At 55.5% G+C, this 57,671-nt stretch carries 55 protein-coding genes (1 of these 55 running past the window's edge); 40 read left to right on the plus strand and 15 right to left on the minus strand.

Features of this window, described 5'->3' with window-relative positions; genetic code table 11:
- Positions 1-90 precede the first annotated feature (90 nt).
- Entirely contained in the window at positions 91-498 is a 408-nt protein-coding gene (locus FKP33_RS18095; RefSeq protein WP_141335966.1) for a YflT domain-containing protein, read from the minus strand.
- A 280-nt stretch (positions 499-778) separates the two neighbouring features.
- Between FKP33_RS18095 and FKP33_RS18100 the strand changes: the two genes are divergently transcribed.
- From FKP33_RS18100 to FKP33_RS18125, 6 genes are all read left to right on the plus strand, one after another.
- Positions 779-1,933, plus strand: coding sequence for a PP2C family protein-serine/threonine phosphatase (locus tag FKP33_RS18100; protein ID WP_141335967.1), 1,155 nt, complete (start codon positions 779-781; stop codon positions 1,931-1,933).
- Positions 1,934-1,985: 52 nt separating this feature from the next.
- Entirely contained in the window at positions 1,986-5,717 is a 3,732-nt protein-coding gene (locus tag FKP33_RS18105) for a response regulator (RefSeq protein ID WP_141335968.1), read from the plus strand.
- Positions 5,718-5,749: 32 nt separating this feature from the next.
- The gene (locus FKP33_RS18110) at positions 5,750-6,634 is read left to right on the plus strand and encodes a CheR family methyltransferase (RefSeq protein ID WP_141335969.1); all 885 of its coding nucleotides are present in this window, start codon (positions 5,750-5,752) and stop codon (positions 6,632-6,634) included.
- Positions 6,635-6,644: 10 nt separating this feature from the next.
- The gene (locus FKP33_RS18115; protein ID WP_141335970.1) at positions 6,645-7,838 is read left to right on the plus strand and encodes an ATP-binding protein; all 1,194 of its coding nucleotides are present in this window, start codon (positions 6,645-6,647) and stop codon (positions 7,836-7,838) included.
- Between the two features lie 243 nt (positions 7,839-8,081).
- The gene (locus FKP33_RS18120) at positions 8,082-9,290 is read left to right on the plus strand and encodes a sugar phosphate nucleotidyltransferase (RefSeq protein WP_230876300.1); all 1,209 of its coding nucleotides are present in this window, start codon (positions 8,082-8,084) and stop codon (positions 9,288-9,290) included.
- 82 nt (positions 9,291-9,372) lie between these two features.
- Positions 9,373-10,011: a hypothetical protein gene (locus tag FKP33_RS18125; RefSeq protein WP_141335971.1), complete on the plus strand. Its 639-nt coding sequence runs from the start codon at positions 9,373-9,375 to the stop codon at positions 10,009-10,011.
- 147 nt (positions 10,012-10,158) lie between these two features.
- On the opposite strand, the gene FKP33_RS27250 is transcribed toward FKP33_RS18125, so the two are convergent.
- The gene (locus tag FKP33_RS27250; RefSeq protein WP_164751864.1) at positions 10,159-10,317 is read right to left on the minus strand and encodes a hypothetical protein; all 159 of its coding nucleotides are present in this window, start codon (positions 10,315-10,317) and stop codon (positions 10,159-10,161) included.
- A gap of 198 nt (positions 10,318-10,515) precedes the next feature.
- Here FKP33_RS27250 and FKP33_RS18130 point away from each other — a divergent pair, with 198 nt between their 5' ends.
- Together FKP33_RS18130 and FKP33_RS18135 are read left to right on the plus strand one after the other, a co-directional pair.
- Entirely contained in the window at positions 10,516-10,911 is a 396-nt protein-coding gene (locus FKP33_RS18130) for an STAS domain-containing protein (protein ID WP_127608588.1), read from the plus strand.
- Positions 10,912-10,927: 16 nt separating this feature from the next.
- A complete protein-coding gene (locus FKP33_RS18135) occupies positions 10,928-11,386 on the plus strand; it encodes an ATP-binding protein (RefSeq protein WP_141335972.1) in 459 nt (152 codons plus the stop codon).
- Positions 11,387-11,700: 314 nt separating this feature from the next.
- Here FKP33_RS18135 and FKP33_RS18140 read toward each other — a convergent pair whose 3' ends face one another.
- The 5 genes from FKP33_RS18140 to FKP33_RS18160 form a co-directional block, all read right to left on the minus strand.
- A complete protein-coding gene (locus FKP33_RS18140; protein ID WP_141335973.1) occupies positions 11,701-12,663 on the minus strand; it encodes an ABC transporter permease in 963 nt (320 codons plus the stop codon).
- A 4-nt stretch (positions 12,664-12,667) separates the two neighbouring features.
- Positions 12,668-13,747: an ABC transporter permease gene (locus FKP33_RS18145; RefSeq protein ID WP_141335974.1), complete on the minus strand. Its 1,080-nt coding sequence runs from the start codon at positions 13,745-13,747 to the stop codon at positions 12,668-12,670.
- A complete protein-coding gene (locus FKP33_RS18150) occupies positions 13,740-15,305 on the minus strand; it encodes an ABC transporter ATP-binding protein (RefSeq protein WP_054795880.1) in 1,566 nt (521 codons plus the stop codon). Before FKP33_RS18150 ends, FKP33_RS18145 begins: the two co-directional genes overlap by 8 nt.
- Complete coding sequence (locus FKP33_RS18155) at positions 15,302-16,357, minus strand: BMP family lipoprotein (RefSeq protein WP_127608557.1); 1,056 nt, start codon at positions 16,355-16,357, stop codon at positions 15,302-15,304. The genes FKP33_RS18150 and FKP33_RS18155 overlap by 4 nt, the downstream gene beginning before the upstream one ends.
- 424 nt (positions 16,358-16,781) lie before the next feature.
- On the minus strand, positions 16,782-17,267 hold the full coding sequence (locus FKP33_RS18160) for a Dps family protein (protein WP_127608556.1): 486 nt from the start codon (positions 17,265-17,267) through the stop codon (positions 16,782-16,784).
- A gap of 231 nt (positions 17,268-17,498) precedes the next feature.
- Between FKP33_RS18160 and FKP33_RS18165 the strand changes: the two genes are divergently transcribed.
- From FKP33_RS18165 to FKP33_RS18185, 5 genes are all read left to right on the plus strand, one after another.
- Entirely contained in the window at positions 17,499-17,993 is a 495-nt protein-coding gene (locus FKP33_RS18165) for a DUF948 domain-containing protein (protein WP_141335975.1), read from the plus strand.
- A 115-nt stretch (positions 17,994-18,108) separates the two neighbouring features.
- Positions 18,109-18,468: an STAS domain-containing protein gene (locus FKP33_RS18170; RefSeq protein WP_127608554.1), complete on the plus strand. Its 360-nt coding sequence runs from the start codon at positions 18,109-18,111 to the stop codon at positions 18,466-18,468.
- Between the two features lie 20 nt (positions 18,469-18,488).
- Positions 18,489-18,938 (plus strand): anti-sigma B factor RsbW, encoded by a 450-nt coding sequence (gene rsbW, locus FKP33_RS18175; protein WP_054795882.1) that lies wholly within the window; start codon positions 18,489-18,491, stop codon positions 18,936-18,938.
- The gene (locus FKP33_RS18180; RefSeq protein WP_054798853.1) at positions 18,935-19,744 is read left to right on the plus strand and encodes a sigma-70 family RNA polymerase sigma factor; all 810 of its coding nucleotides are present in this window, start codon (positions 18,935-18,937) and stop codon (positions 19,742-19,744) included. Before rsbW ends, FKP33_RS18180 begins: the two co-directional genes overlap by 4 nt.
- Before the next feature lie 117 nt (positions 19,745-19,861).
- Entirely contained in the window at positions 19,862-20,182 is a 321-nt protein-coding gene (locus FKP33_RS18185) for a hypothetical protein (RefSeq protein ID WP_127608552.1), read from the plus strand.
- A gap of 529 nt (positions 20,183-20,711) precedes the next feature.
- On the opposite strand, the gene FKP33_RS18190 is transcribed toward FKP33_RS18185, so the two are convergent.
- The gene (locus FKP33_RS18190) at positions 20,712-21,188 is read right to left on the minus strand and encodes a YtxH domain-containing protein (protein ID WP_141335976.1); all 477 of its coding nucleotides are present in this window, start codon (positions 21,186-21,188) and stop codon (positions 20,712-20,714) included.
- A gap of 88 nt (positions 21,189-21,276) precedes the next feature.
- Positions 21,277-21,537 carry a GlsB/YeaQ/YmgE family stress response membrane protein gene (locus tag FKP33_RS18195; RefSeq protein WP_141335996.1) on the minus strand — a complete coding sequence of 87 codons (261 nt, stop codon included), beginning with the start codon at positions 21,535-21,537 and terminating at the stop codon, positions 21,277-21,279.
- Positions 21,538-21,750: 213 nt separating this feature from the next.
- On the opposite strand from FKP33_RS18195, the gene FKP33_RS18200 reads away from it, so the two are divergent.
- Together FKP33_RS18200 and FKP33_RS18205 are read left to right on the plus strand one after the other, a co-directional pair.
- Positions 21,751-22,299 (plus strand): RNA polymerase sigma factor, encoded by a 549-nt coding sequence (locus FKP33_RS18200; protein WP_127608549.1) that lies wholly within the window; start codon positions 21,751-21,753, stop codon positions 22,297-22,299.
- Positions 22,296-23,867 carry an extracellular solute-binding protein gene (locus FKP33_RS18205; protein ID WP_141335977.1) on the plus strand — a complete coding sequence of 524 codons (1,572 nt, stop codon included), beginning with the start codon at positions 22,296-22,298 and terminating at the stop codon, positions 23,865-23,867. Before FKP33_RS18200 ends, FKP33_RS18205 begins: the two co-directional genes overlap by 4 nt.
- Positions 23,868-23,923: 56 nt before the next feature.
- On the opposite strand, the gene FKP33_RS18210 is transcribed toward FKP33_RS18205, so the two are convergent.
- On the minus strand, positions 23,924-24,862 hold the full coding sequence (locus FKP33_RS18210; RefSeq protein ID WP_054795941.1) for a helix-turn-helix domain-containing protein: 939 nt from the start codon (positions 24,860-24,862) through the stop codon (positions 23,924-23,926).
- Between the two features lie 216 nt (positions 24,863-25,078).
- On the opposite strand from FKP33_RS18210, the gene FKP33_RS18215 reads away from it, so the two are divergent.
- The 4 genes from FKP33_RS18215 to FKP33_RS18230 all read left to right on the plus strand — a co-directional run bounded on the left by FKP33_RS18215 (position 25,079) and on the right by FKP33_RS18230 (position 28,787).
- Complete coding sequence (locus tag FKP33_RS18215) at positions 25,079-25,810, plus strand: ThuA domain-containing protein (protein WP_054795887.1); 732 nt, start codon at positions 25,079-25,081, stop codon at positions 25,808-25,810.
- Positions 25,811-26,002: 192 nt separating this feature from the next.
- Positions 26,003-27,253, plus strand: a complete 1,251-nt coding sequence (locus FKP33_RS18220) for a sensor histidine kinase (protein WP_141335978.1) — start codon at positions 26,003-26,005, stop codon at positions 27,251-27,253.
- 239 nt (positions 27,254-27,492) lie between these two features.
- Complete coding sequence (gene gap, locus FKP33_RS18225) at positions 27,493-28,548, plus strand: type I glyceraldehyde-3-phosphate dehydrogenase (protein ID WP_127608546.1); 1,056 nt, start codon at positions 27,493-27,495, stop codon at positions 28,546-28,548.
- Positions 28,527-28,787: a GapA-binding peptide SR1P gene (locus FKP33_RS18230; protein WP_141335979.1), complete on the plus strand. Its 261-nt coding sequence runs from the start codon at positions 28,527-28,529 to the stop codon at positions 28,785-28,787. Before gap ends, FKP33_RS18230 begins: the two co-directional genes overlap by 22 nt.
- 245 nt (positions 28,788-29,032) lie before the next feature.
- Here FKP33_RS18230 and namA read toward each other — a convergent pair whose 3' ends face one another.
- The 4 genes from namA to FKP33_RS18250 all read right to left on the minus strand — a co-directional run bounded on the left by namA (position 29,033) and on the right by FKP33_RS18250 (position 33,315).
- Positions 29,033-30,040 (minus strand): NADPH dehydrogenase NamA, encoded by a 1,008-nt coding sequence (namA, locus tag FKP33_RS18235; protein WP_127608545.1) that lies wholly within the window; start codon positions 30,038-30,040, stop codon positions 29,033-29,035.
- A gap of 260 nt (positions 30,041-30,300) precedes the next feature.
- The gene (locus FKP33_RS18240) at positions 30,301-31,851 is read right to left on the minus strand and encodes an MDR family MFS transporter (RefSeq protein WP_127608544.1); all 1,551 of its coding nucleotides are present in this window, start codon (positions 31,849-31,851) and stop codon (positions 30,301-30,303) included.
- 6 nt (positions 31,852-31,857) lie between these two features.
- On the minus strand, positions 31,858-32,487 hold the full coding sequence (locus tag FKP33_RS18245; protein WP_141335980.1) for a TetR/AcrR family transcriptional regulator: 630 nt from the start codon (positions 32,485-32,487) through the stop codon (positions 31,858-31,860).
- A 282-nt stretch (positions 32,488-32,769) separates the two neighbouring features.
- Positions 32,770-33,315, minus strand: a complete 546-nt coding sequence (locus tag FKP33_RS18250) for a hypothetical protein (RefSeq protein WP_141335997.1) — start codon at positions 33,313-33,315, stop codon at positions 32,770-32,772.
- 300 nt (positions 33,316-33,615) lie between these two features.
- Here FKP33_RS18250 and FKP33_RS18255 point away from each other — a divergent pair, with 300 nt between their 5' ends.
- From FKP33_RS18255 to FKP33_RS18360, 21 genes are all read left to right on the plus strand, one after another.
- Positions 33,616-33,906 carry a YerC/YecD family TrpR-related protein gene (locus tag FKP33_RS18255; protein WP_010494821.1) on the plus strand — a complete coding sequence of 97 codons (291 nt, stop codon included), beginning with the start codon at positions 33,616-33,618 and terminating at the stop codon, positions 33,904-33,906.
- A gap of 162 nt (positions 33,907-34,068) precedes the next feature.
- Positions 34,069-34,851 carry a sirohydrochlorin chelatase gene (locus FKP33_RS18260; RefSeq protein WP_054795896.1) on the plus strand — a complete coding sequence of 261 codons (783 nt, stop codon included), beginning with the start codon at positions 34,069-34,071 and terminating at the stop codon, positions 34,849-34,851.
- A gap of 18 nt (positions 34,852-34,869) precedes the next feature.
- Entirely contained in the window at positions 34,870-35,865 is a 996-nt protein-coding gene (locus tag FKP33_RS18265) for a diacylglycerol kinase (protein WP_054795897.1), read from the plus strand.
- Positions 35,846-37,381, plus strand: a complete 1,536-nt coding sequence (gene rlmD, locus FKP33_RS18270; protein WP_258313481.1) for a 23S rRNA (uracil(1939)-C(5))-methyltransferase RlmD — start codon at positions 35,846-35,848, stop codon at positions 37,379-37,381. Before FKP33_RS18265 ends, rlmD begins: the two co-directional genes overlap by 20 nt.
- A 554-nt stretch (positions 37,382-37,935) precedes the next feature.
- Entirely contained in the window at positions 37,936-39,396 is a 1,461-nt protein-coding gene (locus FKP33_RS18275; protein WP_141335981.1) for a hypothetical protein, read from the plus strand.
- A 283-nt stretch (positions 39,397-39,679) separates the two neighbouring features.
- Complete coding sequence (locus FKP33_RS18280; protein ID WP_141335982.1) at positions 39,680-40,507, plus strand: ParA family protein; 828 nt, start codon at positions 39,680-39,682, stop codon at positions 40,505-40,507.
- The gene (locus FKP33_RS18285; RefSeq protein WP_483874541.1) at positions 40,455-41,402 is read left to right on the plus strand and encodes a ParB/RepB/Spo0J family partition protein; all 948 of its coding nucleotides are present in this window, start codon (positions 40,455-40,457) and stop codon (positions 41,400-41,402) included. The genes FKP33_RS18280 and FKP33_RS18285 overlap by 53 nt, the downstream gene beginning before the upstream one ends.
- Before the next feature lie 274 nt (positions 41,403-41,676).
- Entirely contained in the window at positions 41,677-42,285 is a 609-nt protein-coding gene (locus FKP33_RS18295; RefSeq protein WP_141335984.1) for a hypothetical protein, read from the plus strand.
- Between the two features lie 42 nt (positions 42,286-42,327).
- Positions 42,328-43,449, plus strand: a complete 1,122-nt coding sequence (locus FKP33_RS18300) for an SAF domain-containing protein (RefSeq protein WP_141335985.1) — start codon at positions 42,328-42,330, stop codon at positions 43,447-43,449.
- An 11-nt stretch (positions 43,450-43,460) separates the two neighbouring features.
- On the plus strand, positions 43,461-44,168 hold the full coding sequence (locus tag FKP33_RS18305; RefSeq protein ID WP_141335986.1) for a hypothetical protein: 708 nt from the start codon (positions 43,461-43,463) through the stop codon (positions 44,166-44,168).
- 33 nt (positions 44,169-44,201) lie between these two features.
- The gene (locus FKP33_RS18310) at positions 44,202-45,044 is read left to right on the plus strand and encodes a CpaE/TadZ family protein (RefSeq protein WP_141335987.1); all 843 of its coding nucleotides are present in this window, start codon (positions 44,202-44,204) and stop codon (positions 45,042-45,044) included.
- Entirely contained in the window at positions 45,041-46,912 is a 1,872-nt protein-coding gene (locus FKP33_RS18315) for an ATPase, T2SS/T4P/T4SS family (protein ID WP_141335988.1), read from the plus strand. The genes FKP33_RS18310 and FKP33_RS18315 overlap by 4 nt, the downstream gene beginning before the upstream one ends.
- Positions 46,902-48,971 carry a hypothetical protein gene (locus FKP33_RS18320; protein ID WP_141335989.1) on the plus strand — a complete coding sequence of 690 codons (2,070 nt, stop codon included), beginning with the start codon at positions 46,902-46,904 and terminating at the stop codon, positions 48,969-48,971. Before FKP33_RS18315 ends, FKP33_RS18320 begins: the two co-directional genes overlap by 11 nt.
- A gap of 75 nt (positions 48,972-49,046) precedes the next feature.
- Positions 49,047-49,526 carry a hypothetical protein gene (locus FKP33_RS18325; RefSeq protein ID WP_054798840.1) on the plus strand — a complete coding sequence of 160 codons (480 nt, stop codon included), beginning with the start codon at positions 49,047-49,049 and terminating at the stop codon, positions 49,524-49,526.
- Positions 49,527-49,609: 83 nt separating this feature from the next.
- On the plus strand, positions 49,610-49,999 hold the full coding sequence (locus tag FKP33_RS18330; protein ID WP_054795910.1) for a hypothetical protein: 390 nt from the start codon (positions 49,610-49,612) through the stop codon (positions 49,997-49,999).
- A 10-nt stretch (positions 50,000-50,009) separates the two neighbouring features.
- Positions 50,010-50,558: a hypothetical protein gene (locus FKP33_RS18335; RefSeq protein WP_141335990.1), complete on the plus strand. Its 549-nt coding sequence runs from the start codon at positions 50,010-50,012 to the stop codon at positions 50,556-50,558.
- Positions 50,545-51,528 (plus strand): hypothetical protein, encoded by a 984-nt coding sequence (locus FKP33_RS18340; protein ID WP_127608059.1) that lies wholly within the window; start codon positions 50,545-50,547, stop codon positions 51,526-51,528. Before FKP33_RS18335 ends, FKP33_RS18340 begins: the two co-directional genes overlap by 14 nt.
- A gap of 115 nt (positions 51,529-51,643) precedes the next feature.
- Positions 51,644-52,750 carry a copper amine oxidase N-terminal domain-containing protein gene (locus FKP33_RS18345; protein WP_244932952.1) on the plus strand — a complete coding sequence of 369 codons (1,107 nt, stop codon included), beginning with the start codon at positions 51,644-51,646 and terminating at the stop codon, positions 52,748-52,750.
- 4 nt (positions 52,751-52,754) lie between these two features.
- A complete protein-coding gene (locus tag FKP33_RS18350; protein ID WP_258313482.1) occupies positions 52,755-56,576 on the plus strand; it encodes a DUF5704 domain-containing protein in 3,822 nt (1,273 codons plus the stop codon).
- Positions 56,577-56,610: 34 nt separating this feature from the next.
- The gene (locus FKP33_RS18355) at positions 56,611-57,096 is read left to right on the plus strand and encodes a hypothetical protein (protein WP_141335991.1); all 486 of its coding nucleotides are present in this window, start codon (positions 56,611-56,613) and stop codon (positions 57,094-57,096) included.
- 21 nt (positions 57,097-57,117) lie between these two features.
- Positions 57,118-57,384: a helix-turn-helix domain-containing protein gene (locus tag FKP33_RS18360; protein WP_141335992.1), complete on the plus strand. Its 267-nt coding sequence runs from the start codon at positions 57,118-57,120 to the stop codon at positions 57,382-57,384.
- Positions 57,385-57,532: 148 nt separating this feature from the next.
- On the opposite strand, the gene FKP33_RS27755 is transcribed toward FKP33_RS18360, so the two are convergent.
- Positions 57,533-57,671 carry the end of a hypothetical protein gene (locus FKP33_RS27755; RefSeq protein WP_258313483.1) on the minus strand. Its footprint extends 518 nt past the window's final position, so the window shows 139 of its 657 coding nt (coding positions 519-657); its start codon lies beyond the right edge, outside the window — the gene reads right to left on this strand; the stop codon is at positions 57,533-57,535.

A 57,671-nucleotide genomic window follows, 5' to 3' on the forward strand; every position in this document is an offset into this window, starting at 1 on the left:
GACGGACTCGCTTTCGAGTCCCGTCTTCGGGCTGTTCGCATGGCGCGGCGGAGCACCCGGCCGCCGCCGCTTACCGCGCTTCCGCGGCGATCAGTACACCCCGCCGATCGGCGGCACGTAAGCGTCCTCGGGACGCTTACGCCGGCGCTCGGCCTCCTCGCGCTCCATGTTCTCGTCGTGCCAGACGAGAACAAGGACGCGGCCTTGATCCAGCTCGGCTTCATACCGCTCCGCTTCCCCGGCGGAGATGCCGAGCGACTCCATCTTTGACCGCAGCTGCTCTCCGCGCGATCGGAACAGGTTGGCGAAAGCGGTCGCCATGCCTTCCTCTATCAAACCGATCGTATTCGTATCGGTCAGCTTACTAAGCTCCTCAGTTCGTTCGCTATCGTGAGCCAGCACGTAAATTTCACTTAACGGATGGCCTTGTTCCCGGAATTCACGAATCGCTCGAATGGCTTGCTCCACATGGTCAACCAGCTTGATCATCGTTCTCATGGATGGTCCCTCCCGAAAATGTTTTTTTGCTGCCAAGCGCCCGGACTTCCTTGTTCCATGCATGGATGGCTGTTGTGCAGCCGGCTGCTAACCGACCGGCTTGTCCCTTATTAACCTTTATTTTCCGCGTTGAATCAGCCTTTCTCTTGTTTCAATCGCCCCTTGACAAGGTTACATATACTTATAAAGTTCGCTATAATGGTAATAACGGTACAATTCAGGGTATGTTTGGAAGCGGATTTGAACCGCTTGGCGATTAGAAATGAGGGGCGAATCAAGCATGAATATAGCCATTGTGGATGATAATCCGGTTAACATTATCGTCATTGAGAAAATTTTACAAAGCGCGGGTTATCACTCGTTCTGGAAAGCGTCGTCGGCGGTTGAATTGCTGGATCGATTAGCTGCCCACACGGAAGGGAAAATTCCCGTCGATTTGATTCTGATGGACATGATGATGCCGGAGGTCGACGGCATTGAGGCGTGCCGCCGCATTCAGCAGGACGACCGGTTGAAGGACATTCCGGTCATTATCGTTACGGCGCTCGGCGATTCAAATAAGCTGGCCGAGGCGCTGGAAGCAGGCGCCATCGATTACGTGATGAAGCCGGTCAACAAAATCGAGCTGATTGCCCGCATCCGCGTAGCGCTGCGGCTTAAATACGAGAAAGACTGGCATATCGAGAACGAAGCCAAAATCCGCAGCGAGCTGGACCTTGCCCGGCAAGTACAGAGCAGCGTGCTCAGCCCCCCTTTACAGAAAGAGCGGCTGTCCATCGGGGCGGTGTATTACCCTTCGTTCGAGCTGGCCGGCGACTTATACGCCTGGTACCGCATTGACGAACATCGCCACGGGGTCATCATTTTGGATATGATGGGGCATGGCATCTCGTCCTCGCTCGTGTGCATGTTCATTTCCTCCGTTATGCAGGATACGATTACACGGTTCGTGTCGCCGGAGTTCGTGGTGGCCGAGTTGAATCGGTATATGAACCAATTGAATCAGAAGAGTGCAGACGTGAGTTATTATTTAACGGCGATTTATTTATTGATCGATACGGAACGGCAGACGATCGAATATGTGAATGCGGGCCATCCGCCCGGGTTTTTATTCGAGGAAGGCAAACGTCCGATGGCGCTCGATCAAGGGAGCTGCGCCGTCGGTTTTTTCGATCAGATGGACATTACCAAAAGCACGTACGCTTATGAGCAGCCGATTCGCATTGTGCTGTATACGGACGGATTGCTTGAAGCGCTGCCGCTGCCGGACGATTATCCGGAAGAGGCGAGCGAAGCCGACCTGCTCATGGAGCGCATACAAGCCAGTATGGGAGAGGGCCGCAATGCCGAAGAAGTGATGCGGGAGGTACTGCCGGCGGATGTGCTGGAGTCGCGCAAAGACGATATTTGCATGGTGATGATCAGCGCATCATGAACGCAGGGGTCAACCGCTTACGACGATGAAGATGGGGAAAGGGTCAACAGGCATGAAAATTAAAACCAAGCTGTTTCTGGGATTCAGCATCCTGCTCGTGATTATGTTCACCTTGGCCGGTCTCGGAATCAGCCGACTGTCAAGCACCGACGAAAGCATCAAGGAAGTGTACGATAACCGCTATAAAAAACTGAAGATCAGCACGCAAATGCGCAATGAGGCGGCGGAGCTCTCCAAAGCGACCGTCAATCTGCTGCTCATCGACGACCCGTCCAGCGACAAGAAACACCTGGAGCAGATGCGCGCGTTGAGCGGATCCCTTCGCAGCGGGATGGAGAAGGCGGATGCGATTTTTGACGAAAATCAGGAACGCGCCATCGTCGAGGATATGCTTAAATACGGAACCGCTTATTTGGACCACGTCAATCAAGTCATCATCTTGCACCGGCAGGGCAAGGAAGACGAAGCGAACAAGCTCCGGACCGCCAGCGGCCTTGAACTGCAGGATATCTTTATCGAGTCGATGACGGGCATGAGCAAGTTTCAACAAGAAGCCATGGATAAGGCCATTGAGACGGTGCATGCCGATAATCAGGAGTCGTTCAAATGGACGGGATCGCTCACCATTGTCGGGCTGCTGCTCGGCTTCGGGATTATGTATGCCCTCATGCGCAGCTTGACTCGAGGAATCGGCACGCTGACCGGGATGATCTCCAACTTTGCCGGTGTCCAATGGGGAGAGGCGACTTACCGGGTACCGGTCACTACGTCCGACGAATTCGGGCAAATTGGCCGCATGTTCAACCGCTTGGCTGACGATTTGGAGAAGGCGGCGGTGAACGAACGCGAGCTGAACCGAATGAACGAGGACCTGTTATGGCTGCAGACACAGGTCGGCAACATTTACTATTCGCTGCAGGAAAGCGGCAAGGTCGAGGAGCTGGCTGAAGGTTTTATTAGCCGGCTGGCGACTACCGTCGGGGCGCATGGCGGCGCCTTTTACATCGTGGAGCCGTCCTCCTCGGGGTACATGAAGGAGAAGAAGCTCGTGCTGTCCGGGGCCTATGCTCATGCTCAACCCGAAGCGGCAGCGGCAGCCGAATTGCCGCTTGGGCAAGGTCTTGTCGGGCAGGCGGCGAAGGACGGCAAAGCGATTCACATCCGCGAGTATGCCGGCGACTATGGGACGGTGCGCTCCGCGTTCGGGGCGATGGAGCCCATGGCCGTTACGGTGCAGCCTATAAAATACGAGGACAACGTGCTGGCCGTGTTTGAGCTTGTTTCGTTCAAACCGTACTCCGAATTAGAGCTCAAGCTGATGGAACAAGTCTCCGAAGTGATCGGTATGCTGTTGAACGCGCTGCAGGGCCGGTTGCGGAACGAGGAGCTGCTGCGCATCCATCAGGCGCTTACCGATGAGCTGCAAAGCCAATCGGAGGAGCTGATTTCCCAGCAGGATGAACTGAAGGCGTCGAACGAGAAGCTTGAAGAACAGACGAAAGCGCTGCAAGCGTCCGAAGAGCTGCTGCAGCGGCAGCAAGGGGAGCTTGAGCTGAGCAACGAGGCGCTGCAGCGCAAGACGGCAGAGCTGGAAGAGCAAATCCGCGAGACGGAGGAAGTGAACCGGCAGATCGAGCTGGCGCGGGATTCGCTCGAACAGCAGGCGTTGGAGCTGGCGCTTGCTTCGAAATACAAGTCCGAGTTTCTCGCCAATATGTCGCACGAGCTGCGCACGCCGCTGAACAGTCTGCTTATCCTTTCCCAACTGCTGAAGGAAAATAAGGACCGGAACTTGTCGGGCAAGCAAGTGGAATATGCCGAGACCATCTACTCTTCCGGCTGCGATCTGCTGAAGCTGATCGATGATGTGCTCGATTTGGCGAAGGTAGAATCCGGGCGGATGGAGCTGCACCCGGAGCACGTGACGATTCACGACATCGTCGATTCCGTCGAGAAGGCGTTCCTTCCGCTCGCCCGTACGAAGGATTTGACCTTCGAGGTGAGGATGGAGGGCGAAATTCCCGACCGGATCGAGACGGACGCCGTCCGGCTGCAGCAAATTTTAAAAAACCTGCTGTCCAATGCATTCAAATTTACGCATCGCGGCGGGGTGACCTTGACCGTAAGGCCGGTGCAAACCTACGCCGCTCTTCCGGCATCGCCCGAGCAAACGAAAGCCTCGAGAACGCTGCTCGCGTTCGACGTGGAAGATACGGGTATCGGTATCTCGCCGGAGAAGCAGCATATGATCTTCGAAGCGTTCCAGCAAGCCGACGGCACAACAAGCCGCCAATACGGCGGCACCGGCCTCGGCCTGTCGATTAGCCGGCAACTGGCTTCGCTGCTGGGCGGCGCGATCGAGCTCGAAAGTGAAGAAGGGCGCGGCAGCCGCTTCACCCTGTATGTGCCGACAGACCCCGGCTGCCGGAGCAGCGCCGACGAGGTGGCGCCGGCGATAGCTGCAGCGGGGGATGCGGCGGGCGCGGGAGCGCTGCAAGCGTACACGGTCATGTCGACCGCCGTGGATAGCGGGCTGCGCACGTCCGTCGTAGCGGCCGGCGATTACGCGCCAAACGCGCTGACCGACGATCGGGAGAGGATCGCGGCGGGCGACCGGGTGCTGCTTATTATTGAGGACGACGCGCACTTTGCGTCGATTCTGCTCGACATGGCGCGCAGCCGCGGCTTTAAGGCGATCGTCGCGCTGCAAGGCGATACCGGTCTGCAGCTGGCGAAGAAGCATATCCCCGACGCGATTCTGCTCGATATTCAACTGCCGGTTATCGACGGCTGGGCGGTGCTTGTGCAGTTGAAGTGCGACGCGGCCACCCGCCACATACCGGTTCATGTCATCTCGGTCGTGGACGAAATTCACCAGGGGCTGTCCATGGGCGCGATCGCTTGGCTGCGGAAGCCGTCCGGCAAGGAACAGCTGGAGCAAGCGTTCGCGTCGATCCAGACGTTCCTGAACCGGGATCTGCGCAGCCTGCTGATCGTCCAGTCGGACGAAGCGCGGCGCAGCGGATTGATCGAGCTCATCGCGCACGACGATGTGAACATCGCCACCGCCTCTGACGAGGCCGGTGCGCTGCAGCTGCTCTCGACGCATTCGTTCGATTGCATGGTTATCGACTACGGGCTGGCGGATTTGCCGCTGTACGATCTGCTCGACCGCATCAAGGCGGACGAAAGGCTGAGGCGCATTCCGATTATTCTGTACACCGGTCATACGCTCGACAAAAAAGAACAGATGCGGCTGAAAAAATACGCCGAGTCGATCATTATTAAAGACGTTAAATCGCCGGAGCGTTTGCTTGATGAGACGGCTCTGTTCCTGCACCGCGTCGAGGAGCGGCTGCCGGAAGAGAAGCAGCGGGTGCTCCAGAAGCTGCACAGCATCGAGGCGGTATTCGCCGGCAAGAAAGTGCTGATCGTCGACGACGACATTCGCAACGTGTTTGCCCTATCCAATTTGCTGGAAGGTCTTGAGATGCAGGTTGCGTTCGCGGAGACGGGCAAGCAGGCGCTCGCTCAGCTGGAGCGGGAGCGGGACTTCGATGTGGTGCTGATGGATGTCATGATGCCGGAAATGGACGGTTATGAAGCGATGCGCGCCATCCGCGCCGACGAACGGTTCGAGGGACTGCCGATTATCGCTTTAACGGCCAAAGCGATGAAGGACGATCGGGACAAATGTATGCAGGCGGGGGCCTCCGATTACATCACGAAGCCGGTTCATACGGAACAACTGCTCTCCTTAATAAGAGTCTGGTTGTGCAAATGAGCCGCCGGGATATAAGCAAGGAGCTGTAGGAAATGGCTTCATTAAGGCAAGTAAGCGACGATTATAGGAGAGAAAAGGAAGTAGGCGTCACGAAGGAAGAAGAGGAGCGGGAGCGCATTGAAATCACGCTGCTGCTGGAAGGACTGTTTCGGATGTACGGATACGACTTCCGGCATTACGCTTATCCTTCGCTGCGGCGTCGCATCCGGCACCGCATCGATGCGGAGAAGCTGTCGACCGTGTCGGCGCTGCAGGAGCGCGTGCTGCACGATCGCGGCTGCATGGAGCGGCTGCTGGCCGATCTGGTCATCCATGTCACGGAAATGTTCCGCGATCCGAGTCTGTTCTACGCCTTCCGCGAGCAGGTTGTACCGCTGCTGCGCAGCGTGCCCGCCATTCGGATCTGGCACGCGGGCTGCTCGACCGGGGAGGAAGTGTACTCGATGGCTATCCTGCTCTACGAGGAGGGCCTGTATGACCGGGTGCGCATTTATGCAACAGATATTAACGAGGAAGTTCTGCATACTGCCGAGAAGGCTTCATACCCGCTCAGGAAAATGCAGGATTACACGAAAAATTATATGCACGCCGGGGGCAAGGATGCATTTTCCCACTACTATACGGCGGCGGGGGATCGGGCGACATTCCATCCGTTTTTGCGCGAGAAGATCGTATTTGCCCAGCATAATCTTGTGACTGATCGCTCGTTTAACGAGTTTCACGTTATTTGTTGCCGGAACGTACTGATTTATTTCGATGGATATTTGCAAAATCAGGTTCACGATCTGTTCTATGAAAGCTTGAGTACAGAGGGGATTTTGGTGCTGGGTCATAAGGAGTCGATCTCCTTCACCAAGCATGCAGACGGCTACGCAGTGCTTGACCATCAGGAAAAAATTTATCGTAAACAAAAATGAGGTGTGGTGGATGAACGAGGCGATCCGCATTCTGCTGGTCGATGACCAACCGGAAAACTTACTGGCGCTTGAAGCGGTGCTGGAAGACCATCATTACGATCTGGTAAAGGCGACGTCCGGGGAAGAAGCGCTGCGCTGTCTGCTGAAGCATGAATTCGCCGTGATCGTCCTCGACGTACAGATGCCGGGCATGGACGGTTTCGAAACGGCGCAATGGATCAAATCCCGGGAGAAGACGAGGACCGTACCGATCATCTTCATTACGGCGGCGCCGGAAGAGCAGGATCAGTCATTCACGGCCTATTCCGTCGGCGCGATCGACTATATCGTAAAGCCGTTCGTGCCGCGTACGCTGAAGTCGAAGATCGAAGGCTTCGTCAGCATGTATATGGCCCAGAAAAAGCTGCAGCAGCAAACGGAGCTGCTTAATGAGCGATCGCGTGAGCTGGAGCGGGCGAAAGAGGCGGCGGAGCAGGCGGCTTCGGCCAAATCGAATTTTCTCGCGATGATCAGCCATGAAATTCGAACGCCGCTCAATGGGGTGATCGCCATGGCCGATCTGCTGATGGAGACCGAACTGAACAGCGAACAGCGCGAATATACCGATACGATCCGGCGAAGCGGGGCTGCGCTTCTGTACATTATGAATGACATCCTGGACCTGACGAAAATCGAATCGGGTAAAATGGAGCTCAAGGAGCAGCCGCTTCACCTTCGCAATTGTTTAATCGAAACGTTCGAGATGTTCCATGCGGAGTGCCGGGCGAAATCGCTGGAGATGACGTGCGACATTGACCCGGAGACTCCGGAGTGTTTACTGGGCGACGAGTCCCGGCTGCGTCAAGTGCTGATCAACCTGATCGGCAACGCCGTCAAATTCACGGATCGCGGCGGCGTTCATGTATCGGTGAGACCGCTCGAGCGTGAAGGCGAACAGCTGTCGCTCGAATTCCGCGTTACCGATACCGGCATCGGCATTCCCGAAGAGAAACGGGGGCTCTTGTTCCAGCCGTTCACGCAGGTTGACTCTTCGTTGACGCGCAAGTACGGCGGTACCGGTCTGGGTCTCGCCATCTGCCGCAATTTGGTGCAGCTGATGGGAGGGAAGATCGCCTATGTGGCGACCGAACAGCCGGGGGCGGAATTTATTTTTTCAGTGCGTATGAAACCTTATGAAGAACAAGATGATTTAAGATTGGCTTAAGCATCGGACGGCCTTACAGGGAGGCAAACTCAAGCAGTCGGTTGGGTTTCCTCGGAGTAGGGCCGTTTTGCGTTTTGTCCAGGCAGAGGGGGAGGGAGCCGCATGCCAAGGGCAATGGAAGCTTTTTCACCATTTGTTTCATAGAAGCAGGTTTTTGGTTAAAAATAATTATAGAGAGCCATGATGTTCATGACGCCTAAGTCTCCAATTTGCACAGAAAGGTGAGAGGTGAGAGGTGACTTTATGAAATCCCAATCATGCGTTGCTATGCTGTTGGCCGGAGGAGAAGGACGCAGGCTGGGTGTACTGACTCGGGATAAAGCGAAGCCGGCAGTGCATTTTGGCGGAGGCTACCGAATGATAGACTTTGCGCTCAGCAATTGCACCAATTCCGGTCTGCCGGTCGTCGGAGTGGTCACGCAGTATCAGGCGGCTTCTCTGCACCGGCATATCGGCTCCGGCGCACTCTGGTCGAATGCCGTTACGCTGCTGCCGTCGGCGGGCGGATCGTATACGGGCACGGCGGATGCGGTTTTCAAAAATATGGCGTTTCTAAAGTTTTATGACCCGGAGCATGTGCTTGTTCTCTCGGGTGATCATATTTATCGGATGGACTACCGCAAGCTGCTGGAGCGGCACCGCGAGACGGGAGCCGATGCGACGATTGCGGTAACGCCGGTCGCTTGGGAAGAAGCGCACCGCTTTGGCATCATGAAAGCGGACAAGGCAGGACGGATTACGGAATTTGCGGAGAAGCCGAGGGTGCCGACCAGCAACCTCGCTTCGATGGGGATTTACGTGTTCCGCTGGAGCTACTTGAAACACATACTCGAACGGGATGCCTGCAATCCGCTTTCGAGCCACGATTTTGGCAAAGACCTCATTCCGTCTATGCTCGCGAGGGGCGACCGCGTACAGACGTATGCGTTCGAAGGCTATTGGCGCGATGTCGGCACGGTGGAAAGTTTGTGGGAGGCGCATATGGACTTGCTTGGCGACCCGCCGAAATTCGACCTCGAGGATGGCGACTGGCCGATGCGTTCGCCTGGGCGGGCATCGGCGCAAACTCAGGCTGGTCTGTACGCGCGGCTGCGGCATGCGCTTGTCGCCGGCGAATCGGCCGTCTTCGGACAAATCGAGCGCTCGGTGTTATCGGCCGGCGTGTTCGTCGGACACGGCAGCGTGCTTCGCAATTGCGTGGTGATGCCGCGTGCCCGAATCGGCAGGGATGTGTTTATCCGCAATGCGATAATCGGGGAAGGCGCCGTCATCGAAGACGGAGCGACGGTTGGCAGCCGGTTCGGCGAACCGGTTACGGTCATCGGCGATGCGGAGACGGTAGGGAGGCCGGTCACGGTCATCGGCGATGCGGAGCCGATTGGGGAGCCGTTGGAATTTATTCCTAAAGCGTATGTCCCGATCAGGCAGTACCAATTCGAACGCATCCGTTAGCGCTCTGACAGCGGACAAGCAGTCGGCTCAGCCTAACGAATAATTGAAACCGGGCGGATTCAACCGGAGGAGGGGAATTGACGTGAAAAGCTGGAGCATAGGATGGGTCGTCGGCGCCGTTCTCATGGGCGTTACCGGGGCCTCATGGGGAACGGTATTACCCGACAAGTCGTTATCGCCGCCGCCTTCCCGGTCGGCGATGGTGTTCGTGCAGGCGGAGGCAGCCTATGCATCTCCAGGCGTCGATTCCGCGGCCTTGAAGGCAGCAGCCGGTCCGGCCGGGAACGGTTCGACCGGAACGATGCCTCAAGCGGCCGCTGCTTCCCGGAACGGCACCTTCAAGTTGGAACGGGTGAACGGCTTGTCGGTTACCGACGACTTGAAGACGGTATACGAAATCAAAGGCGAGCCCAAGGCTGTCGAAACGGATCCTCTGTTTAAAGAGGAGCGGGTTCTTGTCTACGAGGATTGCAAGGTCGGGCTGCACAACAACTTCGTCCGTTTCATCGTCGTGTCCGCCGCGGAGGCGGAAACTGTCGACATTGACGGCAAGACGCTGCCCCTCGATGCGGCCAAGCTGCAGGACGCGCTCGGCAAGCCTGACTGGATCGCCGAGGACGGGGTTGTGTATCGAAGTCATTCGCGGGCGTTGAAACTGTTTATCGATGCGGAGACGGGCAAGCTGACCGCGGTCCATTATTTCCATCGAACGGCAGCTTGATGACGGCATAATCAAGACGTGAGCATCCGGTGGGAGTGTCGGATGCTCGCGTTTTTGTTGCCTGTCAAGGAGAGCGACGAATCGTCAAGAAACGCACGCGGATGAACCGTGTGCGTTTCTGCGCATTTGCCGTTAAGCCGGGAGTTATTAAAATTTCGGGAACACATAACGAACGAGGAAGTACAGGAATCCGAAAAAAATCACGATGTAGGCCGCATATTTAATGAATGTGGATGCAACCCTACCGGAATCCATTTTTTTCTCCACATTTTTCTTTTCAATGTCGACGCTTTTGAATGGATCCATCTGATATCGCTCCTTTACTGCAAGTCGGTTATGCGGCGATTCGCCCTTAGCCATGATTACCCGGCCAAGCCGCTGTTGAATCGTGCAGCTTGATGCGGTGCCGGAGGGACGGAAGAGGGCCTATGGACTCGTGAAAAACGGGCCAAAATCTGGTATGATAGGAACTATACATTTTGAATCGGAGTGAGCTTATTGAAGATGGATGCCAGCAAGTTTCAGGTTATCGTTCATACGATACCTGACGCCCATGTACTGCACTTGTCGGGCGAACTCGATCTGAGCACGGCGGAAATATTCCGAAGCGTTGCGCAACCTTTGGCTGCAGGCTCGGCTTTGCCGCTCAAGCTGAATTTGCGGGAGCTGACGTATATCGACAGCACAGGGATCGGTCTTATCGTCTCGTTGTTAAAAACAAGGCAATCGGCCGACGCCCGATTAGCCGTGCAGGAAGTGCCTGCTAAAATTCGCCGTCTGTTTGATACGACAGGATTGACCCGGTTTTTGCTCGTGGAGTCTGAACCGTCCGGCGGCTCTGCCGGCTCCTCCGCTTCTTCATCAACAGAGGACAGCTCATCTCAGCGGGATTTATCATGATGGAGGGTGAGTCGGCATGAGTGGAAATACCGGCACGGACAAAGAAGTCACGCTGACCGTCCCGTTCGATGCGGATGAGCTGGATACGGTACGACTAACGCTTTACGGCGTTGCCGTGCGGATGGGCTATACTTATGAAGAAATTGAAGATTTGAAAGTCGCGCTCACGGAAGCGTGCAACCATGCGCTGCTGCAGACGCCGGAGAAGCCGCCGGGCGCGGCGCTTCGGATCGTCTTCACCATGCGCCCGGCGGAGCTGGTCGTACGGTTGGAAGGGGCGGGTTGCCGGCTATCGTTTCGCGAAGCGGACGACTCGGCCGCAGAGCTGCCGCAATCTGCGTCTCTGGATGACCGGCAGTTTGAGAGCCCCCGGCTTGGCTTATATTTGATGCAGGCGCTCGTGGACGAGGTGAAGGTGGAGTCCGGGACGGGGGGCGCTTCCGATCGAATCGAGCTGTATAAACGGCTTGGATAAGCTCTCTTGAGAGCTCGGGTGCACCGGTGGTGTGCCCTTTTACTCAAATGGACATGAATGGAGAACTAGCGGAACCTGGATACCTTATAGGCGGCATTGTGCCGCTCTTTCATCCTCGTGGAGGATGATAAGGCAGCTCGGTTCCGTTATTTGGCGTGGAGGGAACGGTGCGAGGCTGGCGGCTGGGGACCGGGGGCATGCGGGAGCAACTGTGAAAAGACGGAAGCCGGTGCGGATCGGGCGGCCCTGACTGCGCTGTGCGCGCAAAAAAATCGTCCTGCGTTTTGCGGCAGGACGATCTTCCAAGCGCTCATTTATCTTTTCCCCGGGTCGTACGGCTCGCCGAGAGCGGACGGGGGATAGGCGCGTCCGACCGCGCCGGCGAGCACGAGAATCGTCAGCACGTACGGCAGCATGTACAAAAACTCCATCGGGATGTTCTTGGCAAAGTCGAACAGCTGCACGAAGTTTTTGACTGCTTGCGCGAGACCGAAGAAGATGGTGGCCCCCAATACGCCGAGCGGATGCCATTTGCCGAAGATCAGTGCGGCCAGGGCGATGAAGCCTTGACCGGAAATCGTGTTGTGCGAGAAGTTGCTGGTCGTCGTCAAGGTGATGGTCGCGCCGCCGAGACCGGCCAGCAGGCCGCTGAGCAGCACGCCGATATACCGCATTTTGGCAACGCTGACGCCAAGCGTATCCGCCGCGCCGGGATGCTCGCCGACGGAGCGCAGGCGCAAGCCGAAAGGCGTTTTAAACAGCGTGTACCAGATGACAATCACGAGAATCAGCGCAATGTAGGTGGTCGGGTAGGCATTGAACAGCGCGGGGCCGATCACCGGAATGGACGCCAGCCCCGGAATGGCGACTTTGTGGAAGACGGCATTTAACGTTTCCGTCTGCCCGGCCCCTTCGAACAGCACTTTGACCAAGTAAATCGTCATGCCTGCCGACAAAAAGTTAATGACGACGCCGCTGACCACCTGATTCGCCTTGAACGTAATCGAAGCGACCGCATGGATCGCGGAGACGAGCATGGCGAACAAGGCGGCCGCAAGCAGGCCGATCCAAGGCGCTGCGCCGATCATCCCTGCCTGTTCGGCATAGTACACACTTACGGCGGAGGCGAACGCCCCGCATACCATAAGACCTTCCAGCCCGATGTTGACGACCCCCGATCGCTCGGAGAAAATGCCGCCGAGTGCGGTGAAGATTAAGGCTGTCGAGAAAACGAGAGTCGTCTGCAGCAATTCGCCGATTATTCGCAACGCATCCATGACGTCAAGTCACCTCCCCGCGGGCTTTACGCCTAGCTGTAATCGGACGCAGCACGAAGCGAACGATGCCGTGCGAAGCGACGAAGAAAATGACAAGACCGATAATGACCCGGATAATTTCCGGGGGCACGTCGGCGCCGAAGCTCATGCCCGCCGATCCGTACGTTAACGAGCCGAATAAAGTGGCCGCCAGCACGACGCCGAGCGGATGGTTGCCGCCGAGCAAGGCGACGGCGACGCCGTCGAAGCCGTAGCCCGAAGAGCCGGCCGCGATCGTCTGGTAGTGGAATACGCCAAGCACTTCGAACACGCCTGCAAGACCTGCGAACACGCCGCCGACGAACATCGCTTTCACCACGTTACGGTTGACGCTCATCCCGGCATATTCGGCCGCGCTAGGACTGTGCCCGACGGCGCGAAGCTCGTAGCCTTGGCGCGTTTTCCACAGCAGCACGTAGAAGATAACCGCACCGATGATCGCAATCAGCGTGCCCCAGTGCAGACGTGCGTTACCGAAAGCCTCGCTCAGGGCCGGAAGGCTGATCATGGCCGACTCGTGAATTTTGTAGGAGCGCTGTTGGCCGGGCTGAAGCAGGAATTCTCTGACGATATAGTTGGACAAGAACAGCGCGATCCAGTTCAGCATGATGGTCGTGATGACCTCATTCACGCCGCGTTTCGCCTTCAAATAACCGGCGATCGCTCCCCACAAGCCCGCGAGCACGGCCCCCACGATAATGGCAAGCGGCGCATGAATCCAGAACGGAAGCTGCAGCTTGATGCCGATAAAGGTGGCGCCCGTCATGCCGATGATGTACTGGCCTTCGGCGCCGATGTTGAACAAGCCTGTGCGGAACGCGAAGGCGACCGACAGCCCCGTCAAGATCAGAGGCGTAATTTCACGAATCGTTTCGCCGATGCTGTATGGATCGCCGACGACCTTCTCAACCAAGGACGCGTAAGCCAAGAGCGGGTTGTAACCGCCGATCAGCATGATGATCGCACCGACGAGAAGGCCGAGCACGATGGCCGCGAGCGGAACAAGCGCCGAGTCTTTAATAAATAGGCGGGACCACTTAGACATGCGTGTCACCTCCGGATTCTGGCTCGCTGCCGGTTTTGCCGGTTTGGCCGGAGCCTGCCATCATCAGCCCGAGCTCGCGGTCGCTTGTGCGGGCAGGATCGGCTTCCCCGATAATTTTCCCGCCGCAGATGACGACGATCCGGTCGGACAATTGCAAAATTTCATCGAGCTCATGGGATAACAGCAGCACCGCTTTCCCTTTATCCCGCTGCTCGATCAGGCGTTTATGAATAAACTCGATGGCGCCGACATCGAGGCCGCGGGTTGGCTGGGCGGCGATCAGCAACTCGGGGTTTTGGTCGATTTCGCGAGCGATAATTGCCTTTTGCTGGTTGCCGCCGGACAAGGAACGGGCCTCGCTATCGAGCCCGGACATGCGTACGTCGAATTCCTCCGTGAGCCGTTTCGCCTGCTTCTCGATAGCCGCGTAGTCCAGGAAGCCGTTCTTGTTGTAGGCGGACGTATAGTACGTTTTCAGCACCATATTTTCGCTCATTGTAAAATCAAGCACGAGTCCGTGCTTATGACGGTCTTCCGGAATGTGTCCGAGGCCGCTTTCGGAGATGGTCCTCGGCGGTCGGTTCGTAATGTCCCGCCCGGCCAGCGAGATGCGGCCGCTGTCGATGCGGCGCAGCCCGGCGACGGCTTCGACCAGCTCGCTCTGCCCGTTGCCGTCGACGCCGGCAATGCCGAGGATTTCTCCGCTGCGCACGGCCAGCGACACCTCATCCAATACGCGGGCGCCGCTGGCCGCATGGGCGACGATCTTATCTACGATCAGCACCGGCTGACCCGGACTCGCGGGCTTCTTATCCCGCTTGAACGAGACTTGCCGACCGACCATCTTGGCGGCCAGCTCATCCGGATTCGTCTCGCTGACGTTAAGCGAATCGATGACTTTCCCCCTGCGAATGACCATGACCCGGTCGGCGATGGCCATAATTTCTTTCAGCTTATGCGTAATCAAAATAATCGACTTGCCTTCGGCGACGAGCTTGCGCATAATTTCGATCAATTCCTGAATTTCCTGCGGGGTCAGCACCGCCGTCGGCTCGTCAAAGATCAGAATGTCGGCGCCGCGATACAGCGTCTTCAAAATTTCCACACGCTGCTGCATACCGACCGAGATGTCTTGAATTTTGGCTTTAGGGTCTACGCGAAGTCCGTAACGGTCGGACAGCTCGGCCACCTGCTGTTCCGCCTTCCGGTAATGGATGGACAACCGCTGCTTCGGCTCCAGACCGAGAATGATATTCTCCGTCACGGTAAACGGTTGCACGAGCTTAAAGTGCTGATGAACCATACCGAGCCCGAGACGGATTGCCGTCTTCGGGCCCTGGATAGCGGTCGGTTTGCCGCCAATGAGGATTTCGCCCTCATCCGGCTGGTATAAACCGAACAAAATATTCATCAGCGTAGATTTGCCCGCGCCGTTCTCACCGAGAAGGGCGAGAATCTCGCCCTCCTTCAGCGTCAGGTTGATGCCGTCATTGGCAACAAGTCCCGGAAACCGTTTCGTGATGCCGCGCATCTCTACTTTGGTCGCTCCGCTGCTCATTTATCCGGAACCTGAATATCGCCTTTGACGATTTTGTCTTTGTACTCGTCTACTTTCTTCAGCACATCTTCAGGGACGTTCTTTTTGGACGTTTCCGGGAGGCCCACACCGTTGTCCTTCAGACCGAGTACGATCGTTTTGCCGCCTTCGAATTTTCCGTTAATCAGGTCATTGGAGATATTATAAACCGCCGTATCGACCCGTTTCATCATGGACGTCAACGTCACATCGTCGCCGAACGTAAGCGATTGGTCTTTATCTACGCCGATTACCCACACCTTTTTACCGTTCTTCACACGGTCTTTCGCCTCGTTGAACACGCCGTCGCCGGTTGCCCCGGCCGCATGGAAGACGATGTCCGCGCCGTCGTTGTAAATGGTAGAGGCAGCCGCCTTACCCAGGTCGGGCTTGTCGAATGCGCCTGTGTAGTTGATCGTTACTTTAGCGTTCGGATTTACCGCTTTAACGCCGGCTACAAACCCGGCCTCGAAACGTTTAATGACGGGAATGTCCATCCCGCCGACAAAGCCGATTTTGTTCGACTTCGTCATCAAGCCTGCCACAACGCCTGTCAAATAAGAGCCTTCATGCTCGGCGAACGTAACGGAAACGACATTAGGCGCTTCAACTACGTTATCAATGATAGCCAGCTTTGCTTCCGGGTTTTGCTGAGCAACGGTTTTCAGCGAATCGCCGATAATAAAACCGATCCCCCAAGTCAGGTTATAGTTGTTTTTCACCAGTTGGTTCAGGTTCGGCACAAATTCAGAGTCGTTTTTACTTTGCAAATATTTAACGTTGACTCCCGTTTCTTTGTTCAGCTTCTGAAGAGCTTCCCATGCGCTTTGGTTAAACGAGTTGTCGTTTACGCCGCCAACGTCGGTCACCATCCCGATGTTCAGCTTGGATCCGGGTTTCTCCGCGCCCGCTGTCGTTCCTCCGGTCGTGGTTCCTCCGGTTTCGGTTTGTGCAGGATTTTTACTGCCGCAGCCTGTCATGGCAAGGACAAACGTCAACAAGACGATCAAACTAAGTGAAAGCCGCTTCTTCATTCTGATAGACCCCTCCTTCAAATGGTGGACCTTGCCTTTCCATAAGGCTAGTATAACCATCCCGGCTTTCCTTATCACAAATAATGCCACCTTCCCTTTAACGGTTTGCGGCCCGTATTCGGCGGGGAAGATGTTTTGTAACGGCAGCCGGTTCCGGTGCGGTCGGTAACGCAAGCAGGTTGGCGTCATTTACTAAAAAAACCCAGGAAAACCGGACTTGCTCTTATCGGTTTCCTGAGTTCGTGTAGCGTGATGATGCTGATCTGACTGCGTTCCTTGCGGAAATTCTAACACAAAAACTGACCATGGGCAATATAAAATCTGTAATTTTTACCCAAATTTGATCAGTTATCGCCTGCATTGGAAAACAGACTGACCAGGGGTAAACCCTTTCGACAGTCCGCCATTGTTGCGGTTGCCGATCTTACTTTATATAGGCGTCCAGCATCCACACATGCTTCTCCAATGTCGTACGAATGCCGATCAGCATATCGTGCGTGCCGTCGTCCTTCTGCTTCTCGGCGACCTCCATCGCTTGTCCGATCTCATTGATCAGCTGCTTGAAGTCGTCGCGTACGCTCTTCACCATCTCATCCGCCGATTTCAGAGGCGCGTGTTCTTTCACTGTCGCCGCTGCGGAGATTTCCTTGGTCGTGGATACCGGAGATCCCTGCAGAGCAAGAATGCGTTCCGCCAGTTCGTCCATCGTCTGGCCGGCTTCATTATAGAGTTCTTCGAATTTGGCATGCAAATCGAAAAAGTGAGGTCCTTTCACGAACCAATGATGTTGATGCAGCTTTATGTGTAAGACGGCCCAATTCGCAACCTGTTGATTCAGTAAAGCCAGCAGGTCGTTACCCGTTGTCCCTGTGGTTTCCTTAACGGTTTCCTTTTCCATTACTTTAGCCATTGTCTATTACCTCCCGAATCCTTGTTATTTAGGGTTGGACAGCCCGCGCGGTTTGAGGCTCACCCGAACTGTCCGGGAATAACAGGTCGTCGCTTGTCCGCCTGCTTGTCTTTCCTTACCCATAGGATAGCCGATTGAAACAAATTTGATCCTGATCCAATTGTGCGTTTCAAGCTTGTCCCGAGCGGTTAAAAAATACCCAATCGAACCATGAATATGGAGGGATGCAGGATGATTATTGAAATTAGTGTGGCCGTCGTGGCCATCGCATTCGCGGCTTTAGTCGTTTTTCTTATTCAAACGCTGCGCTCGGTGTCGGACCTGCTCGGACAGACGAACATGGTTATTCGTGAATTGCAGGAGCAAATGAACGGCATCAGCACGGAAGCGGTGGAGCTGTTGCGGCACACGAACGAAGTATCGGTGGACGTTCGCAACAAGCTGCACTCGATCGATTCGGTCGTGGATTCGGTCAAAAATATCGGCGACGCCGTCCAGGAAGTTACTTCTTCGGTCAAGCAAGCGTCCACCGCGGTGGCGGGAACGATTCGGAACAGCGTACCGAAAGATCCGAAGACGGCAGGGGAAACGGCTCAACATGTGCTGCAGACGGTGCCGATAGTGATCGAGCTGTGGCAGAAGTGGCGCGAAAGGAAGAAAGCGGAATCCGCCCGACCTGACGAAACACATCGGACAGCCGTCTCCGCCGCGGTCCCCAACCGATAAAGTTTGTGGAGTCGGTGTTTCAAAAGGAAGGTTTCCCGGTTAATTAGTTTCTAGCAGCCGATACGGCTTGCTTGCAGAAGCTTCAAGACAAGCAGCGGCCAAGGAGGATTTTCATATGGATAAACCGAACAGCTTTCTAGTCCAAACGAAAAAAACGGAACTGGAGAACATTGTATATCTTCAAGGCGAACTCGATCTGTCCAAGGTGTCGGAACTGCGCTGCGTGCTGGATCCGCTTGTAGCGGACACCGGGCGTGGCCTCGTCTTGAACTTAAGGCAGCTTCAATATATTGACAGCACGGGGATCGGTGTGATTGTATCGGTATTAAAAGCAAGGGACGTCTTGAAGGCTTCTTTTACAGTACAAGAGATTCCGCTGAAAATCAGGAGACTCTTCGATCTGACGGGCATTACTTCGTTTCTGCAACCGAAGTCGCCGGCAGATTCGTCTGAGGCCCGCATCATTAACGGATAAGAAAGGATCGAAGAGAGCTTATGAATTCCGAAACTCACGCCGTGTGTCTAACTGTCCCTGCCGAGCCGGAGTACATCGACTTGGTCCGTCTGACGCTTTACGGCATCAGCTCCAAGCTCGGTTTCTCGTATGAAGAAATTGAAGATATGAAAGTGGCGGTCGCCGAGGCTTGCAATAATGCGGTGGTGCACGCCTACGAACCGGGTCGGCCCGGGAAGATGAACGTGCGCTTCGAGCGGCTGAACGACGGGCTGCGCATTACGGTGAAGGATGAAGGACCGAGCTTCGATTACGAGGCGAAAGCGCAGCGCGCCGAATCGCTGCATGAGAAGACGCTCCATGAAATCAATGTCGGCGGGCTCGGTATATATTTGATGCAGGCGCTCATGGACGATGTTGAGGTGCGTACAGGCGCAGGCACGGAAGTGACTTTGACCAAACGCCTCATCCGAAGCGAGGAAATGGTATGAAAATCAATTCGGAACGAACGGTGCCCGGAACCACGGATGAAGCTCCTTCCATCGCGAATGAGGCATTAATCGTTCGATATCAGGAGACGGGCTGTAATGAAACGGCAACGGTGCTGCTGCGTCAGTACGAGCCGATGGTGAAGATGGCTGCGGGTAAAATGTCGCGTAACCGTCCGGACCTGTTCGAGGACTTGTACCAAGTCGGGCAAATGTCGGTGCTTCGGTTGTTGAAGCAATTCGACTTGACGCTTGGCGTGCAGTTCGAAGCTTATATGATGAAAAGCGTGATCGGGCATATGAAAAATTACTTGCGCGATAAATCCTGGTATGTTCAGGTGCCCAGGCGGATTAAGGAAAAGGGGAATCAAATCCAGCAGGTGGTCGATCAGCTGACCGTTCGTTTGGAACGTTCCCCGAACGTGGAGGAGATCGCCGAAGCGATGGACTTGTCCGTCGAGGCGACGATCGAGATTTTGGCGGGACGCGATTATTACCATTACGTTTCGCTGGATACGCCGCTGTCATCGGACGATAACGGATCGACGATCGGCGATGTGATCGGCTGTCCCAGCGATGCGTATCAGAGGGTGGAGAATCGGCTTACGCTGCAGGATGCGCTTGTACATTTGAAGCCGGAAGAGCAGAAGGTGCTTCATCTCGCTTATACCGAAGGGCAGTCGCAGCGGCGAATCGCCGAACAGCTCGGCGTCTCGCAAATGAGTGTGTCGCGTATACAAAAGCGTGCGCTCGATAAGTTGAAGGCTTACTTTCAAGAAACCGGCGGCAATCGCGACGTCGGATCGTAAACGCGTCCCGGGTGGGGCGCGTTTTTGCGTGAAGCGAGAGAAGGGGCATGTTTCAGCGCGGCAAAGAGCGGGTAATGATAGACAAGCACCCAAACTTACGAGAAGGCGGTGGTTCTCATGGCAGTTAAACATCGTATAAAGTGTGACGGCAGTGAAGTCATGGTCCGGGAAGAGGAAGGTTCGTACATTTTGTCGATTCAGGCTTCCAGCAACCCGCTTGGCTTCGGCAGCCTATTGGAAGCGTTCCCGAATCAGGATGAAGCCGTTCGTGCGGCGGAGAAGTTCTGTATGCTGCTGGCGGTGGCCAAGGAGCGCGGCTACTACTTGGAGAACGGTTATTTCGTCAAGCCGGAGAAGGAGCGCATTCCCGTAAACGTATGCTTGCAGCAGGATGAGCTGACCGAGGAGAGCTGGATCATCCGGTTGGAGCGGGTATAGAGCGGACAAAGCGCAGACGGCATGCGCAGCGCGGAAGGCCGTGCATAAGCTGGTGACGCCGGGGACAAGCTGTTCCCGGCTTTTTGGTGTTCCGCTAATCTTCTAATCCTCTAATCTTCAATGAGTTAATGGCCGCTCGTCTTCCGACGGGGGAAGATCACACCGCTTTTGGTCAGGGAATGGTGATGGCGTTGCCCGCCGTCGATCCTGAGCGAGCTATCGTTGAACCCGAGTCGTAAAGATGCCCTTGCGTACATGGTGCAGTATGTATCCCTACGTCGCTCTATCTTAGTCGTGCGCAGTATGGGGAAGAGAGCCTTAAAGAAGCGCTCAGGCTAGAGGTAAAGCAGTATGTGACCCTGGAGCCGGAATGGATACCTTTGCTTTCAGAAACCCGGAGTTGGTAAGGTGCGATCAACGTGAATATCAGGCATATGAATATATGTACCTTGTGGATGGACGGGTAACATAAAACCAGCCTAAACCGCAACAACGGTTTAGGCTGGATGGGGGCCCCGCAGGGCTTGGATTAATGCGACGATTTGTCGGCCAGTCGATGCGCCGTAGAGGAGGCGCCGTCGACTAGGCGCTGCGACGAATCGCCTGCGGAATCCATCGTTCGATGAGTGAAGTCGGACGCTTGTCCGAGCTTCTTCTCCGCTGCGGATGAGGCGCGGTCAACGGCCGTATGGGCGGCGCTTTCCGCGCGATCGGTCGCAGCGCGGGCTTTATCTGCCATGTCGTCGGTAACCGTGTGCGCTTTGTCCGCAAGCATGCCGCTTTGCTCTTTCACGAGCTGAGCCGTTTCCACAGCTTTCGCTTTACACGTTCCCACCAGGTCTGCGCCTTTAGCCTGAAGCGTCTGCAAACGATCCTTCAGATCGCCGCGCAGCTCGCGTCCGGATTTCGGCGCCGTTAACAACGCAATCGCTGCGCCGGCCAGACCGGCCATTACCGTTCCTATCAGCATGCCGCTTCGTCTTGTCTCCGTGTTCACCGTACTCATATCTCCTCACTCCTTCTCTTTGTCATCCACACGATCTCCGGTGTGAATCAATCCTACAGGTTACGGGGCTACAGGGTTTGTACAACCGTTACGCCGTGTGTTTGCCGAAGCCTCTTGCAAGCAGCCCGAGCAAGAACACGAACAATGCAGAGCCGATGATGGCAGGCAAAACGGCGAATCCGCCGATAACCGGCCCCCACGAACCGAGCAGCAGGGCACCGAGCCAAGCGCCTACGAATCCGGCGATCATCGAACCAAGCATACCTCCCGGCATCGCGCCCGGCGCAATCGCCGACCCGATAGATCCAATGACAACAGCCATGATTAACGTTATCAGCAAGCTTAACATGTTCATCACGCTCCCTTTGAGGTTGATTACTTGCATGTCTACTTTTACCCGGGTGGCGGGAGGGTGAAACAAAAAGCGGCTGTATTCGGCGTCCGTTCGACAGCTGCTGCAGGTATTTTCGACCGCAATCGGCGCCGGGCGTTTATGATTTTTCAGCGAAAAAGGGAACCTTTCCATCCCTGCATCGTCCAATTGGATGAGAGGTGAACCCGGGTGGCCTTTGAGTATTTGAAATCGCTCGCAGGAGGTATGGATAAGAACGAAATCTTATCCGAGCTGATGCTCACCTATGGCGAGGATGTATGGAACTACGCGTTCTTTCTGACGCGTCAGCCGATGACGGCGGACGACATTACGCAGGATGTATTTATGAAAGTATATGAGCGGCTTTACTCGTTTCGCGGTGAAGCGAGCATCAAGACGTGGCTGCTGGCGATTACGCGCAATACGGTGCGCGATCAGTGGCGCTCGGCGTGGTTTCGGCGCGTTGTGCCGTTCGGCGTGCTGAAGCGGGATGAAACCGTCGCCTCGGCCGAATCGCAAGCGTTAAGCGCTCTCGTGGAGGAGGACGTGTGGAAGCTTGTGCTGGAGCTGCCGACGAAGCTGCGCGAGGTGCTGCTGCTGCATGCGCATCATCAGCTGTCGTATGTCGAAATCGCGGAGCTGCTGGGCATTTCCGTCGGGACGATGAAGTCGCGACTGTCGCGGGCAAGAGCGAAAATATCACAGCAATTGGAAACCGAAGGGAGGGATACCCTGTGACAAAAAACGAGCGTAACGAACCCGAAGCGTGGGAACAGCAGTTAAGACGGCTGCCGTTGTCTCAGGGCGGGTTTTCGAAGGAACTGGCCGAACGGGTGCAGGCGCGGGTACGGATGGTGCCGCCGGTTAGAGGGCGGAGCCGCAAATGGCTATGGTTGCCTGCTGCCGCCTTGCTGGGAGCGGTTGTATTCGGTGTGGCCGAAGCCGATCGGCTGAAATCGGCGTTCACTCCGTTGGTGACCCAGCCGAAAGACCCGGCGCTGCAGCCGCTAGACCCGAATACAGCATTGACGTTGAAGGTGGCTTATTTCAGCGAAGAGGCGTTTATGTCGCAATACGGGGCTGTTTTTCAGAAGAAGTTTCCGAATGTGAAGGTGGAGATTATTCCGTACGGCGACGTCTCTCCGGTCAGCAGCGTGATGAGGTCGAATCCATCGACATGGCCGGTTGAGGAACTGCCCGATGTGATGGGGGTGAACGGTGCGGAGTTTGCGACCCTTGTGCGTCAAGGCAAGCTGTACGCGCTCGATGAGGTTGTGAAAAAGGACGGATTTCCGCTAAAGACAGCCCATCCGGGCCTGATCGAGGCGCTGCGCAAGCAAGGCGACGGCAAGCTATACGGCCTTGCCCCGAGCTTCGACCAGCTTGCGGTTTATTACAATAAAGCGCTGTTCGATCGTTATGGAGTGGCCTATCCGGAAGACGGGATGTCTTGGGAGGAGCTGCTCGGCATAGCTGCCGCCATCGGCGAAGGAGGCGGCAGGCGGGAAGGCGTGTACGGTTTGGCGACGGGGAACGGGTCGTGGCCGACCAGTATGATCATGCAGGTGGCGAATGCGGCGGGAATTTCCATCATTGATCCGAAGACCAGGCAGGTGGCGATCGATACGCCGCAGTGGCGGATGGTGTGGGCGACCGTGCTTGAGGCGCTGCGCGAAGGGGCCGTATACGAAGCGCCTCAATCGGCATCCGGCGGCAACCGTGCGGAGACGGGAGGGACCCCGGACCCGTTCCTGACGGGGAAAGCGGCGATGACGCTGCAGCGGTACAGCTATATCCAGACGCTGAAGGCCTCGAAGAATGCCCCGGAATGGGACGTGGCGAGCGAGCCTGTTCATCCGGATCGCCCTTCGGAATCGATGACCTTCTCGCTGGGGGGCATATTCGCGGTCAGCGCCAACTCCCCGAACCGCCGGGCCGCCTGGGAGCTGATCAAGCTGATTCAGCAAGAAGAGCCGAGACGGCTGGAGGTTGATCGTTATCCGGAGAGTCCGGCGATGCCGGTGGCAAGCGTCCCCGGCAAGCATACGGAGGCGTTCCTGAAGGTGCGGCCCTCGGATCTATTATTCGACGGATCGTCATCGCTTGGCCGCACCATCAGCGGGGAGGTGTTCAAGAAGCTGCAAACGAAGTCAGCCGAGGTGCTTCAAGGGCGCAAGACGCTTGAACAGGCGCTGCGCGAGCTGCAGGCTGAGGCGGAGAAGCTGTGGAACCCGGAGGAAAGCGAGAGACCGGGGCTGGTGCCTCTGCCGAAGGGGAATACGGGGCTTGAAAAAAACAGGCAATAGCGCTCTGTAATTCCGCTATCTGAGCCCATACCGCGCCCATGCGGCGCAGTGTGGGCTCAGTCAGCCCCGGCTGCCGCTTCGCGGGAAGCCGGACCGCCGCCGCTCTGCATGCGCTGTTTGAACGTCTTCGGCGAGCACGCGTTGTGGCGCTTGAACAGCTTGTAAAACTGCGCCATGTTCGGAATGCCGACTCGCTCGCCGACCTCGGTGACGCTGAGGTCCTGCGTCAGGAGCAGACGCTCGGCGGTTTTAACGCGCTTGTAGTTCACGTAGTCGATGAACGACAGGCCGATCACCTTTTTGAACAGCTTGATGAAGTAGTGGTAGCTCAAGTGCAGCACGGCACATACGTCCTCCACGGCGATCTTCTCGCTCAGGTGGCGGTCGACATAATCCAGCGCCGGGCGCAAGCGCAGCAGGTCGGCGTCCTGCACGCCGCCCAGCACGCCCCGCTCGTCCGAGCGGATCAACAGCAGCAGCAGCTGCTTGATGGCCGAGCTGACGGCGAGTTCGTATCCGCGCGTGCGCTGCAGCGCCTCCGTATAGATGTTCATAACCAGCGCGTGAGCCTGCGCCCGGGCAGCGGCATTTTCGGCGAAGATGTAGTTCAGTTTACTCAAAGGCTCTGTCAGCTCGGAGAACGAGCTTAAATAAGGCAGCGTGCTCTGGTCAAAATGCTGCGTCAAATCCACCTGAAACACGACATATTTTAATTCCCCGACGGCTGCCTTATGGGTGCGGTGCAATTGCGAGGAACCCAGCACCATCACATCGCCGGGGCCAAGCGCAACATAGTCATGCTTCGTCTGCACGCCGAGCATGCCGTCCACGATCGCCAGAAACTCGACCTCTTTATGATAATGCCACAGACACGGATCGGGAGAGCCGCTCGTACCATCTTCGCTCTTATCGGAGCGGATTTCCCATATTTTCAGAAAAAGCAGCGGATTTTGATACACGACATCCTCGATCATGACATCGGACTGCACCGGCATTAAAGGTTTCACAGCGTAACCGACCTCGCTTCCGAAGAACGCTTTTGCATATATACGACCAGCTTTCATCGTAGTCACTTCCCTAACCAGTATATCACGAATCGATAGAGGAGAGCAGTATTGCATATAGATGAAGCAGGATTAAGCATATCTTTTCCCCGTTTGAATCACTATACTGAGAGTAACACGAACACAAGATGTGGAGGGAATGGGACGATGGGTCAAAAATTACGCGTCACCGTTTGGAACGAATTTCGGCATGAGAAAGAAAGTGAACGTATTCGCTCGGTATATCCGCAAGGCATACATACGGCCATTGGCGAAGGACTCGGCGCCGACGTGGAAGTCGCCTACGCCACGCTCGACGATCCGGAGCACGGTCTGTCCGAGGAGCGACTGAACAGCACCGACGTGCTGATCTGGTGGGGACATAAAGCGCATGACCAGGTGCAGGACGCAATTGTTGACCGCGTGCAGCAACGGGTGCTGCAGGGCATGGGCTTGATCGTGCTGCATTCGGGGCATTTCTCGAAGGTGTTCAAGAGGCTCATGGGAACCGGCTGCGATCTGAAGTGGCGCGAAGCGGACGAGAAGGAACGCATCTGGGTCGTAGCGCCTAACCATCCGATCGTCGAAGGAATCGGCGAATACATCGAGCTCCCGGAAGAAGAAATGTACGGCGAGCACTTCGATATCCCTGCTCCGGACGAGCTTGTCATGGTCAGCTGGTTCGAAGGCGGAGAAGTGTTCCGCAGCGGCTGCACGTTCCATCGGGGCCAAGGGAAGATCTTCTATTTCCGTCCCGGTCATGAAGCGTACCCGACCTATTATAATGAGCAAATTCGCCGGGTTATTCGCAACGCCGCTTATTGGGCAGCTCCGACGACTCGCGAGTATCCGACATACGGCAACCATAAACCGCTTGAGACGATTAAAGCGAAAGGCTAGCGTCTAAACCGCGTGCGGCGTTACGCACGAAGCCTGAGCAGGCGAAATCCGGCTCTGATCTGCAGTTGCAGAGAAGATGCCGGATTTTTTTGTAATAATGCCAAAAAAATGCGCGATTAGCAGGAACTATTTTCAGAACGTCGAACTGCTAAGGGTAGAATCCAACTTCCAGATTTCTGCGTGAAGGAGCGCATGTCGTTCATGCTGACCAGCCTGCTGAGCAATCTTTTTTTTATCTTATTTCCGATTTTTTTGTATGATGTATTCTGGGGGGAGCGGCGCAGACATAAATTGCCCAACCTCAGTTATACGCTGATGGGATTGCTTTCAATCGGATTGTGCATGTTGTTCCCGATCGGGCTGACGGCCGGTCATCAGTTTGATTTGCACCTGATACCGTTTATCATCGCCTCGCTGTATGGAGGGCATCGTATATCGGCTTGGCTTGCCGGATTCATGCTGCTGCTTGATATCTTGCTTATTCACGATCCATCGCCGTATACGCTGCTCATCAATGCAGTTACGGCGCTGCTCATTCAAATCGGCATCATCCGGTTCCGTACTTATTCTCCAAAAATGAAAATTTCCGTCGTCGTTCTGCTCTCCACGTTGTCCGTCATGGTGTCGCTTTACGGATTTTACATGAACACTCCGGAAGAGGTGCACGATCCCCTGACCGGGTACGTACTGCTTGGTTTATCGATTCAGGCTTTGAGCTCGGGCATGATTGCCGGATTTATCGAGGCGATGCGCAAAAATATGCTTATGCGCAATGAGATGATGCAAATTCAGAGGCTTCAAGTGATCGGCGAGCTTGCCGCGAGTGTTTCTCATGAGGTGCGCAATCCGTTGACGGTGTCCCGCGGTTTCTTGCAGCTGCTGCTGGAGCGCCATAAGGACAACGAGCAGGATGCCCGGTATTTGCGGCTTACGCTTGAAGAGATGGATCGTGCACAGCACATCATAACCGACTATCTCGCCTATGCGAAGCCCGAAGCGGAAATGGTCTCCCGGCTGCAGGTCGCCGACGAGCTTGCTTACGTGATCAGCGTGCTGGAGCCCTACGCGCTGCTCGGCAAGGTTGAAATCAAAGTGTCCGGCGTCGGAGAAGGATTCGTGCTGGGCGATAAACATAAGTTCCGCCAATGCCTGATCAATCTGCTCAAGAATGGAATCGAGGCGATGCCGGGTGGCGGAACGCTTGAGGTCATAGCTGTGTGCGACAGCAAGAAAGCGCGCATCTGCATCATCGATAGCGGAGCCGGGATGTCGACGGAGGAAGTGGAACGGCTGGGCACGCCGTATTATACAACGAAAACCAAGGGAACCGGACTCGGGACGATGGTCGCCTTCAGCGTCGCCAAGGCGATGAACGGCGGAATTGAAGTAAGCAGCACGAAGGGAAAAGGGACGAAGTTTATCATTACGCTTCCGACGTGCTGAGAGTAAGACGTCATATCCTAACAAGAGCTGCCTTCACCTGTTAAGCTTCGGATGCATTCGGGAAATCGACCTTCCCCCGCATCGGAGCTTTTGAAAGGGGAAGGTTTTTTTGTGCACTTTTCTCATTTATGAAGCATCAGAATACAAGAAATGATTTAAATGTTGCATACTATTTAAATATATGTTATACATTAATTATAAATAATACACACGATATCAAGCGCGGGAGGTATACCTCGATGGCAGATCAGGCAGGTTCCATAGGGATAAGCGGGATGGGACGTATCGGCAGGTTGTTGGTGCGGCATGCTTTTGAGTCAGATAAGCGGGGGCTGGGTGTTCGAGCGGTTAATTCGGTGTACCCGGCGGAGACGATCGCGCATTTGTTGAAATACGATACGGTCCACGGCACGTGGAAGGCGGACATCCGCGTCGACGGAGGGGACCTGGTAATTAACGGAGCAAGGATCCGCATCGTGTACGAGCGGGACCCGGTGGCCATTCCGTGGAAGGAGCTTGGCGTCGAGCTGGCTGTCGATGCGACCGGCAAGTTTAATGACCGTGAGGGCGCTTCCAAGCATTTGCAGGCGGGAGCCCGCAAAGTGATCATCACCGCACCGGGCAAAAGAATGGATCTCACCGTCGTCATGGGTGTCAATGACGACCGCTATGTTCCGCAGCAGCATCATTTGATTTCGGCGGCGTCCTGCACAACCAACTGCGTCGCGCCGGTTCTGCATGTCATCGATCAGAGCTTCGGCGTGAAGAGCGCTTGGATGACGACCGTACATGCATTTACCGGCGATCAGAATCATATGGATAATCCGCATAAGGATCTCCGCAGAGCACGAGCGTGCACACAGTCGATCATTCCGACGAGCACCGGCGCAGGGAAGGCGCTGATCGACGTACTGCCGCACTTGGCGCCATATGTAAACGGTATCTCTATACGGGTACCGACGCCGGACGTGTCGCTCGTCGACTTGACCATGCAGTTGAAGCGTCAGGTCGATACGGCGGAGGCCCAGGCTGCGCTGCTTGCCGCTTCGCAAGGGGTGATGGCGCCTTATCTGGGCTACGTTGACGAGCCGCTTGTGTCGGCCGACTATATCGGCTGCGACAAGTCGGCTGTGATCGACGGACCTTCGGTGGCAGCGGCGGGCGATCAGTTGAAGGTGCTGGCTTGGTATGACAACGAGTGGGGCTATGCTAACCGCGTCATGGATTTGGCGCAAACCGTATCGAATTCCATTCCGAGGGAGAGCGATGAAACATGGAAAGAAGCGGTGGTTTGAAGGTAGACGCTGCAGCGAAGGTCAGTGAGGCCGGGCAAGGGCATCTCGGAACGATTCTGTGCAAGCACTGCGGGCAGCTTATCGGCACGCAGGAGACGCGTAAAGTAACTTTCTATTACAGCCAGTGCGACGATCCGTCGTGTTCCGGCAACAGCCGGTCTGCCGAGTCAGGTGGGGCGGGCTTGGGTGAAGACGGCGCTCAACCGCTGCATATGCGCACCTACACCGAGCTCTGCTAATAGCCGAAGGCCTGTGTATCCGCCCCTCTCGGGAATAGAGGACGGGATACACAGGCTTTTTCGTATCTCTAGGTCAGCATATCAAACTTCTGGTTGGCCTATTTGTATGCTGGCGGGCAAGGGGATCGGCGAAAGCAGCGAATATGCGAAGTGCTTGAGTTCCGTCCATGATTCGGCGATATCACAAAAAGCCGTCCGGGATGTATCCCGAACGGCTCTCTCTGTCTTCACGCAGGTGCCCGCTCTTACCAGGCGCGTGTATACGACTTGGGCGGCTCCAGCTGTACGCCCAGGCGCTTCGCCGCCGTACGCGGCCAGTACGGGTCGCGCAGCAGCGCGCGACCGAGGAATATCAAGTCCGCGCGGCCGCTCTGCAAAATTTCCTCCGCTTGCTCGGCCTCGGTTATCAAGCCGACCGCGCCGGTCGCAATGCCCGCTTCGCGCCGTAGCTGCTCCGAGAACGGCACCTGGTAGCCGGGGTAGACCTTCGGTGGAACCGGCACGAGAGCGCCGGAGCTGACGTCGATCAAATCGACGCCTTGTTCCTTCAACAGGCGTGCGTACTCGACGTAATCAGAAGGCGTCATGCCTTCCGGATGGTAGTCGCTAGCGGAGATGCGCACGAACAACGGACCGTCCCACTCCGCTTGGACCGCCCGGACAACCTCGCTCAAGAATCGGAAGTTGCGGGCGCGATCGCCGCCATAAGCGTCATCGCGCTTGTTCGTCAGCGGCGACAAGAACTCATTGATCAAATACCCGTGCGCAGCATGGATCTCCACCACGTCGAAGCCGGCTTCCTTCGCCCGGCGGGCGGCGGCGCCAAAGGCAGCGATCGTTTCTTCGATCTGCTCGAGCGTCATAGCTTCCGGCGTCCGGCTCTTCTCGTCGAATGCAATCGCCGACGGAGCCACGATCGGACCGTCTACCGTAGCCTTGCGTCCGGCATGAGCGATCTGGATGCCGATATGCGTGCCTTGACCGTGAACGAGCGCCGTGAGCTCCCGCAGCCCGGCAACATGCTCATCGCTCCAGATCCCAAGGTCGTTCGCGGAGATGCGCCCTTGCGCCGTGACGGCTGTCGCTTCCACGATGATCAGACCGACCTGCCCGACGGCGCGCGACGGGTAGTGGATTCGATGCCAGTCGTTCACACGGCCCGACTCATCGGCGCATGCATACATGCACATCGGCGACATGACAATCCGGTTTTTCAGCGTAAGGTTCCTAAGGGGGTAAGAAGTAAACAGCATGAATACTCCACATCCTTTATTCTTGGTCTCTTAAAAAAGGTTAGTAATTAACTCGATGTCTCAAACTAACCTAATCATAGCATGTTGACGGGGATTCGTGCAAAATGTACCAGTATTCGCGATTACTCCGCTTTCATCCGCGCACGGGAAGGCCTCGCAATAACTCGCTCACCCGCCTATGGCGTCACCTCACCATCCGCTGACCGGATTGCTCCTATCCATTACGCTGACCGGTCTTGGTGCCGCAACCCGCACAGCCTCTAACCGGCCGAGGGCGCTTCTTGTGTCTGCTTAGCCGCCTGGATCTGCTTGTGCTTCTCCAGATCGAACCGGGCTCCGCCCATGAACAGCGAGACGATCAAGCCGAGCAGCGAGGCTCCGACCAGCATCCAGAAGCCGACATGAACCGCATCGCCAAGCGCATGCTTCAGCATGGTCATCACCGCCTCCGGCACTTGGCCTTCGGCGTGCAGCAGCACCTGCGGGTTCGTGAACGCCTCCAGCTTCTCCGGCGGAATGCCGAGCGTCGCCCCTTCCCGTTCGATCGTCGACGTCATATGCCGGTTCACGATCGCAGCCATAATGGCCGAACCGAACACCCCGCCCACGGAGCGGAAGAAGGTGACCGTCGAAGAAGCGACGCCTTGATAACGGGCAGGGGCATTCGTCATGATCGCCATCTGCGAGATTGGCATCAGGAAGCCGATGCCGATCCCCAGCAGCAGCATGTCGGCGCGCAGCGCCCATTGGTTGACGTCCAGCGGCAGCAGGGTGATGATGTACGCGCCGCTCCCGGCGAGCAGCATCGACAGGAACGTGCTCATCCGCCAGCTTAAGAACCGCATCAGAAAACCGCTGATCGCCATGCCGATCATGACGGAGAACATCATCGGCGTCAGCGCGTTGCCGGCATCGCCGACGTCGCCGCCAAGACCGCCCTGGATGAAGATCGGCACGTACAGCAGGGAGCCGAACATGATCATGCCTTGCAGGAAGGTTGCGAGGCTTGAGCCGGCGATCGTCCGGTTGCGGAACAGCTCGAACGGGACGATCGGCTCCTCCGCTTTTGTCTCGGTGTACAGGAACAGCGCGAGTCCGCACGCCCCAGCGGCAAGCAGGCCGAGGATCGGCCAGGAGGCCCAGGGGTAGTCGACGCCGCCCATTTTGAGCGCCAGCAGCGTGAGGACCGTCGTGAACACCAGCCACCAGGCGCCGGCATAATCGACCTTCGGCTTGCGGGTAGTGTCCTTCGATTCAACCAGCGCTCCCATTAGAATGAAGAGCGCGATCAGCCCGAGCGGCAGATTAATATAGAAGTTCCAGCGCCAGCTCATCCAGGTGGTAATGAACGCCCCGACGCTCGGCCCGACGATCGAGGACAGCGCGAATACGCCCATGAACATCGCTTGAAACCGTCCGGCGCGCTCCGGCGGCATCAGCGTAAACAGCAGGGTGAACGTGATCGGCATCATGCAGCCGGCTCCCAGCCCTTGAATCCCGCGAAATACGATCAACTGCGTCATGTCCTGCGCCAGCCCGCACAGCGCCGACCCTATAATAAACGTCAGCAGACCGGCGGCATAAAACCGCTTGCGTCCATACATATCCGACAGCTTGCCGACAATCGGCATGATCGCCGTAGAGGTCAGCATATAAACCGTGAAAACCCAAGAAATTTGCTCAAAGCCGCCCAGCTTCTCAACGATTGTCGGCAGCGCCGTCGAAACGATCGTCTGGTCCAGCGAAGAGAGAAACAGGCTTAGCAGCAGGGCGCCCATCACCCAGCTCAATCTTTTATCGTTCATAGCCATTGCACGTCATCCTTTCTTGTTTACGATGCCATCCAACAGAATGTCAATCACGTCGTCCATCATGCGCTCCGCTTGTTCCTCCGGTACTTGACCACTGGACATAGCGTTCATCCCGCCCATCAGACCGCCCCAATATACGGCAGAGATCAGCCTCGGATCGAGCGGCTTCAGCTTCCCTTCCCGGATGCCCTGCTCCAGCACGCGATGGAGAGGTCCGGTCGCATTGTCCACATATTCCTTCAAGACCGCTTCCCCCTTATCGCCGAACACGAACGGGATATCGGCCGGTATGTTGCGGTAGAACTGTACCATGTGCGGCTTCAGCAGACTTGATCTCAGATAAAAGCGGGCGTACGTTCTCAGCTTGGAGATCACCTCTTCGTCGGACAGCAGCGTGCTGCTGATGTACGTTTTCGCCTCTTCGATGAGACGGGTGAACACGAAGCGAAATAAGTCCATCTTGTCTTTGAAATAATAGTACACGAGTCCGCGGGCCATATTGGCGCGCTTGGCGATATCACCCATTTCCGTGCCCCGTACGCCTTTTTCCAAATATACGGCAATCGCCGCATCGATGATTTGCTGGATGCGTTCTTCTCTTATTTTTTCGTTTTGTTCCGACGAGCGCGGGGACATGCTCCGGCACCTCCGAATTCGAATTATTTTTAATTGACATTCATGTCAGTTAAAAATATATCATTGGTTGACACTCGTGTCAATTAAAAACGGAAAATAGGACCGCCCACCTTTCGGGGCTTGTCCGATCGCTCAGGCCGCCGGCTGCGCCAACGCCAAAGACCGGTCCCCTGCGGCTTCAAGCCTCAGGGGACCGGTCCTCGCGGTTTGCAACGCTAATCGCGCGGCACACGCTTGCCGGGAAGCGTACGGCAGCGCCGCCGCCGCTCTCGTTCGCGCCGCTTACCGCCGAATCCGCCGATTGCGTCTGGTGCTTCTGCGCCTGCGGCGTCTGCGACGACGGGGCTTCGTCTTCTCGTCGTCTTTGGCTTTGCCCTTGCCGAACGAGCCGAGGAGCACCTTGATCAAGGGCGCGAATTGCTGGAAGCTTTGGACCATCTTCTGCATTTTGCTGAAGGTGTCCACGATCCCCTCGATGCCGCCCAGGCGGTCGAGAATCTTGCTGACCTGCTGCAAGTTAAATCCGCCGCCGCTGCTTGCGCCGCCGGCACTACCGCCGGACCCGCCGCCGAACAGCGTAGTGAGTCCGCCTCCTTCGCCGCCTGTGCCCGTTGTCACGGGAGGCTGCGCGAACATCGTAGACTCTGCAGGCAGCTGGGTACCCGCCATACCGGGGAAATCCGTGTAGGAGCTCAGCCCCGGGTAGACGCCTTGGTTGTAAGACCTCGTCTGCGCATACGGAGGCCGATTCGTTCTTGAAGCTGCCTGGTGCGCAGTAGCTTGCGGATGGATCCCTCGGTTGCCGATTATTTGTTTTGTAGAATTCATCATTTTTCATTCCTTTTATTTAAATTCTCGCAGAAGTGCTGCGGCCTGACTTTCATCCAACATCGGTTTCCTTGTATACTGTATGTGATAGGCGAATGGATGGTATGGGCGCTTGTCACGTTGTTTTAGATTTTGGCCTAGTGAAGCGATTTAGTCCGCTACCGCATAAAAAGAGTAACGTTTTACAAACATAAAGGAAGGATTTAGGGCTCTGGCGTCGAATACTGCTTGTATAGATTGTAAAACGATGCCGATTCGAAGTATGATAGGTAAGATAGTCCATCGAGGGGTTGAACGACCATGCAATTAAAGAAGCTGAATGATAAAGCGATTGACCAGCTGTTTGAAGCGATTTTGACGCTGAAGGATATAGAGGAATGCTATGTGTTCTTCGACGATTTGTGCACCGTGAACGAGATTCAGTCGCTGTCTCAGCGGCTCGAAGTGGCGCGGATGCTGCGGAAGGGCAACACGTACAACCAGATCGAAGCGGAAACCGGCGCCAGCACGGCGACGATCTCGCGGGTGAAGCGCTGCTTGAACTATGGCAACGACGGGTACAAAATGACGCTGGAACGCCTGGGCCGCTAACGGTCCCGGACAAGTCGTTGTCCCGCTCTTGCCAGGCTCTCACCCGGCATGATTAACGCAACATGCGAATCCTTCTCGGCCTGGAGGCTGAGCGGGATTTTTCGTGTTCGAGGGGTTCTTCCAGCGAGCGTCGGATGCGGTTTTGGAGAGGAGGCATACGGTGTGGTAAAATACGGGATATTGGTCATAAGCCACGGTTCCCGAAGCGAGGAATGGGTACGGCTCGTCGATGAAGCAGTCCGTGCGGTGCGCGTGCCGGCGGGGGTCCCGATCTACTCGTCCTACTTGGAGATTGTGGAGGGACGGCTTATTCAGGACGGCATTACGGAGCTGGAGGCGCTTGGCGTTACGGATATGATCGTGATCCCGCTGTTCGTCTCCTCGGGGAGCACGCATATTGACGAGATCACGTATGCCCTGGGTTTGAAAAAGGAGCCGCAGCTCCCGACGGACATGGAACCGTTTGCGATTCGGGCCCGGGTGCACTGCACGCCGCCGATTGACGACGATCCGATTATCGCGGAGATCGTGTACGGCAAGCTACGGCCGTTGTCGGAGCGCCCGGAACGCGAGATCGTGCTGCTCGTCGGACACGGCAGCGCAGAGAAGGGCTTCCATCTCGCCTGGCGGCGCGGCCTGGAGCGGCTTGCTGCGCGGGTGAAGGCGCTCGGCGGGTTCGCGGAAGCGGACGGGGCGATGCTGCTGCCCGATCAAATTAAGTGGAAGATGAACGATTGGCGCAGGCGCAGGCCCGATTGTCAGGTGCTGGTCGCGCCGCTGTTCCTGAGCGAAGGATATTTTACGGGACAAGTCATTCCCGAGCGATTGGAAGGATACACGTACCGGTACAACGGTCAGGCGCTGCTGCCCCATCCGGGCATTTCGCGCTGGATGGAGCGGCAGATCGCCCGCGTGCTGGACGGGAACGAGATGCATGAATTATGAAGCGAACGGGTGAGAGAGATGACGGAACGGGTCAAACGCGCTAGGTTAATCTATAACCCCTCCTCCGGTCGGGAGGAGATGAAGAGGCGGCTGCCGGACGTGCTGCAGCGCTTGGAGCGCGGCGGTCTGGAGACGAGCACGCACGCCACGATCGGCGAAGGCGATGCGACGCTGGCGGCGGCCGATGCCGTCGCACGCGGTTTTGATATTATCATCGCCGCCGGCGGGGACGGCACGTTGAACGAGGTCATCAACGGGATGGCCGAGAAGGAGAACCGGCCGCCGCTTGGCATTTTGCCGCTGGGGACGACGAACGATTTTGCCCGGGCGCTGAACATTCCCCGCCACTGGGAAGGCGCGGTCGACGTGATCCTGCAGCAGCATACGCGCATCATCGATGTCGGCAAGGTCAACCAGCGTTACTTTATTAACATTGCAGGCGGCGGGTCGATGACCGAGCTGACTTATGAGGTGCCCAGCAAGCTGAAAACGATGATCGGCCAGATGGCCTATTATATGAAGGGCCTCGAGAAACTGCCCCGGCTGCGTCCGATCGAGCTGTACATCCGTACGCCTGAGGTCGAGCTCCACGAGGAAGTCATGCTGTTCCTTATCTCGAACAGCAATTCCGTCGGCGGCTTCGAGCGGCTCGCGCCGGACGCGTCGCTGAGCGACGGTTTGTTCGACGTGCTGATCTTGAAGAAATGCAATCTGGCCGAATTTATCCGCGTCGTGTCCTTGGCGCTGCGCGGCGAACATCTGAGCGATCCGAACATCATTTATTTGCAGACGAATCAAATCCAAGTCACCTCTCCGGACTATGTCCAACTGAACCTGGACGGGGAGTTCGGCGGGACGCTGCCTTGTATGTTCACGAACCTGTCGCAGCACCTGCGCATCTTCGTGGATGAGACGGGCCAGACGACGTATAAGAATACGAACCCGCTGCACCTGAAATTACCTTGGAAAACTAAAGCCGGAGAAGAGAACGAACATGATGAAGAGCAAGAATAACCGCCGCGGCGGTAAGGGTGCGCAGGCAGGCAGCAGAACGGACTGGCGGGAACAACCGTTTTCGAACCGGCAATCGTCCCCACCCCCAGCCGCAGCCGTGCTGCGCGATCTGCCGGTAACGAAGAATGAGGACTATATTGCCGAGATTGTCGGCTTAGGGCATGACGGAGAAGGGGTAGGCCGTGTGAACGGCTTTACCCTTTTTGTTCAAGGCGCGCTGCCGGGCGAGAAGGTGCGGGTCAAGGTAGTTAAGCTGAAGAAGCAGTATGGCTACGCCAAGCTGCTGGACATTCTGGAGCCGAGCGCGGACCGTGTTGACGCGCCGTGCCCGATTTACAAGCAGTGCGGCGGCTGCCAGCTGCAGCACATGAGCTACGAAGCTCAGCTTCGCTGGAAGCGGCAGCTCGTAGCCGATAACCTGGAGCGGATCGGGAAGCTGGCTGTGGCCGGGCCGGGGGACGCTGCGGGCGAAGGCATTCTCGTACATCCGACCATCGGCATGGACGACCCTTGGCGCTACCGCAACAAGGCGCAGGTGCCGATCGGCCATGGCGGGCCGGACATGGAGGGCGGCCTGATCGCGGGCTTCTACGCGCAGGGCAGCCACCGGATTATCGACATGGAGGCCTGTCTTATCCAGCACGAGCAGAACGATGACGTGGTGCGCGCGGTGAAAAGAGTGGCGGGCGAGCTCGGCATCCGCGCCTATAATGAGGAAACGGGCCGCGGGATGCTGCGGCACGTCGTGGCCCGCTACGGTTTCAACACCGGCGAGATCATGGTCGTGCTGATTACCAACGGCGAGTCGATCCCGCACCGCGACGAGCTGGTGGGGCTCATTCGCGAAGCTGTTCCGGGCGTGACGAGCATCTGCCAGAACGTGAACACGCAGCAGACGAACGTCATCTTCGGCGACCGGACGCTCGTGCTGTGGGGCCGCGACGTGATCTACGACACGATCGGCGACGTGCGATTCGCGATCTCCGCGCGATCGTTCTATCAAGTGAACCCGGTACAGACGGAGGTCTTGTACCGGAAGGCTCTGGACTTCGCCGCGCTGACGGGCGAAGAAGTCGTGATCGATGCCTATTGCGGCATCGGCACGATCTCTTTGTTCCTCGCGCAGCGGGCGAGGAACGTGTACGGCGTCGAGATCGTCGGCGAAGCGATCGACGATGCCCGCGCCAATGCGGCGCTGAACGGCATCCGCAACGTTCAGTTCGAGACCGGCGCGGCCGAGGTCGTCATCCCGGCCTGGCGCCAGCAGGGCATCGCGCCCGACGTTATCGTCGTCGACCCGCCGCGCAAGGGCTGCGACGCCGCGCTGCTGGAGACGATCCTCGAGATGCGGCCGGAGCGCGTGGTGTATGTGTCGTGCAATCCTTCGACATTAGCGAGGGATTTGCGCGTGTTGGAGGATGGGGGCTATCGCACAGTGGAGGTACAGCCGGTGGATATGTTTCCGCATACCGTTCATGTGGAGTGCGTAATAGGAATTCAACGAATCGATACGTAGAAATCCTTTATTTTCAACACTTTGCGCGATTTATGACTTTCACGGCGGACGGCGCGGATTTCAAAAATAAGGTACTTAAAGACAAAATTGGAGTTTCCGTCGTTTTGGACATGGATTTGGACGTCGGGTGTGTAGATATGTTAAATTCATGGGAATAAGTTCATGAATCAGCTGAAAATGAAAGTTGCTGCAACATATGAATATACAAGGGAACACCCCTAATTGCGGTGTTCTCTTCTTATATATAAATATAATTTAAAAACCGGCCGTTATCTCAAAACCTAACGGTCATGACAAAATGTAAAGAGTCGTGTTACGAGCCGAGCGAGAAGCGGGTTTCCATTCCTATTTTTCACCATCAGAGCCTCGAAGGAAGGGGTTGGGAAGTCTTATGGCTGTATGAATTGGTGAAACGGTGCAAGTGAGAGGATGTTAGGTGAACTTTTTGGCTTATAATTGTAGGGTATGCTTCTCCTTGTCGAGAGGCGAAAAATCAAGTATGTTGGCTATGAACAATCTCAGGATGCCGCATTATTACTAAAGGGGTTGGTTGTATGCATCGCCGGTTGGTTTCCGATTATTCCAATCAATTGCATCAATTATTGGTCTCCGTCTCAAGGCATTATTATTTTGGCAATGATGGATATTTGAGATACCAGAAAAAACCGTTGGACGTTGATCTGAAAAACGCACTTAAGTCACGCAAAGAACATCTCATTTACTATATATTGCGCGATCACTATAGCGGGACGTTTGCTTTTCGGATGGCTACGACAAGAAGGCCGCTTCCTCTCGCAGATTTTCTTTATTATGCCTGGAGCGAGGAGAAGAAGGAAGAAAAATTTATATACGGATTGCCGGACGCATTATTTGTACCGAAGACGGTTACAACCGACGGCTTGTTTGCCGCGTTGGAAAGTCTGGCTATTATGCCGTTGCACCCACAAAGCGGCTTTGCTTCGGGTGTCAGAATCTTTCGGGATATAGAACAGCTGCTATCCTATTATTTGAGTGAAACAGTGGATCATACACTGGAAGGAGTGGACAAACTTCGTCTGAAAGTATGTCAATATTTGATTGGTTCGAAGTTCAATACATGGAAAGAAAGCTTGCCAAAGGAGCATCATCCTCGGTCTGTTCCGGACTATGATGATTTTACCCAGCATTTTATTACAGTTGATACCGGTCTTTTCAAGATAGAGCAAGGTAAACATAGACGATACGACAAGACGGTGCTTGAATTGGAGCTTCCTTCGTTTGACAGAGAAAAGCTGGATCAGGCGCAGGAAATGATTTATGATGCATGGGACGAGATGAGTAGAAGCAAGCGTCTCTCGATGGCACGAAAAGCATTGTTTCTGTCGCCATACTGTGCGGATGCCTATAATTTGTTAGCGGAACATAGTGAATCTTCGGAAGAACGAATGGAACTGTACGAGCGGGGGGTGAAGGTGGGGCGTCTAGCTTTGGGGGAATCGTTTTTTGAAGAGAATGTAGGTGAATTTTGGTGGCTTACTGAGACCAGACCATATATGAGGGCACTGGCAGGACTGGCGGAATGCCTCTGGAATAATGGACACCGGCAAGATGCCATTGCGAATTGTCGTGAGTTGCTCCGATTGAATCCTAATGACAGTCTGGGAATTCGCTATATACTGGTAAATTATTTGCTGGCTGAGGAAATGAATAAAGAAGCTGACGAATTTCTGTCAGACCATAAAGAGGCTACATGCTTTATGCTGTATAGTGAAGCTTTGCTTTCTTTCCGTTGTAAGAGTGCTCGTAAAGCGGCCGTATCGTTGAGTAAAGCTCTCGAATCGAATTCTTTTGTTCCCGCTTATTTACTAGGTGAGAAGCATATTCCATATATTAAACCTGATGCTTACTCGCGGGGGAGTGAGGAGGAAGCGATTATTTACGCCTCATTCGCCCTCCATTCATGGAAAACAACACCCAGCGCGTTAGATTGGTTAGCTGACCGAGCGAATCGTGAGAAGATGGGATGCAATTTGTAATGTATTAGTTGATCCAAGACAGGTGCAGTGCAGCAGCAGCCTTTCAATGATTAGTTTGGAGTTTCCGTTTTTTTGATCCTGGATTTGGACGACGCGTATGCGAATTGTTGAAATTATTGGAATAAGCTCACAAGATAACTGAAAATGAGGTGACTTCAACATATGAATGTCCAAGAGAACGCCCTTTTTGCGGCGTTTTCTTTTTATTATAGATATATTCAAAAAGCCGATTGCCCTGAAATATCAGCGCAACCGGCTTTTTGCGTGAAAGGAGAAGCATAAGATGACCAAGGTGATCGCCCTTGCCAATCAGAAAGGCGGCGTGGGCAAGACCACAACGGCGGTCAACCTGGGGATCGGTTTGGCAGCCGATGGGAAAAAGGTTCTGCTGGTCGATGCGGACGCGCAAGGCAACCTGACGGATTCGTTAGGGTTCCACGAACCGGATAATTTGTCGGTATCTTTGGCCACATTGCTGGCGAAAACGATGCTTGAAGAACCCTATGAGGCACGGGAAGGTATTTTGCATCACCACGAAGGCGTTGACCTGATGCCAGGCAATATTGAACTGTCTGCTGTTGAAGTATCGCTCGTCAATACGATGAGCAGAGAAACGATTTTGCGTTCGTACATCGACTCTGTTAAAGCCGATTACGATTACGTACTGATCGATTGTATGCCGAGTTTGGGCATGTTGACCATCAATGCGCTGGCTGCGGCAGATAGCGTCATTATCCCCGTTCAGGCGCATTATTTGCCAGCCAAAGGAATGACCCAACTGTTACAGACCATTGCCCGTGTACGCAGGCAGATCAATCCGAAGTTGGTTTTGGATGGCGTGCTGCTCACGATGGTAGACAGTCGGACGAAATTTGCCAAAGACATTTCCTTTATTCTTCGGCGCGACTACGGAGACAAGCTGCGCGTGTTCAACACCGAAATTCCCTTATCCGTTCGCGCGGCGGAAACAAGCGCCAAGGGGAAAAGCATCTACGTCCATGATCCGGATGGGAAAGCTGCGGAGGCTTATGCCGCCTTTACGAAGGAGGTGCAGAGCATTGGCAGCGAAAGACGACATGCGCGCCAGCATCAAACTGACCACAGTCGCTGATTTATTCTCCACCGAGGAGAGCCGCGCCGACCAGCAGCGGGAAAAGGTGATGGAAATACCATTACCAGATATCAGCGATTTCCCCGGCCATCCGTTCAAGGTAAAGGCTGACGAAGCGATGTTGGAAATGGCAGACAGCGTAAAGCAATACGGCGTTCTTGTTCCCGGCTTGGTACGACCGAAGGCGGACGGCGGTTATGAAATGGTAGCCGGGCATCGTCGAAAAAAAGCGAGTGAACTGGCTGGCAGAGAAACGATGCCCTGCATTGTCCGCGAACTGGACGACGATCAGGCAACGATCATTATGGTGGACAGCAACCTGCAACGGGAAAATATTGCGCCAAGCGAGAAAGCATTCGCCTATAAGATGAAGTTGGAGGCGATGAAAAGACAGGCGGGCAGACCGAGTAAAGAAAATTCTACCCAAGTTGGGCAGGATTTACGAGGCAAATATTCAGTTGAAATTTTGGCAGATCAGGCAGGGGAAAGTCGCAATCAAATCCAGCGCTATATCCGTCTTACCGAACTAACCCCCTCCATTCTCGAAATGGTAGACGATAAACGGATCGCCTTCAATCCGGCCGTAGAACTTTCATACTTGGCCGAAGAAGAACAGAAAGCCCTGTACGAAACGATGCAGTCTGAAGACTGCACGCCTTCGCTGGCGCAGGCGCAGCGCATGAAAAAACTGAGTCAGGACGGGCGGCTTAACGTGGATGTCATCTTCTCGATTCTCACAGAGGAGAAGCCGAACCAGAAAGAAAAGATGACCATTCGGCGCGAGCGGATCGACCGTTTCTTCCCGAGGGACTTTACCGAAAAGCAAAAGGAAGATCTGATCGTACAATTGTTGGAAAGCTGGTATAAAAAACGGCAACGGGAACAGGAACGTTAACCTGTATCCTGTTCGGCAGGCACTCTCCCTTAGGACGGAGAGCTTTTTTATGCCCATTTTTGGGGAGGCGATTCATGATGTATTTCACAAGAGGGAGGCGTCGTCAATATGAGCGCCTGATGCAAGAAAAGCCGGGGTTCAACCGCGTTGAAGTTTTGGAGGATGAGACCGAGGAGCCGCACACGCGAAACAAGAAATCTCGTGAAGCCAGTCAATCAAAACGAAGCCGGAGAACGAAGAATGACCGCAACTTTCCAGGAAATGAGGACGGACGATGGAAGAAATGAAGCGAATGGTGGACAACTACGAAGTCGTTCAGGCCATCTCCATCGGGAAGGTGGAAGTGCTGCTTGGCATAAACGAAACCAATGCCGAGCGTCCGTACATGGTTTGTTATTGCACCCGAAACAATTCGTTGGGTGTCGAGCAATTTTACGCGAATGCGGCCGGCGCGGATTATCTTGAGGCCATGCATGACTTTATTTCCCGCGTGCAATGGGAACTGGAGGATCTCAAAGAAGAAAGGGCCAGTGTCAAGGTACCCTTATCTCCCCTTACCCAAGCACAATGCCAGCCGATTCGCGAAGACATGCGCATTGACAACCAGGTTGTTGTCATCCGGCCGGAACGGTTGCGACCCGAATATCGCACCGCAGTTAACCAGCTTGTGCTGGCGCTAAGCGGGTTTGGCACCTCTGCCTATTCCCGAGGTCGCGCCGTTTACGTGTTAAATCTGTATACCGGTGAGGAGGCTCGCTGGAATCGCGAGGATTTTATGGGTCTGATAAAACCGGAGCATATGCCCGCATGGGCGCAAGAAAAACTGGAGCAGCATCAGGCTGTAACCCAGCAAAAGCCGAAGCGCCGTGACGAGGTCCGGTAAGAGATGCAATTCCTAATATATAGGAGAAAGGAGACGTGAGCGATGTCGTGGACGTATCGGCACCGCAAGACGCTTATTATCGCCGCGATTGCCGTAAGCGTTTGTTTACTTGTGGCTGCGGCCATTTATTCTCTGATAAAGCAATCAGAGCAAGAGCAGAAACAGCAGCAAATCAAGGAACAATATGAAAGGCAAATCAGGGAACTGAAAACGATAGAGGAACAATCGCGCAGAAGCGTTTGGACTGTGGCGCGCACCATTCCTGCCGGTGACACTGTGGAGGCGGAAGACCTCAAGTCAGTCCCGATGCCTGCGAATCTGGTGCCGCAAGGGATGATTACCGATCAGAATGCGGTCATTGGCAAAAGCGCCAAAATCGAATTGCAGCCAGGCACACCGCTGATGCCGTCCATGCTGTACGAGAGCGCGCCGATCCCGAAGGATTTGCGGGTGCAGGAGTTTCATGTCATTCAGCTTCCCTCCAATCTGCAAAAGGGACAGTACATCGACGTGCGAATCAACTTCCCGACTGGCGAAGATTTTGTCCTGCTGGCGAAGAAGAAGGCGCGGGAGTTGTCCGGCAATGTCATCTGGCTGGAAATGAACGAGCTGGATATATTACGGACTTCAAGCGCGATCATCGATGCCTACTTGCAAGGCGCGCGGCTGTATGCCCTGCCCTACATCGAGCCGGGCTTGCAGGAAGCGGCGGTGGTCAATTATCCCGCCAATCCGAAGGTGTTAGACTTGATGGCGCATGATCCGAACCTGCTCGAAAAAGCGATAACCGAGCTTGCCCGCCAGCTTCGCTCGACACTGGACGGCAATCTGAAGGCGATGAGCGAGTCGGATAAACTGCGCGTAACAAGCGGCAGCGTAACGGTTCAGCAGCAACTGCAAAACGAACGGATCGTCACGCGGCAAGGCAATGCCATGCAAGAAGCGGTTCCATCGCCGCAACCGGCAGGCGCAACGGCTACGGTCGATCACGAACCGCCAGCCGCGCAGCCGCTACCTTCCCCTTCCGTTCCGACAACGACGAATGAGAATCGGCCGGAAACGTCAGCGGAGTCAACGCCATCTGTTTCGACAGATCCGGCACCAGCTTCGCCGTCTGAAGAGCCTGCAAAAATGGATAAATTGGAGCACATTTTTAATCAGTGAAGGAGGCCGTCATGAAAAAAGTCGTGTTTTTCGGCGCGCCGGACAAAAGCCACCTGCTCCTTGTGCTGGGCAAGCTGCTCACGGCGATGGAGCGAAAGGTGCTGATCGTGGATTCCACCCTTGCCCAGTCCATGCAAGGCTATTTGCCGCAAGTAGAATTTGGCTATTCGCTGCGGGAATTTGAAGGCATCGATGTGGCGACCGGGCTCATCACGCGAGCGCAATTGGAACGTTCCCTGCTTCAAGCCGGAGGCGAAGCGGCCTACGATGTCATGCTGCTCGACACCGATCACACCGAATTTGTGAAAGGACGAGAGCTGCCGGGCTATGACAAGCGGGTTTGGTGCAGCAATTGGAGCCGGCTTGGCATGCATAAAAACGCGGAGCTGATGCAGCGGCTGTGCCTTCACGAAGCGGAGGGCCGGCCGCTGTCGTTTTACAAACTGATAGCCCCTACCCTGCCAACCGCCATACCCGAGACCTATATCGATTCGCTGCTGCCGCAGCAGTTTGTACGCTGGGAGGACACCGTGTTCCGCTTTCCACTAGACGAACGGGATATGTCGGTCGAACTGGACAACCAGCATCATGGCCGCATCGACGTCAGGCGGCTATCCGGGGCGTATCGCCGGAACGTGTTGGACATGCTGCAACAGTTGTTTGAGTGCGATGCCAAAACCGCCCGGTGGGCATGGGCGCGATCCCGAAGGCGCGCGTAAATTCGGTAATGTTGCACGAAAGGAGATGAAGCAATGGGTTTTACCGTGGTGTTTTGGAGTCCGGTTTCGGGACAGGCCGGTACGACGAGCAACCTGATCGCCGCAGCGGCGCTGCTCGGACTCGAATATTCCTCGCGCCTTTTGTTGCTTGGGCATTTGCAAAGCGAATACGCGGCCATCGAACGCAGCTTTTACCCGAGACGGTCCTGGATGAGCAAAGCGGACGCCCCGCCTGACGCGGGCATCGACGCGCTGCTCAGGCTTTTGCAAAACCGCAAGCTGGAACCGAACAGGTTGCGGGATTACACGCTGCCGCTGCTCGCCGACCGACTCGACATCCTTCCGGGATCGAACAAGCCGGATGCATCGTTTGTTTCCGCCGCACAGGAATGGCTTGCGCCCCTTCTGGAACTGACAAGGCGCACTTACGATCTGGTATTGCTGGACGGCGGAAGCGGCAACCAGTCGGCGTGGACACAGTCGCTGCTGCGTCAGGCGGATTTGCTGGTCGTCAATCTGCCGCAAAACTCGCTCAAACTGGAGCAAGTTTTTCCGGCTCTGGAGGCGCAGCTTCTGTCAAACCGGAAGCTGATGCTTGTATACGGACAATATGACCCTCGATCGGCTTTGACCATCAAGAATATGATGCGCCAGTTCCATCGACGGGAGCCTGCGTACCCGATTGTCCATAATACGGGCTGGCTGGATGCTACCCATCAAGGAGACTCTATCCGCTTTATTTTTCGTAACCGGCAGGTGCCTCGCGATCATGAAAACTATCTGTTTATGCAACAGGTGCGGGTATTGGCGCAAACGATCATCCAACACGTCGGACTGAACAAGCTTCTTTTCGGCGGGAAGGAGGAAGACCGATGATGTTCGTGCTAAACGGATTTCTTATGGCTGGAATCCTCATCGTGATCGGCGTCCTGCTCTATTTGCGCATGAGCCGCCGCTTGCCGGAGCAGCCGGACGAAAAACCGGTCTATACGCTGGAGGCGATGACTGCGTTTGTGAAAGAGGCGCTGCACGAGATGACGAGCAGCAACCTGATCGACTTCGGCTTGTCGGAAGAAGAATACCGCCGCCGCAAAAACAAGCGCGCGGAACTCAAGAAAGCGCTGCGGGGCTGCACGTCCGGGGATTTGCGGGACAAGGCGTATGTGAAGCAGGTCATCGCCGATTTGCTCGAACAGCGCTATATCTTCGACGATAATAACCTGAATCGGCTTCTGCCGTTTGACGATCCGAAAGACTTGTCGCCGCAAGATCAGTTTGACATCCTGCTCTATCTGTTTAAGAAACAACATCGATTGAGAGCGCTGGATGAACTGATCCGCCAATACGAGCTGGATCGTCCCAAGCGGAGCATGGAAGACGAGGAGACCGAGTCGTACCGGATTACCGCCGACGAAATCCGAGATATTTACAAGCAGGAAGCGCCCAAGCTGTCTGCCGGGGACAAAACGCAGATCGTTGTGCAGCGGATATACCAGCATTACAAAGGGTTTAGCGTCATCGACGAAATCCGCGATATGAAAATCGACGGCGTATCGGGCGGCGTCTCCGGCATCCCGCCCTCGATGTGGGAAGGCGAATGGAGCTTGGAGGAAGAAGCGCAGCTTTCCGAGGTGCCGAGGTCGCATGACAGCGTATGGCTGTTTTATAAAGGGAAATCCATTCATTTGAGCTTCCTGTCCTTCGGCTCGGAGCAAGAACTCCGGCGCGTGTGCAAGAACGTATACAAACATAATTTTCCCGGTCAATTGTCCGAGGCGAACGGCTTTAAGGTGAACGAAATGGCCGATGGCTCCCGCGTCGTCGTGCTGCGCCCCCGGTTCAGCGAATCGTGGGCTTTTTTTGTGCGCAAATTCGATGTGCAAAACGCCACGCTCGAACAATTGATTCAGGACGACCATGCGGAGCTTCCCATCGGACTGATCAGATATCTCGTCATGGGCGAGCGCATAACGGCCATTACCGGCGCGCAGGGCAGCGGCAAGACGACGCTGCTCACGGCTATGGTGCGCTACATTCCGGCCATCTTGCCGATCCGGGTGCAGGAAATGAGCTTTGAGCTTCAGCTGCGGAAAATATACCGGGATCGCAACATTTTAAGCTTGCGGGAAACGGAAACGATCTCCGGGCAGGACGGGCTGGACATCCAGAAAAAAACGGACGGCTCGGTCAATATTTTGGGAGAAGTGGCGACCGACCCGGTTGCCGCCTGGATGGTGCAGATGGCGCAGGTCGCTTCGCTGTTCACCTTGTTTACGCATCATGCCAAAACGTTCCGCGATCTCGTCTATTCGCTGCGCAATTCGCTGCTGAAGACAGGGGTGTTTACGAACGAAAGAGTGGCCGAGCAGCAGGTCGTCAGCGTCATCAATTTCGACATTCACCTCAGGCGGGACGCGGACGGACATCGCTACATCGAACGGATTACCGAATGCGTCCCGGAGGAGCAGGAAACAGCCTACCCGGAGACGTTCCGCCACAAAACGACGACCGAGGAGAAAATGACGGCGTTCATGGAGACGATGCTGGAATATTTCCGCCGCTCAACGGACCGCCCGCTATACGTCGCGCGGAACGTCATCGAGTACCGAGACGGATGCTATGTCGCCGTTCATCCGTTGTCCGAGCGAAACCGCAAGGAAATCGCCGCATGCCTCGCCGGGCCGGACCAGGCGGCGTTCGAAGCGTTTTTGGCGGTTCACTGGGGGGATAGCGATGAAGATTGAATGGCTGTCCCTGTTGCTGGGCGCAGCGACGGTGCTGTTCCTCGCGATGGTGGCGGCGTTTCAATGGGTATCCCGCCACGGTTCGGACGTGGAGGCCGTTCGGCAGTATGAAGCGTTGCGCAAACCGGGCAAAGCCCGCAAGAAGCAAGCGCTGCACAGCGTGTTGCAGCAGCTGTATCGCCTAAGCGAAAGTGTACCGATTTTATGCGGTTATTTGCTTCAACTTCGCAAACGAATGACCATTCTCCAACTTGGCGACGAATGGAAGCTGCGGCTGGAGACGATGAAGTCGGCGCTCCTCATATGGGGCGTGCTGCTCGCGGCGGCTGTTCCGCTGGCTATCGGCGTGCGCGACCCGGCCGCGCTCGGCATGATTGGCATCGGCTTCTGGGTTGGCCACGGAATCCTTTCGGACAATCTGGTCCATCGGCTGGAGACGCGACTGCTTCGGCAACTCCGGCATTTTTTTTCGGATGTGCGTCATCATTATCATCGTCACGGCATGGTGGAAGAAGCCATTTATGAAGCGGCGGACGGCGCGCCGTATGAGATGGCGCTGCACGGACACGAAATATACGAAGTGCTCACGGCAAGCGATGCCGAGCATCGGCTGGCGCAATATATCGAGAGCGCGCCGAACCGCTATTTGCAGGGCTTGGCCGGGCTGTCGCATCTGGTGAAGGAATACGACGACAAACGAACCGCAACCGGTTCCGTGTACTTGAAGGCGCTCGGGAAGCTCGCGACCGAACTGAATCTAGAACTGCTGCGCCGCGAGCGCCTCAGTTTCCTGTTGCAAGGACTGACCGCCATCACGCTGTTGCCGCTGCTGTTTACCCGGCCGATCGAAGCTTGGGCCAGCCATTACTTTCCGGCCATGGACGCCTTTTATGCGAGCACGACTGGCTGGATCGTGAAAATCGGCCTGATGGCGGTCGTATGGCTGTCCTACGTTCTGCTGCGGAACATTCAGGAACTGGACGCGAGTCCAAAACCAACCGGCCGAAAAAGATGGGAGAAACGGGTTTACGAATGGCCTTGGATGCGCTGGCTTGTGCATCGTTTCGGTCCCGCCCCCGGTTCCCGGGAAGCTGACCGCATGGTCAAGCTGCTTAAAGACACCGCATCGCCGCTTCGTCTGGAATGGCTCTATGTGCAGCGCATCGTGGCGGGTGGCATGGCTTTTCTGGCAGTGCTCGGGATGTTTATTACGCTTCATGCCGCAAGCCGGCATCAAATCCTGTATGCGCCGGTAAAGCCGGGCATCCTGTTCGGCCAACTTTCGCCGGAGGAGGAAGCCAAGGCGCGCGAGGCGGCAGCGCTCGATCGCCGCATCATCGATCGCGTAAAGGAGGTGAAGCATCGCACCGAAGAAACGGTGATGGCCCTGCTCCGCAGCGAAACGCCGACGGCGAATCAGGACGATCAACTTCGCGCTGCGGCTCGGCGCATTATGGGCAAGCTCACGAAGCTGGACAATCAGTATTTGAAGTGGTGGGAAGCGCTCCTCGCCGCTCTCGCGGGATGGGGCGGCTACGCTATGCCGGTCGGCGTTCGATTGTTCCAGCGGCGCATGCGGCAGATGGAGATGAAGCATGAAGTGGATCAACTGCATGCGGTCATCGCCATGCTGGCGGATCTGGACCGGATGTCGGTCGAGCATCTGCTTATCTGGATGGAACTGTTTGCCCGCGTGTTCAAGGAACCGCTGCAAACCTGCTTGCTCCATTTCGAACAGGGCGCGGACCAGGCGCTGGCGCAGCTGAAAGAGGATGCGCCGTTTGTGCCGTTCGTCCGCACGGTCGAAAAGCTGGAGCTGGCGGCGCAAAGTTTGCCGATTCGGGAAGCGTTCGACGATCTGGAGTCGGAACAGGCTTACGCGCAGGAGCAGCGCAAACAGGAGTACGAGCAATTGATCGAGCAAAAGGCAGGCTGGGGAAAATGGATCGGGTTTGCGCCGATGATGGCTCTCATTTTCGGCTATCTGGTCATTCCGCTCGTCATCGTCAGCTTGCACCAGATGTCCGTATACTACGAACAGCTTCAGCGCATTCAGTAAGCGGACATGTTGCGGCGCTTTCCAAACGGGAAGTGTCTTTTTATTTCGAATTTCATTTGAAGGAGAGATCGGTTCATGTCTAACGCGCAAAAAGCACTCGTGATGGCGGCAGGCATTTTTCTTGCCATCGCGCTCATTACCCTCGCCGTCGTATTGTTTATTTCCGCGCAAGACTCCACCAAGGCGGCGCAAAGCAATTTCAGCAATATCCAGACGGAGCTGTCGCAAACGGCGTTTACGGTGTACGACAACACGACGTTGTCGGGCAGTCAGGTGGTCAACGCGCTGCGCAAGTTCAGCGATCAAGATCAGTTCGGCATTCAGATCGTCACCGGGAAAAATCCGGCAGGTCAGTGGTACGGCAAGGTGATCAACACGGGTGTTCCGATCGACAGCGTGACCTACGGCTCAGTGGTTGGTGAAGCGCCGGGGCAACTTAGCCATGCGCTCGATGAATCGAATGTGAACTACGTCAATCCGAGCGGCAAATTTCGGGCGCAACTGGTGCACGACAGCAGCAACGTCATCCGCGGCATTGTGTTTCGGCAGCAGTAAGCGCCCGTTGCTGAAATCACAACGCTGATGGGGCGTCCTTTCGGGTATAGACGGACGCCCCGGCGTTTCCAAGGAGGAAACCGATGGAACATGCCCCCAGAACGATGCTGGAAATGAGCGTGGCCTGTCTTCTCTTTCTGATGGCCGCAACGAGCGGACTGCTGCTCTTTCAAACCGGGGCCGCGCTGAACGCCACCGCCTATGTGTCGGGAAAGTCGCTGGACCGCAACATGCAGATGACGTTTTCGCCGATTGCCGGCGACGGCACCGTATCCGGCGCAGAGGTAGCGCAATCCGTTGCCCGGCTGGAGACGGGAGACGCGGAAATCGTGGTGGACGGCGTTCGATACGTGCCGCCGCTCGATCGGGACCAGTTCGTCCCCGCCGGCATTCGCCTGAATGCCCGGTATACGGCAGTCACCCAGCGTGATGCGTCCGGACAACTGCTGCGCCTCATTTTCGCTTCACGCTAAGGAGAATGCCATGAACAGTTTCTCGAAAGTTTTCGCGGTGCTCATTGCCGTTTTATTGCTCTATCTCTACCCCATTTCCGCAGCCTTCGACCAGCAGGACGATATTTCGGAACTGGTCGTATTGAAGGCGACGACAACGTTTGTGGATGCGGTGCGGGACAAAGGCTTTGTGTCGCCGACCATGTATACGGACTTTATGGAGACGATTGCGGTAACGGGCAACACCTTCGATGTGCAAATGGAACACGGCAGCAAAAAGTACGTGCCGGTTTACGACGACCCGACAAGGGCGGATACGTTTCGGGGCAGCTACGAAGTGCATTACGACAAGTTTTACAACGCGCAGATTTTGCCTGTTCTGTTCCCAAATAGCGCGGCTGCAAAAGACGATCGTGCGCGACGCTACAAGCTGCGGGTCGGCGACACGTTTGCGGTCACGGTCAAAAATAAGAACCGGACTCCAGGTACGATTCTGTTCGATTTTCTGAACCAGGCCATCAGTCCGAACGAAAAAATCTTCATTCCTTACGGCGGGGTGGTGCGCAATGAGGCTGATTGAATGGGCCATTGTCGGGGCGCTCATTTTCCTGCCGTTTGCGACCGTGAACCGGATCGAGGTCGAAACGCAGCGGAAGGCGCTATTGACCGAGCTGCGCTATAACGCCGCGCTGGACGCAGCGGTGGATGACGCGGCGCGGATGTTGACCGTCAATACCGACCAGCGGCGGGAGACGCAATACGAATCGGCCAAGCGGGTGGCGCTGAACAAGGACGAGGCGATTGCCGCTTTTTTTCGGACGCTGTACGCAAGCTTCGGCATTGCCGACGATCCCGTTGCGCAAGGCGTACTGGGTCGGTATATCCCGGCTATTGCGGTGATTGGTTACGACGGTTTCTACGTCTATGCCGAGGAGGAGTGGACGGGAGCCGACGGGAACACGGAACGGAAACCGGTTTGGGGAGCGAAGAAGCCGTATGCCTACGCCGATTCATCGGGCAACAGCCTTTCGTTCACGCTGGACGATTTCGTCCTCGCTTACGATGCGGGCAGCCGGAGCTGGCACGAAGGCTTGCGGGCCGACGTCGGGCAGCAGACGAATATTGCGCTATTAAAGGATGCGGAGCGATTTGAGCAGGTGCGTCGAAGCACCATCGTCCGCGCAATTGAAGACGAACTCGCCTACCGAATCAACAAACACAACGAATCGGTTTCCCGATACGGCTTTTCTTACACCTTCACGCTGCCGACCATTTCGCAGGAGGAATGGCACAATACCGTGGATGACGTCGGGGTGCTTGCCTTTATCCAAGGCATTCCGATGGGAGGCAAGTTTTACAACAATTATGCGCTCGGCGGAAGCCGCGTGCTCAAGAAGCCGGAGATTTTCGGGGCCAGGAAAGGAAGCATGAAGGTGTATTATCGCAGCACATGCGGCTTTGCTTATCCGGTGGAAGAGACGTTTTCCAGCGAACAAGCGGCCGCGCAAAAAGGCTATATGCCGCTGGACTGTCCTGTCTCGCCATCTTAACGAGACGGCGGTGATTTCGGAAAGTGGACACGCCGTCAGATCGGCTCTATGATGAACCTGACAGTCGAAATCTTCCAAACTTGTCATGACCCCTATTAAGAGAGGAGCGAATGGCGTGAGAAAATGGATAATTACAGGACTTGTCGCCGCGATGCTTTGCAGCTTGTTCACCGTAACGGCAAGCGCGGCGAGCCGACTTCCGTCCTTTGTCGGCGTCGTCATGGACGGACAAAAAATCTGGTTTCCCGATGCGCAAGCATTTGTCGATGAAAACAATCGGACGCTCGTGCCGGTTCGATTCATCGCGGAAAAGATGGGCGCAAACGTAGGCTGGGAGCCCAAAACCATGACCGTACCGATTGAGCGGGACGACCTGCATATTGTGCTTACGATCGGCGATAGCAGGGCGCTCGTCAACGGCAAAGAGGTGGCCTTCGATTCGAAGGCGATCACCAGCGGCGGCCGGACGTTTGTCCCGCTGCGTTTTGTCAGCGAAGCGCTGGGGGCGGAAGTGAATTGGGATAGCCCGACATCGACCGTATTTATTTCCACACAAGAAGACGCCAATGCAAAGTACGATGAATGGGGCCGCCTGATTCGCACAACCCATTTGCCGAAGAACGCGAAAGATTACCCGTACATTCTGGCCGATGTGCCGAATGAAGCGTATGAGATGGCCTATCCCTACTCGCATCCTACGGACAGCAAAGTTTCATCGGTATTGTATTCAACCATACCGGAATTCAATAAGAAAAACGTGGATATATGGATGAGCCGACTGAAAACGTTTGGTGCACTCTGGCTGAACGTGGATTACAAAACGATTGACGATTCTTGGGCGCAGGCGGTATTTGCCACGAAGGTGCAAAGTTCCAATGCGGAATTGAAATACATCCGGCGGTATGTGGATTGGGTTAAAGAAAACAAGATTCAAATTGAAGGATACCTTGATCCCGAGCCTTCCATGATCTATCGGAACGGATTCGGCGATAATTATATCCGATCCAAATTCAGGATTAAATTTGTTTCGTTTAAGGAAAGTAAAGACTTGCTCTATGATGAAAGGTTCCCTAACCAACAATCTTTTGAAAAGGGAATTTGGTATGAAGGCTACACCGATATCTCGATGTCCACGAATGTGGGAGGCGATTGGGGGCCAACGTTGAAAGTAAGTCCGAGCGCTAGTTTATTCTACAACCATACGATTAAAAGGATGGAGTAGAGATATGAACAAATTGCATAAACGATTCTTGAGCATGCTGCTGGCATGCTTATTTTTGTTTTTCTCCATTCCAACCTCTGTTTTCGCGGGACCTCCCGATGTCAGAACTGAAAATGGCACCATTAAATTTAAGATCACCAGTACGGCTGCAACATCGTCCATTAAATACAGAACCGTGGGTTGGACGGTGCGCCGTGACCAATTATGTTCGAATACGACGCCCAAGCAGTGCGGCGATCCGAGAAGCGGCAAACACGCTTCTTTTTTGGACCAGCAAGTACGGCAAGTAGGACAGGAACCGAATCCGCCCATCCCCGGCCAGCCTGTCACGACCTATTACGAAGTCAGCGAGGCGCTCGTCACGGAAGGCATGTGGAAAGCGGGCATGGGCGACATCAAAGACAACGACGACTTATATTTGTATGCCATCATGGTGTCTATCGACGGAAACGGCAACGTGCGCAAAGGGCCCTTTTATACGCTGGATGAGATCAAGAGGGCCGAACCTTGGGCGCATCCGGACGACTTGGACGATTATTTCGGCATTCATGTACCCTATCGAAGCGCGGAATTTCCCGTTGATGTCATTGCGAAAACCGTGAACGGAAAAGTCATAGAGCAACCGCAAGCTACGTTTCTAAAGGGCAAGTACAAAGTCGGGGAAACGATCGATCATGAATTTCCCGAAACAATTGAGGACAACGGAAAAACGTATACGATCGTTCGCTCCTATTTATCGCCCAAGCAGGACCCGACGCGGAAAGACTGGCTGCAAGAAAATCCCGAAACGAATCCGAAGGTGCGAACGAGAAGCTTTACGGTACATCTGGGCGGAACGGACGCGGTTGCCGAATACGCAGAGAACAATCCGGTGAAGGCCATCTATCAAAAAGAAGACGGCACCAAACTCAAAGAAGTGGACAAAGGCGTTTTCGCAACCGGCGAGGAAGCGAACCATACGTTTGAAGGACAAATCACTTCCGGCGGTCAGACGTATGAAATCATCCGCTCTTACATTACGAACAATAACAAACCCGACGAGAAGCTGTTCGTTCTGGAAAAAGGCGACCCGAAGCTCAAAGAGCGCTCCATTCTGGTGGGATCGGGCGGCTCCAACTTTATCGGCATTTACAAAATTCCCTCCTCGGTAACGGTCGCGTCCCGGATTGAAGCGCCGGAAACGGTCGACCAAAACGTGACCGAAGTGGACGGGGATTTTGTTTTTGAAGTCAAGTCGCTAAAGAATTTGAAGTCATACGAAATCACGGATATTCGAAATGCCAGGCTCGTTCAAACGGGCGACAAAACCGGAAACCTCTCCGGCACGTCAACGAGTAAAACGATTCCGATCAAAATCCCGTTCACGTCCGGCGACAAAGTGAGCGTGCAAATCACCGTCGTTGTGAAGGATGTGGACGGCAATACGGGGGACTCGACATCTGATCATACGGTACGCAAAGGCGACGGCGGCGGAGAACCGCAGCCCGGCGCTTCCCAGCAGGCCGAAGCGATGGAGCCGAACGTTTCTGCCGTCATTCAGGCGGATGCGCGCGGCGCAGAAAAATTTGATGTGCTGCAAGGCATTCCGACTTCAGAGAGCCTGTATGTGAACGCTTTGGCCAAATCGTACTTGTATCGCAACACGTTCATGGAAACGAGCGGCACGAAGCAATACCCGATTCAGGTGAGTAAAACATATACCCTCACCTGGACGGAGACGCGATCCGGCCCGCCCGATGCGGACGGGAATCCGACGACCATTACCGTTCCGCGTTCAGATACACAGACGGTCAGCAAAAACTATTCGATTGAACGCAAGTACAGCTTCTGGACGATTCAAAATCTCGAAGTGTACGGCATTCAGAAGGCGACGGTCTCCAATTATGCGCTTCCGTCGGGAACGGTTACGCTGGAGCCGAATGGCTATGCGCCGCCAACCGTTTCCGCCGCGCATGATGCGTCGCTCAACGCGCATATCATCGATCCGGTCTATTCGAATGTGACGCTTCCCGGACAAACGATTTCCGGCGGCTCCAGGCGGCCTTCCGTACCAAACGAGGACTGGACCAACGAGGCCGAGAAAGCCATCGGCAAGATCAAGGTGAAAAATGACTCATTCGTTTTTAACGGAAATACAATCATGGACAATCGAATCGTTGAGGAAAAAGCACCGACGCCGGGGGCGATACCGGCCCCGCCGATGATTGGGCAAGATGTGCTGTACGGCAAAGGTTATCTCATTGACGCTTCCAAAACGAACAAAGCGAATCAGCCGAGTACCGGCACCATAACGTATTCCCTGATTAAAGGCATCGGTGGCGGAGCAAACAAAACGTTTTCCATTGTCGGCATCAACCCGGTAACCGTGCATACGCCGGTGGTGAACTACGCCTCGGTGTCGGACGATCAGGCCCACAACCAGAAAACGCAGCCGACTGCCGGGCGGTCGGCGCTCATTCTGGACCGGCCCTTCACCGTGACGATTCCGACAAGCGGCCCGCACAAGGACATCAAGGGCTACGGCAATCGGGATTATGCCAAGTATGTGAGGGACAAGCAGGTACGCTTTCCGTTCGATGTGTACAAAGCGGATCGCACGTCGTTCGTCCCCAAGGACACGTGGGTGTCCATCCCGGTCGGTCAGTTGCAGACGACCTTCTACTTGCCCGTTTGGGTGGACGAGGGCCATTACGACGTGTTATTCCGAACGTTTGCCGAGAACAGCCCGGCTTCCTTCACGTCCCAAATGAATGCCAACCTGGACTTGTCCAACCATGTGGCTGCGCAGGCGGTTCCAGTGGAAGTGATCGGACGTCTCTATGATTTCCGCATCACCGACATTGCCGATTTTGCCTGGGAATCGGTGTTTCGCACCCAAAAAGGCAGCGCGACGCCGACAGGAAACGCCTATTGGGTCGGCACGAAAGGTATTGACGGCGCACCGCGCGGCAACACCCCTCCTTACGTGCTGCCGGTACGGCAAGGCAGTCACCCGGAGAGCGGCAAGAAAAATGTTGCGGTCAAAACGGGTTACCATTTCAAATTCGAAGTCATGACGAAAGGCAACATGTTCGGCTCGGGCGACGGCATCCTCATTACACCGACGTTTTATTTTGTGGACAGCAAGGGGAAGAACAGGCAAGAAGTCGATCTTTACTATCATTCAGGCGGTCAGCGTTTTATTCGTATCGGCTCCGGCGACGATGTGGAGAAACGGTATGTGACGCTCGACGCTCGCCTGCGCAATGTGCCGAAGCAGGAGTTGACCGACACAGCCGCAACGCTTTGGTCGCTAAACGGTTCGCCCGGAGCGAGGCAGACGTTTATCGATCAATATGTAAAGGATGCGCAGAAGCCGACCTATGTGGGCGGCTACGATATTATGCTGCTGCCGCCTCAGCTTCGGACGTTTGTCGGAAGCACGCAGGTGCCCTCCGGCATCGATGCGGCCCGCGCAAACGCTTCAGTTCAGCGATGGCGGGGGGACTACAGCGTGCCCGCCGCGCCGTACGTGGTGCCGAAAGGCTTCAATCTGGCCGAGTACGGCCGCACGCACCGGCTGGACGACAATGCGCCCGTATTTCTGAAGGATGGGTACATCATCGTCAATTTCAACATCGAAACGATCCGCAATCAAGACTTGAAACATCCGCATCTGCAATACAAAAACGCGCCGCTGGACAATCAGTGGCGAATGGAAGGGTTTCAGCGCAGCTTCGTCGATCCATACGGGGCAACGTTCTCCCTGCTGGACGGCGGCGACGTCGTCTTTTATCATGCCAATTTGTCCAGCTACGACGATTATGGCACAGGGGGAACCCACTAGAGGACATTTCTATACCAGCCGGGAGGAAAAGAACATGCTGGAAAGACTGCAAACGGCCGCTTCGGAGGACGCGGCCTATTATTTCTCCGCCTCGATCGAGAAGGATACGGAACGGGGTTGCATCGGGCACTTGCGCGGTTATTTTGGCAGCAGCGGCGAGACGTTCTGGTCAACCTGGTTCGATTTTGCGCCAACGCTAAGAACGCCGGCTTTCCGGGCGGAACTGGATTCGGTTGTGCAGGCATTGACGAAGCAGGGACTTCTTCAAAGCCGCAGCCGAATGCATCAACTTTGCATGTTGCATCCGGAGGCCCGATTATCGGGGGCGTGGCATTCCGGCGTATACGGCTTTTGTTTTCAAACCGCACACCATCGGTATTACCTGCGTTGTTTCCCGCATGCGGGAGACTACAATTTCTATCTGTACTGCTATGTTCGGCCGGAGCGTTTGTCGGAACTGTCATCCCGCTCGCCTCATTCGGAGGCACTGCCCGGGAAAAAATCGAAGCCGGAGCGGTAGCGTCTGCTGAGGAGGAAGCCTATGAACGATCTCATGCGGTATAAGATGCTGGCCGAAGCGTTGGTCCCTCCTGCCGCGAAGCTGCTGTACAGCTACCTGATGGATCGAGCGGGCGGACGGCATGGTTCCGTCGTGTTGTCCGGCCAAAAGCTGGCTTTGGAGGTGGGTCTTTCCCCTTCGACCGTCCGTCGCAATCTGCATCGCTTGCAGCATATCGGACTCATTCGGATTATGGCTCGCTATTCCGAAGAAGGCATTCGCCTGGCTAATCAAATAACGTTTCTGTAAGGGAGGTGCTCTCGTGACAGCCAAGTTGCAGCGCATCGTCGAACTGGCTGCCAGCACGGCTCGCACGGTGACGAATCAGCCTGACCGCTGGGCGGATTTTTTGCGGACGGCGGCTTGGAACTACAAATATCCGTTTCAGGATCAACTGTTAATCTACGCACAACGTCCGGACGCAACGGCCTGCGCGCCGATTGACGTCTGGAACAAGCGGCTGGATCGCTGGGTAAAGCGCGGCGCGAAAGGGATTGCCCTGATCGAAGATCGGGGAAACCATCTCGGGTTGCGCT

It is taken from the genome of Paenibacillus sp. tmac-D7 (assembly GCF_006519665.1).
Taxonomy (GTDB): Bacteria; Bacillota; Bacilli; order Paenibacillales; family NBRC-103111; genus Paenibacillus_G; species Paenibacillus_G validus.

Excerpts from the sequence above, each read along its gene's own strand:
- FKP33_RS18265 (WP_054795897.1), top strand. The coding sequence starts at position 34,870 with ATGACGGAACGGGTCAAACGCGCTAGGTTAATCTATAACCCCTCCTCC.
- FKP33_RS27250 (WP_164751864.1), bottom strand. The coding sequence starts at position 10,317 with ATGGATCCATTCAAAAGCGTCGACATTGAAAAGAAAAATGTGGAGAAA.
- FKP33_RS18160 (WP_127608556.1), bottom strand. The coding sequence starts at position 17,267 with ATGGCTAAAGTAATGGAAAAGGAAACCGTTAAGGAAACCACAGGGACA.
- rsbW (WP_054795882.1), top strand. The coding sequence starts at position 18,489 with ATGAATTCCGAAACTCACGCCGTGTGTCTAACTGTCCCTGCCGAGCCG.
- FKP33_RS18240 (WP_127608544.1), bottom strand. The coding sequence starts at position 31,851 with ATGGCTATGAACGATAAAAGATTGAGCTGGGTGATGGGCGCCCTGCTG.
- FKP33_RS18255 (WP_010494821.1), top strand. The coding sequence starts at position 33,616 with ATGCAATTAAAGAAGCTGAATGATAAAGCGATTGACCAGCTGTTTGAA.
- FKP33_RS18185 (WP_127608552.1), top strand. The coding sequence starts at position 19,862 with ATGGCAGTTAAACATCGTATAAAGTGTGACGGCAGTGAAGTCATGGTC.
- FKP33_RS18295 (WP_141335984.1), top strand. The coding sequence starts at position 41,677 with ATGGAAGAAATGAAGCGAATGGTGGACAACTACGAAGTCGTTCAGGCC.
- FKP33_RS18355 (WP_141335991.1), top strand. The coding sequence starts at position 56,611 with ATGCTGGAAAGACTGCAAACGGCCGCTTCGGAGGACGCGGCCTATTAT.
- gap (WP_127608546.1), top strand. The coding sequence starts at position 27,493 with ATGGCAGATCAGGCAGGTTCCATAGGGATAAGCGGGATGGGACGTATC.
- FKP33_RS18305 (WP_141335986.1), top strand. The coding sequence starts at position 43,461 with ATGAAAAAAGTCGTGTTTTTCGGCGCGCCGGACAAAAGCCACCTGCTC.
- FKP33_RS18155 (WP_127608557.1), bottom strand. The coding sequence starts at position 16,357 with ATGAAGAAGCGGCTTTCACTTAGTTTGATCGTCTTGTTGACGTTTGTC.
- FKP33_RS18275 (WP_141335981.1), top strand. The coding sequence starts at position 37,936 with ATGCATCGCCGGTTGGTTTCCGATTATTCCAATCAATTGCATCAATTA.
- FKP33_RS18115 (WP_141335970.1), top strand. The coding sequence starts at position 6,645 with ATGAACGAGGCGATCCGCATTCTGCTGGTCGATGACCAACCGGAAAAC.
- rlmD (WP_258313481.1), top strand. The coding sequence starts at position 35,846 with ATGATGAAGAGCAAGAATAACCGCCGCGGCGGTAAGGGTGCGCAGGCA.
- FKP33_RS18245 (WP_141335980.1), bottom strand. The coding sequence starts at position 32,487 with ATGTCCCCGCGCTCGTCGGAACAAAACGAAAAAATAAGAGAAGAACGC.
- FKP33_RS18220 (WP_141335978.1), top strand. The coding sequence starts at position 26,003 with ATGTCGTTCATGCTGACCAGCCTGCTGAGCAATCTTTTTTTTATCTTA.
- FKP33_RS18300 (WP_141335985.1), top strand. The coding sequence starts at position 42,328 with ATGTCGTGGACGTATCGGCACCGCAAGACGCTTATTATCGCCGCGATT.
- FKP33_RS18145 (WP_141335974.1), bottom strand. The coding sequence starts at position 13,747 with ATGTCTAAGTGGTCCCGCCTATTTATTAAAGACTCGGCGCTTGTTCCG.
- FKP33_RS18230 (WP_141335979.1), top strand. The coding sequence starts at position 28,527 with ATGGAAAGAAGCGGTGGTTTGAAGGTAGACGCTGCAGCGAAGGTCAGT.
- FKP33_RS18320 (WP_141335989.1), top strand. The coding sequence starts at position 46,902 with ATGAAGATTGAATGGCTGTCCCTGTTGCTGGGCGCAGCGACGGTGCTG.
- FKP33_RS18215 (WP_054795887.1), top strand. The coding sequence starts at position 25,079 with ATGGGTCAAAAATTACGCGTCACCGTTTGGAACGAATTTCGGCATGAG.
- FKP33_RS18150 (WP_054795880.1), bottom strand. The coding sequence starts at position 15,305 with ATGAGCAGCGGAGCGACCAAAGTAGAGATGCGCGGCATCACGAAACGG.
- FKP33_RS18250 (WP_141335997.1), bottom strand. The coding sequence starts at position 33,315 with ATGAATTCTACAAAACAAATAATCGGCAACCGAGGGATCCATCCGCAA.
- FKP33_RS18315 (WP_141335988.1), top strand. The coding sequence starts at position 45,041 with ATGATGTTCGTGCTAAACGGATTTCTTATGGCTGGAATCCTCATCGTG.
- FKP33_RS18195 (WP_141335996.1), bottom strand. The coding sequence starts at position 21,537 with ATGTTAAGCTTGCTGATAACGTTAATCATGGCTGTTGTCATTGGATCT.
- FKP33_RS18095 (WP_141335966.1), bottom strand. The coding sequence starts at position 498 with ATGAGAACGATGATCAAGCTGGTTGACCATGTGGAGCAAGCCATTCGA.
- FKP33_RS18310 (WP_141335987.1), top strand. The coding sequence starts at position 44,202 with ATGGGTTTTACCGTGGTGTTTTGGAGTCCGGTTTCGGGACAGGCCGGT.
- FKP33_RS18135 (WP_141335972.1), top strand. The coding sequence starts at position 10,928 with ATGAGTGGAAATACCGGCACGGACAAAGAAGTCACGCTGACCGTCCCG.
- FKP33_RS18280 (WP_141335982.1), top strand. The coding sequence starts at position 39,680 with ATGACCAAGGTGATCGCCCTTGCCAATCAGAAAGGCGGCGTGGGCAAG.
- FKP33_RS18165 (WP_141335975.1), top strand. The coding sequence starts at position 17,499 with ATGATTATTGAAATTAGTGTGGCCGTCGTGGCCATCGCATTCGCGGCT.
- FKP33_RS18360 (WP_141335992.1), top strand. The coding sequence starts at position 57,118 with ATGAACGATCTCATGCGGTATAAGATGCTGGCCGAAGCGTTGGTCCCT.
- FKP33_RS18180 (WP_054798853.1), top strand. The coding sequence starts at position 18,935 with ATGAAAATCAATTCGGAACGAACGGTGCCCGGAACCACGGATGAAGCT.
- FKP33_RS18105 (WP_141335968.1), top strand. The coding sequence starts at position 1,986 with ATGAAAATTAAAACCAAGCTGTTTCTGGGATTCAGCATCCTGCTCGTG.
- FKP33_RS18190 (WP_141335976.1), bottom strand. The coding sequence starts at position 21,188 with ATGAGTACGGTGAACACGGAGACAAGACGAAGCGGCATGCTGATAGGA.
- namA (WP_127608545.1), bottom strand. The coding sequence starts at position 30,040 with ATGCTGTTTACTTCTTACCCCCTTAGGAACCTTACGCTGAAAAACCGG.
- FKP33_RS18100 (WP_141335967.1), top strand. The coding sequence starts at position 779 with ATGAATATAGCCATTGTGGATGATAATCCGGTTAACATTATCGTCATT.
- FKP33_RS18350 (WP_258313482.1), top strand. The coding sequence starts at position 52,755 with ATGAACAAATTGCATAAACGATTCTTGAGCATGCTGCTGGCATGCTTA.
- FKP33_RS18210 (WP_054795941.1), bottom strand. The coding sequence starts at position 24,862 with ATGCCGGTGCAGTCCGATGTCATGATCGAGGATGTCGTGTATCAAAAT.
- FKP33_RS18110 (WP_141335969.1), top strand. The coding sequence starts at position 5,750 with ATGGCTTCATTAAGGCAAGTAAGCGACGATTATAGGAGAGAAAAGGAA.
- FKP33_RS18170 (WP_127608554.1), top strand. The coding sequence starts at position 18,109 with ATGGATAAACCGAACAGCTTTCTAGTCCAAACGAAAAAAACGGAACTG.
- FKP33_RS18120 (WP_230876300.1), top strand. The coding sequence starts at position 8,082 with ATGAAATCCCAATCATGCGTTGCTATGCTGTTGGCCGGAGGAGAAGGA.
- FKP33_RS18325 (WP_054798840.1), top strand. The coding sequence starts at position 49,047 with ATGTCTAACGCGCAAAAAGCACTCGTGATGGCGGCAGGCATTTTTCTT.
- FKP33_RS18140 (WP_141335973.1), bottom strand. The coding sequence starts at position 12,663 with ATGGATGCGTTGCGAATAATCGGCGAATTGCTGCAGACGACTCTCGTT.
- FKP33_RS18130 (WP_127608588.1), top strand. The coding sequence starts at position 10,516 with ATGGATGCCAGCAAGTTTCAGGTTATCGTTCATACGATACCTGACGCC.
- FKP33_RS18330 (WP_054795910.1), top strand. The coding sequence starts at position 49,610 with ATGGAACATGCCCCCAGAACGATGCTGGAAATGAGCGTGGCCTGTCTT.
- FKP33_RS18340 (WP_127608059.1), top strand. The coding sequence starts at position 50,545 with ATGAGGCTGATTGAATGGGCCATTGTCGGGGCGCTCATTTTCCTGCCG.
- FKP33_RS18335 (WP_141335990.1), top strand. The coding sequence starts at position 50,010 with ATGAACAGTTTCTCGAAAGTTTTCGCGGTGCTCATTGCCGTTTTATTG.